This is a genomic window from Pseudomonas phoenicis (assembly GCF_047302395.1).
GTDB lineage: Bacteria > Pseudomonadota > Gammaproteobacteria > Pseudomonadales > Pseudomonadaceae > Aquipseudomonas.
The window spans coordinates 2693923-2750910 of sequence record NZ_CP154852.1; the positions used below are offsets into that span (position 1 = coordinate 2693923).

Sequence of the window (56988 nt, forward strand, 5' to 3'; positions counted from 1 at the left end):
TGGCGCTTCCGCGGTTCGCAGCTGTTCTTCGGGCTGCTGCTGTTCGGCTGCTTCCTGCCGTTCCAGACCGTACTCCTGCCGGCCTCGTTCACCCTCGGCAAGCTGGGCCTGGCGAGCACCACCACGGGCCTGGTGCTGGTGCACATCGTCTACGGCCTGGCCTTCACCACGCTGTTCTTCCGCAACTACTACACCAGCGTGCCGCAAGCCCTGGTGCAGGCGGCGCGGCTCGACGGGGCGGGGTTCTTCACCATCTTCACGCGCATCCTGCTACCGATGTCGCTGCCGATCATCATGGTCTGCCTGATCTGGCAGTTCACCCAGATCTGGAACGACTTCCTCTTCGGTGTGGTGTTCGCCAGTGGCGATGCGCAGCCGATCACCGTGGCACTGAACAACCTGGTCAACACCAGCACCGGGGTCAAGGAATACAACGTCGACATGGCGGCGGCGATGATCGCAGGGCTTCCGACCCTGCTGGTCTACGTGGTCGCCGGCAAATATTTCCTGCGCGGCCTCACGGCCGGCGCGGTCAAGGGGTGACACATGGCACGCTTGCAACTTCGTAACGTCAACAAACGCTATGGCAGTGGCCTGCCAGACACCCTCAAGGCCATCGACCTGGCCATCGATTCGGGCGAGTTCCTGATCCTGGTCGGCCCTTCGGGCTGTGGCAAATCGACCCTGATGAACTGCATCGCCGGGCTCGAAGACATCAGCGGCGGCGAGATCCTGGTCGAGGGCGTCGACATCAGCGGCATGAGCCCCAAGGATCGTGACATCGCCATGGTGTTCCAGTCCTATGCGCTGTACCCGACCATGACCGTGCGCGAGAACATCGCTTTCGGCCTGAAGATCCGCAAGATGCCCCAGGCCGCCATCGACGAGGAAGTGGGCCGGGTCGCGCGCCTGTTGCAGATCGAACACCTGCTCGGGCGCAAGCCCGGCCAGCTGTCAGGCGGCCAGCAGCAGCGCGTGGCCATGGGTCGGGCATTGGCACGGCGGCCGCAGATCTACCTGTTCGACGAGCCGTTGTCGAACCTTGACGCCAAGCTGCGGGTGGAGATGCGCACCGAAATCAAGCTGATGCACCAGCGTTTGAAGACCACCACGGTGTATGTCACCCACGACCAGATCGAAGCCATGACCCTGGGCGACAAGGTCGCGGTGATGAAAGACGGTATCATCCAGCAGTTCGGCACCCCGCAGCAGATCTACAACGACCCGGCCAACCAGTTCGTGGCGAGCTTCATCGGCTCGCCACCGATGAACTTCATCCCCGCCACCCTGATCCACCAGGACGGCCGCATGCTGGCCCGGCTCGACAGCGGCCAGCAGCGCTGCGACCTGCCGCTGCGGGTGCCGGAAAACCTCGCGGGCCGCGAGGTGGTCCTGGGCATCCGCCCGGAACAGATCGCCCTGGGCCCCGAACAGGGCAATGGTCTGCCGTCGATCGGCGCGCAGGTCGAAGTGCTCGAACCCACTGGCCCCGACCTGTTGGTGTTCGTCTCCCTCAATGGCAGCAAAGTGTGCTGCCGACTGGCGCCGGACGTCGTCTGCCGAGTGGGCGACAGCCTGCGCCTGCAATTGGATCCAGCCCGCGTGCTGCTGTTCGATGCGCAGACCGGCGAACGCCTGGACCGCACCACCGAACAGGGTGTGCCGGACAGCGCCACGACGGCGCGTCCGGTACGCGCGCTGGACTAACAACAACAGAAAGGACGTATCGCAATGGAGCATCGCAATCGCATCACCACCCTCGGCTCGCTGGCACTCCTGGCAGCAGTCGGCAGCGGCACGGCGCAGGCCGCCGAGGCGTTTTCCAGCGACTCGAAATGGATGACCGGGGACTGGGGCGGCACCCGTACCGAGCTGCTGGAAAAAGGCTACGACTTCACCGTCGACTACGTCGGCGAGGTGGCCGGCAACCTGCGCGGCGGCTACGACCATGACCGCACGGCGCGCTACAGCGACCAGTTCGCCCTGGGCGCGCACCTGGACCTGCAGAAGATCCTCGGTTGGCACGATGCCGAGTTCAAGCTGGCCATCACCGAGCGTAGCGGCCGCAACCTGTCCAACGACCGCATCAGCGACCCGCGCGCCGGGCAGTTCAGCTCGGTGCAGGAAGTCTGGGGCCGTGGCCAGACCTGGCGGCTGACGCAGATGTGGGTCAAACAGAAGTACTTCGATGGCGCACTGGACGTGAAATTCGGCCAGTTCGGCCCGGGCGAGGAGTTCAACAGCTTCCCCTGCGACTTCCAGAACCTGGCCTTCTGCGGTTCGCAGGTGGGCAACTGGGTGGGCAGCATCTGGTACAACTGGCCCGTCAGCCAGTGGGCACTGCGGGTCAAGTACAACATCGCACCGGACTTCTTCGTGCAGGTCGGTGCCTTCGAGCAGAACCCGTCGAACCTCGACACCGGCAACGGCTTCAAACTCAGCGGCAGCGGCACCAAAGGCGCCATCCTGCCGGTCGAGGCGGTGTGGCAGCCACGCTTCAACGGCCTGCCGGGCGAATACCGCCTGGGTTACTACTACAGCACTGCCGAAGCCCAGGACGTCTACAAGGACATCAACGGCAACGCCCAGGGCGTATCCGGCAGCGGCTTCCGCTCGCATTCGAGCAAGCACGGCTGGTGGGTGGTGGCTCAACAGCAGGTCACGGCACACGCGGGTGACGTCAACCGCGGCCTGAACCTGTTCGCCAACTTCACCGTGCACGACAAGGCCACCAACGTGGTCGACAACTACCAGCAGGTGGGCTTGGTCTACAAAGGCGCCTTCGACGCTCGGCCCAAGGACGACATCGGCTTCGGCGTGGCGCGCATCCACGTCAACGACGACGTGCGCAAGCGCGCCGACCAGCTCAACGCCCAGCTGGGTGTGGACGATTACGACGATCCGCGCTTCACCCCGCTGCAACGCACCGAGTACAACGCCGAGCTCTACTACGGCTTCCACGTCACCAATTGGCTGACCGTGCGGCCCAACCTGCAATACATCAAGAGCCCAGGCGGGGTGGACGAAGTGGACAACGCCCTGGTCGCAGGTTTGAAGATTCAGTCGTCATTCTGAGACCTTTTGTTGTAACTTTACGCACTTCTTGCAGCCGCTACGGTGGCTGAGCGTCACGGGTCGGGGGTCGAACCCGGTCCGTGACGGTAGCGCCCCTAAAGACAACAAGAGCTTCAAACCCATGCCCGAACATCCGCTCCACTGCCTTTTCAGCCCCGAGCGGCCCAGGCCGACCTTCGAGTGGGCGCGTCATCAGCAGCGCGATGTGCTGGTCATCGATCACCCGCGCTGCCAGGCCGTGTTCAGCCGCCAGGGCGCACAACTGTTGCACTTCCAACCCAGCGGCGAATTGCCTTGGCTGTGGTGCGCCGCGAAATGGCCGCACGTGGGCGCGATCCGCGGTGGGGTGCCGGTGTGCTGGCCCTGGTACGGCCGCCACCCCAGCGAAGACCTGTGGCCGACCCATGGCTGGGCGCGCCTGATCGACTGGCAACTGCTGGACAGCGAAGAGAATGCCGACGGTGTCAGTCTGACGTGGCGTCTGCAATTGTGCGACTGGCAGGTCGAACTCCAGGCGCGGCTGTCCAGCACCATGGAGCTGAAGCTGACCACCGAGCACCAGGACAGCGAAACCTGCCAGTTGAGCCACGCACTGCTGGCCTATTGGCGTATCAGTCACGTGTCGAAGATAGCGCTGTCTGGGTTGGAAAACGTCGAGGGCTACGACCGCATGAACCGTAGCGCATGCCGTCAGAGCAGCGCGTTCAAGGTGCGGGGCAGTTGCGAGCGGGTGTACCCCGGTATGGCCGCCCTGCAGGTGCAGGACACCGCCTGGGCGCGCGCGTTATGCATCGACACCAGCGACGGCGACGACACTGTGGTCTGGCATCCGGGTAGCCGACCGCTGGTGGGCGTGACCGGGCGCGAGGCGCGCGGCTTCGTCTGCGTCGAGGCCGCCAGCGGCTGCAAGGAAGGTCTCAGCCTGGCGCCTGGCGAGCAGGCGCACCTGCGCTTGCAGGCCCATCGCCTCAGCTGAGCGGGTCGTCTTCGATGGGGTAGCGGCTGGCGTTCAGGCTTTCCTTGATCTTTCGCAGGTGCGGCTGGAAATCCACGCCGCGGCGCAGGGTCATGCCCGTGGCCAGCACGTCGAGCACGGTGAGCTGGATGATGCGCGAGGTCATCGGCATGTAGATGTCGGTGTCTTCCGGCAAGGGGATGTGCAGGCTCAGGCTGCACGCCTCGGACAGCGGCGAGCCGGCGGCGGTCAGGGCCAGCACCGAGGCGCCGTTTTCCCGCGCCGTGCGTGCTACCTCGACCAGCTCGCGGGTGCGTCCGGTGTAGGAAATCATCACGAACAGGTCGCCGGTGTGGGCCACCGAAGCCAGCATGCGTTGCATCAGCACATCGGCATGGGCCGACACCGCCAGGTTGAAGCGGAAGAATTTGTGCTGCGCATCCACCGCCACCGGGGCCGAGGCGCCGAGGCCGCAGAAGTGGATCTGCCGGGCCTGGATCATCATGTCGACGGCGCGGCTGATCTGCTGTGGGTCGATGTGCTGGCAGGCGCTGTCCAACGATGCGATGGCACTGCCGAAGATCTTCTGGGTGTAGGCGGCCGGGTCGTCGTCCGGCTCCACCGCGCGGCTGACGTAGGCAGCGCCGCTGGCCAGGCTCTGCGCCAGTTGCAGCTTGAGTTCGGGGTAGCCGCTGACGTCGAACGAGCGGCAGAAACGGTTGACGGTCGGTTCGCTGACCTTGGCTGCCTGGGCCAGTGCCGCGATGCTGAACCGGGTGGCCTGTTGCGGGTTGAGCAAAATCACTTCGGCGACTTTGCGTTCAGCCTTGTTGAGGTCGTCGAGGCGGCCCTGGATCTGTTCCAGAAGGTTTCGCACGCGGTCCATGGGGGTGTCCTTGAGTCGGTAAGGCGGTCGAGGCGCTCAATGCCGGTCAGTTGAGCGGTAAATAGTGTCGATTGGGGCTGCTTTGCAGCCCATCGCGGCTAATCGGAGCGCCGCGATGGGCCGCTAATCGGCCTTGGTTGCTCAACTGACCAGCATTAGCCGTGGCACTCGGCTTTTTCGCTGGCGTCTATCCTACTGGCGGCCGCCTGAACGCACCACTTGTCTAAGGGGAAACTGCCATATGTTGTTAGATTTACTACATTGAGTGTTGAAAATCAGGTTTGAAACCGGTATTCCTACCCTAACTCTATAAAAGAACCACATTCATGGCGCTAATCAGTGTTGAACCCTGCACCCTTGCGGTGTTTGGAGCCTTGGGCGACCTGGCCCTGCGCAAGCTGTTCCCTGCGTTGTACCAACTCGATCGTGCTCAGCTGCTGCATGCCGATACCCGCTTGCTGGCCCTGGCTCGCGAGGCGGGTAGCGCCGAGGCGCACCTGCACAGCATCGAGACCCACCTGCGCCGCCATGTGCCGGCGGCCGACCTGGAGCCCGAAGCGCTGGCGCGCTTCCTCCAGCGCCTCAGCTACCAACACCTCGATTTTCTGCAAGCCGAGGGCTACACCGCCCTGGCCGAACAAGTACCGGCCGAAGGGCCGTTGATCGCCTATTTCGCCACCGCCGCGGCGGTCTACGGCGCGATCTGCGAGAACCTCGACAAGGCCGGCCTGGCCGAGCGCACCCGGGTGGTGCTGGAAAAACCCATCGGCCACGACCTGGAATCCTCGCGTCGGGTCAATGATGCGGTGGCACGGTTCTTCCCGGAGAACCGCGTGTACCGCATCGACCATTACCTGGGCAAGGAAACGGTGCAGAACCTCATCGCCTTGCGCTTCGCCAACAGCCTGTTCGAAACCCAGTGGAATCAGAACTCCATCTCCCACGTGGAAATCACCGTGGCCGAGAAGGTCGGCATCGAAGGGCGCTGGGGCTACTTCGACAAGGCCGGGCAACTGCGCGACATGATCCAGAACCACTTGTTGCAGCTGCTTTGCCTGATCGCCATGGACCCGCCCAGCGACCTGTCGGCCGACAGCATCCGCGACGAAAAGGTGAAAGTGCTCAAGGCGCTGGCGCCGATCACCGGCGAGAACCTCGCCACCCGCGTGGTGCGCGGCCAGTACATCGCCGGCTACAGCGACGGGCAGCCGGTGCCGGGGTATCTGGAGGAAGACAACTGCAACGCCCACAGCGACACTGAAACCTTCGTCGCCCTGCGCGCCGACATCCGCAACTGGCGCTGGTCGGGCGTGCCGTTCTATCTGCGCACCGGCAAGCGCATGCCGCAGAAGCTGTCGCAGATCGTCATCCACTTCAAGGAAACCCCGCATTACATCTTCGCGCCCGAGCAGCGCCTGGAGATCGGCAACAAGCTCGTCATCCGCCTGCAACCGGACGAAGGCATTTCCCTGCGCGTGATGACCAAAGAGCAGGGCTTGGACAAGGGCATGCACCTGCGCAGCGGCCCGCTGCAACTGAATTTTTCCGAAACCTGGCGCAGCGCGCGGATTCCGGATGCCTACGAACGCCTCCTGCTGGAGGTGATGCGCGGCAACCAGAACCTGTTCGTGCGCAAGGACGAGATCGAGCACGCCTGGTCGTGGTGCGACCAGTTGATCGCCGGCTGGCAACGCAGCGGCGATGCGCCCAAACCCTATGCCGCGGGTTCCTGGGGGCCGATGAGCTCGATCGCATTGATCACCCGAGATGGGAGGGCATGGTATGGCGATATCTGACTTGCAACTGCCGAGCAACGTGAACACGCACACGCTTGCCGATTCGACAGCCTTGGCGCAGAACCTGGCCACTGATGTGGCCGCACGACTGGACCGCGCCATCGAGCGCAATGGCCGCGCCTGCGTGGTGCTTTCCGGGGGGCGTAGCCCGGTGCCGTTTCTCGAGCGACTGGCGCAGCAGCCGTTGGACTGGTCGAAGGTCACCGTCAGCCTGGCCGACGAGCGCTGGGTACCGGTCGAGCACGACGACAGCAACGCCAACTTGCTTGCCAAGCATCTGCTGCAAGGCGCAGCCGCCCAGGCGACGTTCATTGGCCTGTACCAGCCGGCCGCCGACCTCGACAGCGCGGCCGAACTGGCCGATGCCGCTCTGGCCGAGCTGCCGCCGATCGATGTGCTGGTGCTGGGCATGGGTGACGATGGGCACACCGCTTCGCTGTTCCCTGGCAGCCCCAATCTGGCCGAAGGCCTGGCCCGCGAAAGCGCGCGCCGCTGCCTGCCGATGCTGGCGCCGAGCGTGCCGCATCAGCGCCTGAGCCTGACTCGCGCACTGCTGGCCAGCGCCGACTTCACCGCCTTGTCCATTCAAGGCCAGGGCAAGCTCGCCGCCTTGCGCGCCGCGCTGGACAGCGACGAGCAGCGCATGCCCATCCACGCATTTCTTCAAGACCCCTTGGACATCTACTGGTGTCCATGAGCCAAGGATCAGCCGACATGACCACCCTCGAACGCCCTCAACCGCTGCTGAGCATGAGCGAGAAGACCGCGCGCATCGACGCGATCTGCGCCCAGGCGCGCATCCTGCCGGTGATCACCATCGCCCGCGAACAGGACATCCTGCCGCTGGCCGACGCGCTGGCGGCCGGTGGCATCCGCACCCTCGAAGTGACCTTGCGCTCGGCTCACGGCATCAAGGCCATTGAGGTGCTGCGCGAGCAGCGCCCGGAGTTGTGCGTAGGCGCCGGCACAGTGCTTGATCGGCGCATGTTCGAAGCCGTGGCTGCGGCTGGCGCGCAGTTCGTGGTCAGCCCCGGCATCACGCCCGAACTGCTGCAAGCGGGCGTGGAGGGTGACATTGCGCTGCTGCCCGGCATCAGCACAGCCTCGGAAATCATGACTGGCTACGCCCTGGGTTACCGCCGCTTCAAGCTGTTTCCCGCCGAGATCAGCGGGGGTGCCGCTGCCATCAAGGCCTTCGCCGGGCCGTTCGGCGACATCCGTTTCTGCCCCACGGGCGGAGTCAACCAAGGCAACGCACGCAGTTACATGGCGTTGCCCAATGTGATGTGCGTAGGCGGCACTTGGATGCTCGATAGCAGCTGGATCAAGAACGGCGATTGGGCGCGCATCGAGGCGAGTAGCGCCGAGGCGATGGCCTTGTTGGAACACGACTGATTCGACGTTTGCTTTGACGGCTTGTGGGCGCTTGGTCGGCGCCCTTTTTTTGCGCCATGTTCATGGCTTGGCGGCAGACGAAGGCGCCGGTTCGTGTGAATTGTCGGTATCGTTGCGTGCTGCTAGATCCGTGCTTTGGCGCCAGGCGCGGATCGAACGGCCAGCACCCCTTAATGCGGACTATCCGATGGCGACGCAGCGACAGTCGCGATCGGGCCGCCTTGAGCTGCTGCTGGCTCAGCGGTGCGGCAAGCCGGGAATGCACGCTGCATTGTCTATAGCCGCACTTAGGTCTGAATTGAAAAAGCCCGCATCCAGGGATGCGGGCTTTCGGTGGCGGCGCAGCTACATCGCGATCAAGCCGCTTTTACCTGCTGCTGGCTCAACGAACGGTTCAATGCGCTGAACAGCGCCTTGAAGCTGGCCGTGGTGATGTTTTCATCGATGCCCACGCCGTGCACCGGACGCCCACCCGCCACACGCAGCTCGATGTAGGCAGCGGCCTTGGCATTGGTGCCCGCGCCGATGGCGTGCTCGTTGTAGTCCATGATCTCGACCGCCATCGGCAGGCCGGCGACCAGCGCCTCCAGAGCGCCGTTGCCCTTGCCGGACCACTTCAGGGTGGTTTCGCCTTCGCCGGCGACGTCCACTTCCACGGCACTGTGGCCGTTCTCTTCGCGCAGGCGATGGCTGACCAGTGCGTAAGGCGTGTTGGCTTGCAGGTATTCCTTCTGCAGCAAGCTGTAGATTTGCTTGCCGGTCATTTCCAGGCCCAAGCGGTCGGTTTCGCCCTGGACCACCTGGCTGAACTCGATCTGCATGCGGCGCGGCAGGCTGATGCCGTATTCCTGCTCGAGCAGGTAAGTGATGCCGCCTTTGCCCGACTGGCTGTTGACGCGGATCACCGCCTCGTAGCTGCGGCCGATGTCGGCCGGATCGATCGGCAGGTACGGCACTTCCCACAATTCGCCGTCCTGCTGCTTGCTCATGCCTTTGCGGATGGCGTCCTGGTGCGAGCCGGAGAAGGCGGTGTGCACCAAGTCACCCACATACGGATGGCGCGGATGCACCGGCAACTGGTTGCATTCCTCGACCACCTTGCGCACGCCATCGATGTCGGAGAAGTCCAGCTGCGGGTCGATGCCCTGGGTGTAGAGGTTCAGCGCCAGGGTCACCAGGTCGACGTTGCCGGTGCGCTCGCCGTTGCCGAACAGGCACCCTTCGGCGCGGTCGGCGCCGGCCATCAGGCCCAGCTCGGTGGCGGCGATGCCGGTGCCGCGGTCGTTGTGGGTGTGCAGGCTGATGATCACGCTGTCGCGACGGTTGATGTGGCGGCAGAACCACTCGATCTGGTCGGCGTAGACGTTGGGCGTGGCCACCTCGACGGTGGCCGGCAGGTTGAGGATGATCTTGTGCTCGGGCGTCGGGTTCCACACCTCGATCACCGCGTCACAGACTTCCTTGGCGAACTCGAGCTCCGTGGCGCTGAAGGTTTCCGGCGAGTACTGGAACGTCCACTCGGTTTCCGGCTGCTGGGCGGCGTACTTGACGAACAGCTTGGCGGCATCGACGGCGATCTTCTTCACGCCGTCCTTGTCGGTGTTGAAGACGATGCGGCGGAAGGACGGGCAAGTGGCGTTGTACAGGTGGACAATGGCCTTCTTGGCCCCGCGCAACGACTCGAAGGTCCGCGCGATGAGGTCTTCGCGACCTTGGGTAAGCACCTGGATGGTGGTGTCGTCAGGGATGTGGCCGTCTTCGATCAGGCTGCGCACGAAATCGAAATCGGTCTGCGAGGCGGCGGGGAAGGAGGCTTCGATTTCCTTCACGCCCACTTGCACCAGGGTCTTCCAGAACCGCAGCTTCTTCTCGGCGTCCATCGGCTCGATCAGCGATTGGTTACCGTCGCGCAGGTCGGAGCTGCACCAGATCGGCGCCGCAGTGATGGTCTTGGAAGGCCAGGTGCGGTCGGGCAGATCGATGGTCGGGAACGCGCGGTACTTGTGCGACGGGTCTTTGAGCATGGTCATCGAAGCAATCCTTGAGTGTGCGGCCTGATCGGGCCTGCCGGCAGAAAACGAGGTAAACGGGCGAGGCGACGCGATTACCTGGATAGTCGTGCGCTGACCAGGCAAAGGCTGCGGTGTTGGCGAAGCAGAAGGAGGGTATTGGCGGTTTTCATGGCTTGAACCCTAACCAGTGCGATGAAGGTTGGCAAGCGTTGCGAAAAAAATGGAATAAATGCTCTGTAAATGGCTTTATGCGAGATTCAGTAGCTTATTCGATGTTCTTATCTTTGTTTTATTGCGCAACCATTTCTCATTGCGCAACACCCATGTAGGAGCGACTTCAGTCGCGATGGGCCGCAACGCGGCCCCAATCCAGTCACCCCATCACATCGGCTGAACAGAAGCCGCAGCCGTCATTCAGATTCTCCACCCATCGCCCTCGGACTCGAATCTGACGGCCGCTCCTCGCCTCACGCTCAGGGCTGAAACGCCCCAATGAAGATCGCCGGGTCCACCCGCGCGTCGTTCAAGCTGACGTTCCAGTGCATGTGCGGCCCCGTCGCACGGCCCGTCGACCCCACGCGCCCGACCACCTCGCCACGGCGCAGGTCCTGCCCCGGTTTCACGTCGATCTTCGACATGTGGCAGAACATGCTGATGAAGCCCTGGCCGTGGTCGACGAACACCGTGCGGCCATTGAAGAAATAGTCGCCGACCAGGATCACCTTGCCGTTGGCCGGCGTCTTGATCGGTGTGCCGGCCGGCACCGCGAAGTCCAGGCCCGCATGGGGGTTGCGCTCTTCGCCGTTGAAGAAGCGGCGCACGCCGAACTTGCTCGACAGCGGGCCGTTGACCGGTTTGTCGAGCACCAGGTTGCTCGGCAGGTTCGGGCTGAAACTGCGGTAGGCCTTGATCTGCTCGGCCAGCTCGCGGTCGATGCGCTTGAGGTCGGCCGGGTTCGGGTTGACCTGGCGGGTGTTCTTCAAGGTGATGCGTTGCTCCGGGTATGCCTTGCTACCGACGGTGAAGGGCAGGCTGCGGTTGCCCTGGGTCAGCGTCGCGGTGCCGGGCTTTTGCGTCAGCGGCAGGCCGACGATGGCCAACCAGTTGTCCTGTTCCTTGACCACCAGCACCGGCTTGCCGTCGAAACGGGCGCTGGGCGCCTGGGCGCTCGGCCCCAGGTCGACCACGGCGACGCCACCGGGCACGGGTTTGTCGAGGGTGCGGGTGATGTAGCTGGCCTGGGCGAGCGGGGCGAGCAGGGCCAGGCACAGGGCGAGCAGCGGGGCGAGCGAGCGGGGCATGTGTCAGTCCAATAGCGAGAGGGTGACCGGGGTCTGGTGGTTGTCTTCGACGCGCACTTTCAGCTCGCCTTCGTTGAGGCGGGCGGTGAGGCGCTGACCGTTGTGGGTCTGCGCAGCGCTGCGTACCGCGTGGCCATGTTCGTCGAGCAGGATGCTGTAGCCGCGCGCCAGGGTCGCCAGTGGGCTGACCAGCTGCAAGGTCTGCACCTGGGCCTGGAAGCGCTGGCGGCGGTCTTTGAGTACGTCGCGCATGGCTTTGGGCAGACGCTCGGCCAGGCTGTTTAGACGTTGTTCGAGCAGCTTGAGGGCGCGCCCCGGATGCTGCGCGGTCAGGCGCATGTCGAGCCTGCCCAGGCGCTGCTGGCGCTGGTTCATGCCCAACGCGAAGGCGCGGCGCAGGCGCATGTCCAGATCGTCGAGGCGCTGCGCCTGCTGGCGTAGCCGGTCGCCGGGGTGGCGCAGACGACGGCTCTGGCTTTCGACGCGCAGGCGGTCGTGCGCCAGGCGGTTGCGCATGCGCATCAACAGGCGCCGATGCAGGCTCTCGACGCGCTGCTGCAAGCCGCTGCTGTCCGGTGCCAGCAGCTCGGCGGCGGCAGACGGCGTGGGCGCGCGCACGTCGGCGACGAAATCGCTGATCGACACGTCGGTTTCATGGCCCACGGCGCTGACGATGGGCGTCACGCAGGCCGCGACGGCGCGCGCCACGGCCTCTTCGTTGAAGCACCAGAGGTCTTCCAGCGAGCCGCCGCCACGGGCCAGGATCAGCGCGTCGAAGCCTTGCCGGTCGGCCAGTTGCAAGGCGCGGACGATCTGCATGATCGCCTCGCGGCCCTGTACGGGCGTGGGGATCAGATTCAACTCGACCTGCGGCGCGCGCCGGCCGAACACACTGATGATGTCGCGGATCACCGCGCCGGTGGGCGAGGTGACGATGCCGATGCGCTGCGGGTGCGGCGGCAAAGGGCGCTTGCGCTCGGCGCTGAACAGGCCTTCGCCGTCGAGCTTTTCCTTCAAGGCTTCGAAGGCCAGGCGCAAGGCGCCGTCGCCCGCCGCTTCCACGGTGTCGAGGATCAGTTGGTAGTCGCCGCGCCCTTCGAACAACGACACCCGCCCGCGCACACGCACCGCCAAGCCGTCCCGCAGGGCTTGACGCACCCGCGTGGCGTTCTGCCGGAACAGTGCGCAACGTACCTGCGCACCGCTGTCCTTGAGGGTGAAGTACAGGTGCCCGGACGCCGGGCGGGCCAGGTTGGAGATTTCGCCTTCCACCCACACGCTGCGGAAAACGTCTTCCAGCAGCACGCGGGCGCGGCCGTTGAGTTGGCTGACGGTGAGGACTTCGCGATCCAGGCCGAGCCGTTCGAAAGGGTCTTTGATCATGGGGCGACACTATAGAGGAAGCCGGCGCGCCGTGTCGTGGGTCGCGACGATGGCAAAAGCGGCCCGTGGCGGGGGCGGGCAGGGCTGGCTATCTGCACCATGGCGCAGGGGGTAGAATGGCCCGCTTCCTCGCAGTCCGCAGGCCCGCCATGAATTCCCAGCGCATCATCGTCCCGAAAATGTCCAGCGTCATCGCCCACGAGGCCCGTTCCCGGGCGATCCTGCGCTGGCTGGTGCGCGAGCGGGTGGTGGAGGCTGCGCTCAGCACCTGTGGCAGCACCGGCAACCGCATGGGCCATGCCCTGGCCGAGGGCGCGCGCAAGATCGCCCTGCACCCGCAACGCGTGCCGCTGGGCGAACAGGTCAACGGTGTGGAAGTGGTCTTGAAACGCTGCATCTACACACCGACCGATGGTTTTCTCGAAGAAGCCGGTTGCCCGGAATGCCGACGGGAAGTCGGCGAGCCTTTGTTCGACAGCCTGGAAGAGTGGATGCCGGGGCTGACCGACAACTTCACCTGCCCCTTGTGCGGGCACGAAGACGACATCAACGGTTTTCTGTTCCTGCAACCCTGCGCCTTCTCCAACCTCGGCTTCATCTTCAACAACTGGGGCGAGGCGGGGTTCACACCTGCGTTCATCGAGCAAATGGCCGATTGGCTGGATCAGCCGGTCGCGGTGGTGGCCGTGCAGCGCTAAGGGCGGTTGCGCGCCGTGCGTTCAGCGACGGCGGCCTTGGCCCAGGTCCCGAATGCCGAACACGCGTGGCGCATGGGGCACCAAAGCGTGCCGCTCGACGCTTACCCGCAGCTCGGCGTTGAGCTGGCGCCCCAGCAGGCGTATGATGGCGCGCTTCCATTTTTCCCGCCCGGGAGCCCCCGCGATGCTGCGTATCAGCCAAGAAGCCCTGACTTTCGACGATATCCTCCTTGTACCTGGCTACTCCGAGGTACTGCCCAATGAAGTCAGTCTCAAGACCCGTTTGACTCGTGGCATCGAGCTGAACATCCCCCTCGTTTCCGCCGCCATGGACACCGTCACCGAAGCCCGTCTGGCCATCGCCATGGCGCAGGAAGGTGGCATCGGTATCGTGCACAAGAACATGACCATCGAGCAGCAGGCCAGCGAAGTGCGCAAGGTCAAGAAGTTCGAGGCTGGCGTGGTCAAGGACCCGATCACCATCGAGGCCGACGCCACCGTGCGCGACCTCTTCGAACTGACCCGCATGAACAACATCTCCGGCGTTCCGGTGCTGGAGAACGGCGACCTGGTCGGCATCGTCACCTCCCGTGACGTGCGCTTCGAAACCCGTCTGGAAGCCCGCGTACGCGACGTGATGACGCCCAAAGAGCGTCTGGTCACCGTCCGCGAAGGCGCCGACAAGAACGAAGTGCGCGAGCTGCTGCACAAGCACCGCCTGGAAAAAGTCCTGATCGTCGACGACGCCTTCAGCCTCAAGGGCATGATGACCGTCAAGGACATCGAGAAGGCCAAGGCCTACCCGCTGGCCAGCAAGGACGACCAAGGCCGCCTGCGCGTCGGCGCTGCCGTCGGCACCGGCAAGGACACCCCCGACCGCGTCGCCGCACTGGTCGCTGCTGGCGTCGACGTGGTGGTGGTCGATACCGCCCACGGCCACTCCAAGGGCGTGATCGAGCGCGTGCGCTGGGTCAAGCAGACCTACCCGCAGGTCCAGGTGATCGGCGGTAACATCGCCACCGGCGCGGCCGCCAAGGCCCTGGCCGAAGCCGGCGCCGATGCGGTCAAGGTCGGTATCGGCCCAGGCTCGATCTGCACCACCCGTATCGTCGCAGGCGTCGGCGTGCCGCAGATCAGCGCCATCGCCAACGTCGCCGCAGCCCTCGAAGGCACCGGCGTACCGCTGATCGCCGACGGCGGCATCCGCTTCTCCGGCGACCTGTCCAAGGCCATCGTCGCCGGTGCGTCGTGCGTGATGATGGGCTCGATGTTCGCCGGCACCGAAGAGGCGCCAGGCGAAGTCGAACTGTTCCAAGGCCGTTCCTACAAGGCCTACCGCGGCATGGGTTCGCTGGGCGCGATGGCACAGTCGCAGGGTTCTTCGGACCGCTACTTCCAGGACTCCTCGGCCGGTGCCGAGAAGCTGGTGCCGGAAGGCATCGAAGGCCGCGTTCCCTACAAAGGCGCCCTGGCCGCGATCATCCACCAGCTGATGGGCGGCCTGCGTTCCTCGATGGGCTACACCGGCAGCGCCACCATCGACGAGATGCGCACCAAGCCCGAGTTCGTGCGCATCACCGGTGCCGGCATGGCCGAGTCCCACGTGCACGACGTACAGATCACCAAAGAAGCCCCGAACTACCGCGTAGGTTGAGGTTTCACCCTCATCCTCGAGCGGGGCTGTCATGAACAGCCCCGCTTCGTTTCCGATTTCCACTGACGAGATTGAGTCATGGCCCTCGATATCCACGCCCACCGCATCCTGATCCTGGACTTCGGTTCCCAGTACACCCAACTGATCGCCCGCCGCGTGCGCGAGATCGGCGTGTATTGCGAACTGCACCCGTTCGACATGGACGACGAAGCGATCCGCGCCTTCAACCCGCGCGGCATCATTCTCGCCGGCGGCCCCGAGTCGGTGCACGAAGCTAACAGCCCACGTGCGCCGCAAGCCGTGTTCGACCTGGGTGTGCCGCTGCTGGGCATCTGCTACGGCATGCAGACCATGGCCGAGCAGCTGGGCGGCAAGGTCACCGGTTCCGAGCTGCGTGAATTCGGCTACGCCCGCGTCGACGTCGTCGGCAAGAGCCGCCTGCTCGACGGCATCGAAGACCACATCGACGCCGACGGCGTACTGGGCCTGGACGTGTGGATGAGCCACGGCGACAAGGTCACCTCGATGCCTGGCGACTTCCACGTCCTGGCCAGCACCCCGAGCTGTCCGATCGCCGGTATGTTCGACGACGCCCGCGGCTACTACGGCGTGCAGTTCCACCCGGAAGTGACCCACACCAAGCAAGGCGGTCGCATCCTCTCGCGCTTCATCCAGGACATCTGCGGCTGCGAAGCCCTGTGGACCCCGTCCAACATCGTCGAAGACGCCATCGCCCAGGTGCGTGAGCAAGTCGGCTCGGCCAACGTGCTGCTGGGCCTGTCCGGCGGCGTCGACTCCTCGGTGGTCGCCGCGCTCCTGCACCGCGCCATCGGCGACCAGCTGACCTGCGTGTTCGTCGACAACGGTCTGCTGCGCCTGCACGAAGGCGACCAGGTGATGGCCATGTTCAAGGAGAACATGGGCGTCAAGGTCATCCGCGCCGACGCCGAGGCCCAGTTCCTCGACAACCTGGCCGGCGAAGCGGACCCGGAGAAGAAGCGCAAGATCATCGGCCGCACCTTCATCGACATCTTCGACGCCGAAGCCAGCAAACTGGACAACATCCAGTTCCTCGCCCAGGGCACCATCTACCCCGACGTGATCGAATCGGCCGGCGCCAAGAGCGGCAAGGCCCACGTGATCAAGTCGCACCACAACGTGGGCGGCCTGCCGGAAGAGATGAACCTGAAACTGGTCGAGCCGCTGCGCGAACTGTTCAAGGACGAAGTGCGCAAGATCGGCCTGGAACTGGGCCTGCCGTACGACATGGTCTACCGCCACCCGTTCCCGGGCCCGGGCCTGGGCGTGCGCATCCTCGGTGAGGTGAAGAAAGAATACGCCGACATCCTGCGCCGCGCCGACCACATCTTCATCGAAGAGCTGCGCAAGGCCGACTGGTACCACAAGACCAGCCAGGCGTTCGTGGTGTTCCAGCCGGTGAAATCGGTGGGCGTGGTGGGCGATGGCCGGCGTTATGCGTGGGTCGTGGCGTTGCGCGCGGTGGAGACGATCGACTTCATGACGGCGCGTTGGGCGCATTTGCCGTACGAGCTGCTGGAAACGGTGAGCGGGCGCATCATCAACGAGATCGAGGGGATTTCGCGGGTGACGTACGACGTGTCGAGCAAGCCGCCTGCGACGATTGAGTGGGAATGATCCCGCGTCCGGCACTGCCCGGCACGATCTAGCAAAACATACCCTGAAGCCCGCGTAATTGCGGGCTTTCGGCTTTTTGGGTCTGGCAAGTTCAGGCAGCGTTTTGCATCGCCAAGCATGGTTTTTTTATGGCATGGTACGGGGTACCAACTGCATCCGATGCCATGCATGACGCTTGATACCATGTCCCTTGTTTCAGGATGGTCATGGTATCGGGATAGCCAAGAGGCCCGGTTTTACTGGGGTTAAGCCCCATTCTCCCGCGCTTTTCAGAGCATGGTATTTTTTTCATGGAATAAATGGAAGCCATGCTTACTGATACCAAGCTTCGAAACCTCAAGCCGCAAGACAAGCTCTACAAGGTGATTGACCGCGATGGCTTGTACGTGGCGGTCACACCGGCCGGCTCAATCTCCTTCCGCTACAACTACTCCATCAATGGCCGGCAGGAGACCATCACCTTCGGTCGTTATGGCTTGGGCGGGATCACCCTGGCAGAGGCACGTGAGCGGCTAGGGGAGGCGAAGAAGATGATCGCCGCTGGTAAGTCCCCTGCTAAGGAAAAGGCGCGTGCGAAGGCTCGTACCAAGGGCGCAGAGACCTTTGATGATTGGGCTGAAAAATGGCTGCGCGGCTATCAGATGGCGGACTCGACACGAGATATGCGCCGGTCAGTCTATGAGCGCGAATTGAAGCCGAAGTTTGGCAATCAGAAGCTCGCTGAAATCACTCATGAGGATCTGCGGGCGCTGACTGATGCGATAGTGGAGCGGGGGGCGCCTGCAACTGCTGTCCACTCCCGTGAGATCGTGCTACAGGTCTATCGCTGGGCCATTGAGCGTGGCCAGAAGGTTGAAAACCCAGCGGATCTAGTGAGGTCTGCCAGCATCGCCAAATTTGAGCCACGTGATCGGGCGCTGACGCCTGATGAAATTGCGCTGATGTACCAGTACATGGATCGGATCGGAACAGCGACGTCGGTTCGTGCCGCAGCCAAACTCCTGCTGCTGACGATGGTGCGCAAAAGCGAGCTGACCAATGCGACGTGGAGTGAAATCAATTTCAGCGAGGCGCTATGGACGATCCCCAAAGAGCGGATGAAGCGCCGAAACCCTCATTTGGTGTTTCTGTCCCGGCAGGCATTGGATTTCTTCATTGCGTTGAAAACTTTGGCCGGAGGTTCTGATTACATCCTGCCGTCACGCTACGACTCCGATTTGCCAATGAGTGCCGCCACGATCAACCAGGTACTGACACTCACCTATCGCCTTGCCCAAAAGGAGGGGGTGCCGCTAGGTAAATTCGGTCCCCACGACCTACGCCGCACGGCTAGCACGCTGTTGCATGAGGCGGGCTACAACTCCGATTGGATCGAGAAGTGCCTCGCGCACGAGCAGAAAGGCGTGCGCGCCGTTTACAACAAGGCCGAGTACCGTGATCAGCGTCGAGCGATGTTGCAGGATTGGGCAGATATGATTGACGAGTGGACGCTCAAGAAACCTCGGAAAAAAAATGAATAGCTTTCGTGGTCACCCCTCATATAAGCGAATCGCTTGAGGGAAGGTCGTCATGCACTTGGTCGGCAGGTTTCATCGATACTGGACGAACCACATGCATGGTTGAGGGCGGACAGTATTTTACGACTGATCGCTAGCTAGCGGCCAAAAGAATACCATGGACAGGCTTTTTGTGACTTCGTAACGGTGGAGAAAGTTATGCGTTTCCTCTCCTTGCCGTTTGATATTCACAATAAGAGCTTCTACCTCTCTTTTATCCATACTTTAGAGTTCAAGTGATGTACCCGACGACCCAAAACGCTATCTGCTTTGAAAACATAAAGTCTGCGGCTTTGTACTTTGATAGCGTTATACCTGTCGCCTTCCATTCCCTGCATGGGCGCGGCGAAGGGCTTGACGTCATGTTGAGGCTTCCGGAGGAAATACCAGGGGATGCTCTTGTGCATCTCGTATTCGGTGTGACGCCTGTAAGTAACCGTGAAAAATGGACGCTGCTTGGGCGATACATCGATACTTGGACAGCTTTTCAGAAAGCAATTCGTCCCGCTTTGGTGGGGCCCTCGGATGCCAGTTACGCCAATGTGAGGGCAGCCTATCTGCAAGACTCTGTAATAGGTTCCAACTCTAGCGTTCGATCCGAGTTCGTTAAGCTGGCAGAAACGCTTGGAAAGCAATATTCAACGGTTCTAGTGCCTGACAGCACTGAAGCTCATGGGCAAAATGCATATGCTTGTTTAGTGCTGTCAAACATTCCGCTCGTGGATACGGCTCGTATTTCGTGGGAGCAAGTTCTAGAGTTGAGAAAAGATCCAGAAGCACGCGCGGCACTGAGAAACCTTCGACTCTTCTTCTATTCTACTTACAATGGTAAACCCTCCGCATTTATCGCTGACGATCTTGCGCGCCGCCTCGACGAATACAGCTCTACTCGTAAACGAATGGGCTTTGAATCTATAACTGGTAGTATTTCAGCCTTGATCGAAGCCAAGAGTGTGCATAGTGCTGCGGCTATGGGGATCGCCGCTGGGCTCGCCGGCGGGCCCCTTATAGGATTAACCTCCGCAGCCCTTTTAGAGGTAAGCGGAATGGCGCTTGAATTCGCAAAGAGACGATTTGCAATAAAAGAATTCGAGAAGCACCACGACCTGGCTTATCTTATCCAAACGCAAAAAAAGGGCGATTAGTTCTAATGGATCGTTCGCAAATATTTACCGGCCGACTCCAACCTTAGGTTCCTCCGCATGCGAAGGAAGTGCGATGCAAAAACTTACCCCATGAAATGATGTCTCGATGAGTCAGTGCCAAGATTTGCAAGATGGATGGGCTCATCTGTCATTAGGTCCAATATTATGAAATAACAACATTCGGCCAGGAGGGAAAGTCATAAGTTTTGAGAGTTTTTAATCGGCAGACGATGATTCGTGGAGCGATGAGCGATGATTGCGCTTTAATAAATTCTAAAGCCTGCTGTCTATTTCTGAAAAACATCAAGCCCAAAATAATCGGCGAGAAAAATAGGGAAAGCACTTAGTACTGATAATGGATCTCGAAGTGCCCCATTTTTTAGTTGTGCCTCCGCAATAGCTGACTGATTGTTAACAATATTCAGGTTGTTGTTCCCGGAAATTAACAAGTTGGCTTTTCTGACATTAGCCTCTATTAGGAATCGCCATCCTTGTATATCAATTTTCTTCGCGTCTTGGTAGATGTGGTTTCCGCGCTGAGCAGAAAGTTTTTTATAGACTGCGCCCCGGCAGTCAGACAGATGTATAACTCTTTCTAAGTATTCATCAATATCATTAATATCTCGGATCGCCTCAATCATGGGGTAACTTATAAATAGTTTTCCATGCTCCGTTTCATTATTAAAGCGTCGCAGCATGTCAAGTAGAATCCTGCCCGAAAAATTCTGGTCATTTGGCTCGAGGTCAAAGAAAAGATAAATTTGCCCAACTTGATCGCGCCTTAGGTTTTTTAGGTCTTCGTCTTTGCTGGCAATTGGGTTCAGCTCTTTAATTAGTTCGAAAACATCTAGATCTTCATCGGCCGAAATTTGCGTATAGAGTTCGTAGAGATCATTCTGAAAAGTCACCAATAGCCTGCCTTCTTCATCGGAGAAAAAGGCTCGCTCTAGACTTTTAAAATAATTCCTTTCGGCTTTTTCTCCCTCGAAGACAAATACTGTACGCTCCATCAACTGGAAAGTCCCTTATAAATTTTTTCTAGGTTATGAGCCTTACGAAGTTCCTTGTCTGTCAGCGCGGTGAGTGGTGAAATCTTTTTGTCCAACACAAAGTAGCAGTCAGGCCGCAAAAGATCGTTACTCATAACTCCAGTGTTATGAGTGGTCATTATGGTTTGAGCTTGCGACGTAGTTATCTTTTCAACAATTGTTGAAGCTAATGCGTGATGATAAAAAGCATCAAATTCATCGATATATGCAAATTTCACTTCTCCTTTATTTAGGCGGAGCCACCAAAAATAAAATATTCCAAGAGATAGTGTTCCTGTGGAGGCCGCCGTGCCAAATTCGAGTTTTATTTCGCCAAAGTTAAAGTATATAGACTTATTGCCGCTGGCATTTGGGTTGATATCTACGACTAAAGAGCACTCTATACCGGCATCGTTAAGAAATCTCTCGAAATCCTCAATAGAGTTACTTTCAATGATGCTTTGCGATAACTGCTTTACACCAATGTCCTTGCCAACATACTCTCCTTTATTGGTTGCATTTAATGATCTAAAGAAAACCATTCCCTCAATAAATTCAAGCAGTGCTAAGAAAGTTTTATTTATGGCTGTGTCATCCAGTATGGCATTACTTTTCACATATTTAAGTAGAGAAATCCAGGAGTCACCTACATCATTTTTAAGAGTTTCTGCTCCGTTTAGCGCGATACTTGCTAGCGTTGATTTTCGGCGATCAACATAAAGGACGTTAATTTCATTTATAGTCAAGTGCTCGTAGACGAGCTTGTCCCAAGCTTTCTTTCCGTACTTATATACAATCTCAGCATCGCCAATACGGAACTCAAAAATAAATTCTGCAATTTGAGCGCTTGAGCGTCCATTGAGATAGTTGTTGTTCAGTGAGGGGAAGTAGCTAGGAGAATCAACCAAGTGCAAAACCGGGTCCACCATTGCGAGGCCAAGATTTGACTTTCCTCCACCGTTAGGACCATAAATCATTGCATGTCTTACGATGCCTTTGCTAACTGCAATTTCATTAAATTCGTATTGCTGGCTAGTAAGATCAAAACACAGCCAATCTGTAAAGTTTCGGAAGTTTTTCACTGAAAATTTGCGTAGCATCGGGGTAACCCCTTCAGGTTAATATAGTGAGCTTACCAGCTTTGGACGCTGCCGTAAAAAAACTACGGCTTGAGAAATGTATCGATAGATTATGGCTACAGAGGGTGGAGAGAGCCCCGGTTTCGTAGGCAGCCTCCGTCAGTTGACTACCCCCGCTCCGGTAGACATCCCGGTTTATCAGAGAGGCGCCCCAAAAAAGCGGCAGATTTTTACGAGACTGGCCGTTTGCTGTCAGTCGTGAGAGCTGTTTCGCCCCTAGCTATGCGAAAGACTCGTCGAATCCAAGCGTTTGGTCATGTGCATAACGACGAGGTAGGCACATTCATGCTGATGGGAGTCGAAAGGTCTCAGGAATTGAGCGGAGAGCTTTCGATACGGCCTGGCGCTCGATCTGCAGTCTGCGCGCAATTTCTGACTGGTTGAAACCGAGTTTCTGGAGCACAACTACCTGCTTCTTTCGGTCAGAAAACCGTGTGTCGACCATGAGGCGAGCGATATTTCTGAGCTCAGCTTCATCGGCTACCTGTACCGTCAGGCTGAGCATGTACTGGAAGAAATATGAGTCGACAAGCTCGTCACCTGATTTCGCCTGAGGCTTCGCTCGTATAGCGCACTGTCTGCTCAATCTCGCCAGTTCTAGGTCAAACTGCGCTACGGCCCTCTTTGCTTGCCTGTACGCAGGATTCCAGCTGCCATCATGCGTCTTTGGGCGATGCGTTGTGCAGTAAAGGTTGCTCAGGCGTAGGTGTTCGTCGGGGTCGCGCTGACCCTCTCCAGTAGCGAAGGATGCTAGCTCGGCTTGACTGCCACAGAACCTACAAAAGCCTTTCAAGCGCTGGTTGTTTAAGCCGCCTACATCTTCAGATGACGGTTTCTTGCGCTGACATGCCACCACCAATTCGATCAGCGTCTCGAGCGTCGCAATAAAGCAGCGATCTTTCTTCGACTGTTGATCGTGAGTCAATACAAACGCACGTAGCAGTTGCCGCTGCAAGCGGATCATGGCGGGAAATCCCACCAGTTTCATGATCGAACTGAACGCCACGCCTGTGCCGGCTCCGGGAATATGCCCTCGGTAGCGCGCAGGAATTTCTTCGGTGTACGCCGCGACGGCGGGGTCGATGAGTTCCTCTACCAGCCTCGCGATTGGATAACGTTTCGAGGCCGTGGAGTAGGCGCTCCAACGGTTACCGAACTGTTCTATGGCCTCTGAAACGGTGCCGTCACACCCTTCCCAAATGGCTATGGTTGATTGTTTTTTCATGTCAACCATTTTAGCCAATCATTCCGTCGAAGCAATAGGCACCCAAAGGCACGATCAGGCACTCATTCGCAGTGACTGGTAGGGCCTAGCAATGCATACATCAAATAGAAAACTCATCGACAAAAAGACGCTCCTGACGATGATTCCCCTGTGTGAGCGCACGATCTATAACTTTGAAATGAAGGGGAAGTTCCCGCGCCGAATTGCGTTGAGTAGCCGCAAGGTTGTCTGGGATTTAGCTGAGGTTGAACAGTGGATAGATACATGCAAGGAGGCAGGCCCCGCGCGTAGGCCGGGAAGGGCGGTCTAAGCGGTGCGGGGAGCTATCCCGCAGCTTGCGCTGTTCAGTCCTGGGGACGAGGCGCAGATGTATCACGATAGTACTAGGAGCGGTTTTTTCTCACTGCTCGTCGATTCTCGTGGTGGAAAGCGGCAGTCCTCTCACCGCTTGGCTGACATGCCAAAAGTGCTTGGTGTGTTGGACAAAAAAGTTGACACTTGGATTTCGCAGGCTGAGTTCATCCGGCCCAATCGGCGCGTCGTCAATCTGTTGCGGCTGGGCCTTCTGTTCGCTGACCTCGATACCTACCGAGTGCCCGCGTTGGCTAGTCGAAAGCCCGACGAGCTGGTCGCCTCCGTGCTGTTCCTTTGCGCCGACGCGGGGTTGCCCGTGCCCTCGATACTGATCTACAGCGGCCGAGGCATACAAGCTAAATGGCTGCTTGAGGGTACGTTACCTCGGCAAGCCTTACCCCGCTGGAACGCCTGCCAACGTTACCTTGTAGATCGCCTTGCACACGTCGGTGCCGACCCAATGGCCAAGGACGCGAGTCGCGTGCTGCGCACCGTGGAGACGGTCAACAGCAAGAGTGGGGAAGTCTGTCGTGTGGTTCACGTCCAAAGCGGCAATGACGGCCAGCCGGTCCGCTACAACTTCGAGTATCTGGCCGAGACATTGCTGCCGGCGGCCCGCTGGACTATTGAGCAGCAACGGCAAGAACAGGCCGAGAGCCGTACCAAGAAAAAGCCATTCCTTTTGGTGCCGGGAGGCAAAGCCGACAACCTGCGCGGATTCTCAGGCCGACAGCTTGCTTGGGATCGCCTCGAAGATCTGCGCAAGCTGGCCGAGCTGCGCGGCGGCGTCGGAGAAGGCAGCCGGATGCAGCACTTATTCTGGCGGCTCAACTTTCTGCTGCTGTCCGGGGCGACCAACAGCAAGCAGATGTACCACGAGGCCGCAGCGCTGGCCCGCGAACTCGATCCGCAGTGGAACAGCCGTTCAAAGGAGCTGATGACGCTGTTCAGCAAGGCCAAAGCCTACGAGGCTGGGGAGCGTATCAGCTATGCAGGCAAGGACTACCCGCCGCTGTATACGCCCAAAAATGACACGTTGATAAACCTGTTTGGGATATCCACAGATGAGCAGCGGCAGCTCAAAACGATCATTAGCACGTCGGTAGCTTTAGAGCGCGACAGGAAGCGGCACGAGCTCCGTAGGCGCGCTGCGGGTGCAGTGGATAGGAAAAGCTACCTCGACGCAGCTAAGGCTAAGCAGGCACAGGCACAGATCCTTAGGAGCGAGGGTTTGAGCGTGCGTGCTATTGCTAAGCAGATGGGAGTATCTGTGGGAGCTATATCCGGTTACCTCAAGGCGCCTGCTGCTGAGTGTTCAGAGTCCGTGCGTATTACTAATGGCGAAGCCCTGTCCTTTGGCAGCGATCTGTTGCGCTGATTGCCCTGGTTTCGTCCAACCATCCGGTACCGGCTGACAGGTGTAACAAGTCCGTGCGTATTACTAATGACGAAGCTCTATCCTTTGACTGCGTTCTGTTGCGCTGATTGCTCAGGTGATCCTCGACCAATCCGGTGCCGGACCTGCCAAGTGTTCAAAGTCCGTCCGTATTACTAATGGCGAAGCCTATGGTCTTTTGAATGGGGGGCTGTAAACAGCTGCTCAGCTGGAAAGGCCCGTCCTATCTCAGCGCTGCAGGTGGCGCTGGCCGACACATCAGCGTGCTATGGGGAATCCGGCGTGGAGTGTAGAGGCTTACAACATTTTTGATAGGACGTGCTGAGACAGGTCCGTGCGTATTACTAAGATGGTGTCTCGCGATTAGATCGCGATGAGAGGTACACCTGGAGGCATCTCAAGCAGGGCATGGGGGGAAGAGCTAGGTTCAGAAAAATGAAACCCCGCACTCAAGCGGGGTTTTGTGTGATCAGTGATTGTCGGAATCCTTACCTCTTTGGGCTTCCTGAGCAATTCGAATAGCTGCCAAAGCTTGCTGATTCAACACAGCGCTATTTCTGCTGCCCAGCAGTGGTAGACGATTCAGGGCTTGTGCTCCGCAAAACATTCGATAGGAAGCCGACATAGCAAGTGGGCTTAACCGAAGCTGCAAAGCAGTCCAGTGGCGATCCAACGTATCGAGCTGAGGCCCATAGCCTCTTTTGCGTAGCCACTGACCAAGCGCCCACATGCCGATTACGGAGATCGATGCGAACACTGCGAATGCTGCGAACTTCAAAATTGCGATCATGGTTGTTTCTCCAGCTGGTCATTACTTGAGGCCATTCCCGACACGTTTAGAGATGCCAGTTGGCTGGTAGCGGAATTGCTTTCAGAGTCCGGACGTATAAGGTTGGACTCTGCTTCTGAAGCATTCCTGTCTTGGGATAGAGCTGTTGCACTGGTGTCATCAGTAGCTGGTGATGAAGAGCCGGCACCAAGAGAAAAAGAGTGCGCGTTTTCCATGCCCGGCACGGCCATTGAGGCCATCACCCCGAGTGCCTTTGCTCCGCCATTGGCTGCTTGGGAAAGTGCGCTGCTGGTACTGACGACGCTCCCTTGCTGTGTCGCTTGTTGGTCTTTGTCATTGCTGCCCTGGGCGTTTTTTCCAGCCTGCTCGGTGGCCTGCTTAGCGCTGCTCGCCATTTGTTGTGGGGCCGCGCTGCCACCTACTCGAGCACCGGACGCCGCTGCTCCTTTGGCTGCTGCTTGTCCGCCCGTGTTCGCACCGATGCCAGCGGTTGCACCGCAACTGGAGGCGCTCGCCGCAGGCGCACCGGCAAAGCTGGAGTTGATCGAGGTGGCCAGACCGCCGCCAGCCCCACTGGCACCGGCGGCAACGCCAGTCCCGGAAGCACCGAGAGCACCAGCTGCAGGAGCGGCAGCCCCAGCCGTGGCGATAGTGGCTGCAGCAGCTGCCGCCCCGGCAGCACCAGCCACTGCCATTCCACCAATGGCCGAGCCGCCGCCCATTGATGTGCCGCTAATCATGCCGCCGATTAGGTCAGGAATCGTCTTCGTCAGGTAGCAGCACACTAAGGCTAAACCGACCATTGTCATCAATGAGGCTTCGTCGTTGGTGTAGGCAGCTAACCATTCTTTGGCCGACTGTACGATCAGCCCGACGATCAAAGTCAAGACAAACAACTTCGCGCCGATTGCCACGGTGAACCGCATGGGCGCAATCGCGAAATCGCGTGTCCATTGCGAGCCGCCAAAACCGTAGAACAGAACTGACGCGTTGATGATTACGTAGGCCTCTACGAGCGTCACGAACATAAACGCTGCGATAAAGGCGAAGCACGCCAAGACCAGTACCGCGCATACTGCGATCAGAACACCTTTGCCCGGAGAGAACACTGAAATGCCTTTCACCATAGTGCGGCCGAAGTCCAGGGCTACCGCGAGCATATCGCCGGGTTCTAACGCTCGGCCAAGACCGCTCGCCGATGCGGCCGCGTCGCGGAAGCTGTCAACAATGGCTGTCGACCACTCCACGGAGTAGGTCATTACCGCCAGGAAGAAACCGATCACCATGATGAAACGCAGCAGCTCTCCGACTATCTCGCCCAAATCAGCTTGTTTCATGACAAGAGGCATAAACGTCCAGATGAACTGGATGGTGGCGAGCAGCCAAAATAATCTTATGGCGTAGTCGTACAACTTTCCTGACCACTGGTGAGACTGCTGCAACACAAGATCTAGAAGGCCTTGAACCGAGGTGTCGGCATGGGACAGGTCTGTTGCAGCCACCGCATTTCCGGCTAAGAGCATGCTTGCTAGGGCAATAAACAACAGCAGGCGACGTTCCATAATCAGTACCTCTTAACGCCGCCGCGAGAGTTAGGACGTGCCTCAAAAGCAGCATCTGCGTCATGCTGCTTCCCCTGCTGCTCAAACGTCACAGCGCAGTCGGTATCGCTTTGAATGACCACAGTGGTAACTGAGCCCACAATTGCGGCCCCGGCGCAAATGAGGGTCATGAACCATTTCGAGATAACCATCCTCAATACCCCTTCACGCCGCCGCGTTTACTTTCACGCGCTTCAAACTGCTGCTCGGTTGCTTCGCTAGCGGCTTTCCGGTCGCCTTGCTGAGCCATGTAATTGCCCTGCATATTGATTTGCGTGGCCACCAGATCACGCAGTTTTTGCAGTTGCTGCACGTTTTGCGAAGCTATTTCGTTGCCCGCCTGAATGGCCTGCATCCGTCCTGCGGCGTTTTGCGAGCGTGCCACCATGCGGTCGAGTAGGGTGTCTTCCGACTGGAAGGCGCTGGTGTTGAGGTTCGCCGCCTCCATTGCTGTTTTGGCGTTGTCACGGCCTTGTTCCGACCATTCTTTATAACGATCCCGCATCGGAGTTTCTGCCGAGTTTGCCGCTTGTTGATGGTAGGATTCGAAGCCTGGAAACGCAGTATTGAACTGTGCATCCATGTTCTCAATTTGACGGCCCAATGCCTGCGAACGTTGATAGATATTGACCACGCTTTTAAGGTCGGCCGCGATGCTACCAAACATGGAGCTGGGCAAGCCGATGCCCTGGGTGACCATGTTTTGATATTGCTGAATTTGCGTTTGTAACTGCTCGGCTGTGTTCAGCGCTGTGTTAACCTGCTCCGCATATTCAAACATTTGTTGATAAAATGTAGAGCAGTTGGCGCAGTAAATAGCGAATGCGTTTTGCCCGGTTATAAGAAAAAAAATAGCTACTGTTAATGATTTGGCTACTCGCTTCATTTTTGTATCCAGTGTGCGCTTGTCAAAATGAATGATCGTGACTTATTGCAGTAGCGAGAGACGTATCGTGTGAATTGAATATATCCAAAGCTAAACCGGTCTATGTATTCGGTATAAATCATTTTAAGAGTGTACCCATGCAGTATTTTCGTTTCCAGCTCCTCCCTGACAGACAAGAACTCGGCACGTCCAGCTCTTCTCTTGATAGACTTTAAACTATCATTTCGCATCATCCATCCCCCGTCTGGTTCTGTTTTTCTATCACGGATGAAAGCCTAATAAAACACAGAATAGCTGGGTAGCGAAAATTAATGAAACTTAGCGCGATTGTATGCAACTTAAGGCAACTAAACGCAATTCAAGGCAATTAAGCGCAACTTTAAGCGATTTAGTGAAAATTAATGCATGTGGTCGATTCTTCGCCTTAAATTTCCTTTAATCGCATACAACCAGACGGCAAGATGTGTGTTGTACGGGTACGGACTTCGTCCTAGCCCATACAACACCGCCCCTTATTCGCCTTCGGCTCAACGGATCTTGCTCTGCGAGACCACAGCCGCTGCCGCGTCTAAGAGCTGAACCGCAACGACAGGAGCGCAAGCCATGACAGATGGCACCAAAAGAAAGGTCCCGCCCCGGCGACGTGGAAAGCCGATAGAGGTGTGGGTAACAGATGAAGAAAAGGAGGCGATCACAGAGCGAGCCGAGCAAGCGGGCATGTCCCGTTCCGGCTACCTGCGAGCGCTCGGTTTGAACAGTCCAATCCGTTCGGTTGTTGACCTGAAAGCCGTGGCCGATCTGGCCAAGGTCAATGGCGACCTCGGGCGTGTGGCTGGCCTGTTGAAACTTTGGCTCGCAGAGAAACGTGGTCAAGGAGCGAGCCCCGTTGAGGTTGAGCGTATGATGATTGAGTTTCGCGAATTGCAGTCGTGTATTCGAGGAAAAATGAGCGCTATTGTTTATGTAAAAAATGGAGACGGCGCCATCCGCTGATTCTAGGCTGGCCAGTCTGATACTAAGCTTTTAAAGTCTCGAAGGTCCTATCTGCGTTATTGTATTGAGCTACCCATGCCAAGGTGCTGGATGTCGAGCCCACGGAGGTTCGACATCCAGTACTTAGTTGCTCGTATTGATAAGATGTTTAATCTAGCCTGTCAACAGAGAATCAGTTGTTTTTTGCTGGGCTATATAAAAATCTATTACTTGGTATATATTCTTTCCTTTGCATTAAGTTTATAATTTTGACATTTTCCCCATGCTTTAAATATTTATAAGTAAAATATCTGGCAACTTTTTCTTCGTGCGTGGAAAGGACAATTTGCTTCTCGCTGAAGTCATTGCGCAATACCTCAACCAGAGATGCCATATTTATGTCATCCATAGTCTGGACTGGGTCGTCAATTAATATGCTTGAGAATTTTGTGGAGTAGACTCTATGTAATGCGAGGGTTAAAGCGATGACGACGGCAGATATTTGGCCAGAGCTCATAGTGTTAAGAATGTCGTGATCGCTCTCCCAGTTTGAAACTAAGCGCACGTTCCTCAGTTCATCCTCGCCTGTAGGGTCTTTGATGAAAATACCATGTCCAAGCCCAGCTTGGTGCGTTTGAAGAATTTTACCGGAATAAATATAGAAAGGGATTTCGATGTCGGTGATGAGCTTTTTTCTATACTGTCGGATTTGAGTTCGAACTTTTGTGATGAGTTCGCCTAAGTCGTTAGTCGCACGCTCTAAGTTATTATGTTGTTTCGTTAGTTTTTCGAGCTTTTCAGAGATGTCTTTTAGTGAGCTGAAATAGAGCGTTTTGATGTATTGTTCTTTCTTTTCTAACAGGGCAACGGTTACCAGGGTGATTTTTTCCTGTTCACTGTTGAAGTAGTCTCTGTAGATTCTTTCAAATATATTGCTACCATTCGCCTCGTAATAGCCTTCTGGTGCTACGCCGATTGCCGAGCGTATCCGCTCACATAATTTGTCTGTTGCCTCTGTAATGTAATCTTCTCTACCGGTTACTGGAAACGTTGTTGCAAGCAAATCGTTGTACACAATCTTTTCAGATAGCAGCCATTTGCTGAGCTTTTCAAATCGCTCTTTTGCTGCCAGCGCCTTAGAAAGTGAGAGTAAGTCTTCTTGTGTAGGAGCAGTAGTTTGTTCTAGGTAGGTGTTGCAAGCCTGAATCAAAGGAGACAAGAAATCTGTGTTGAATTTATCCCTGACTAATACTAACTGCCTGTCTTGCCCGGAAAGTTGTGACCGAATCAGGTGGCCATGCTGAGAAATTGCCTGAGTTAGTAAGTCATGAGTCTGGTAGTCATGACCACAAAGCAAGCAGGCAGCTTCGTTTGGCACGCTTTGAAGCCCCGCAGACATGGCATCATGATGTTTGAGTAGTTCGGAGTAAATGGAGCTTAAACCACTCGCTTTTTCTTCTTCCTCAATGAGTGTTTGGATGGCAGATTTAAATGATTCACTGCTATCATAGGCCAACGCTTGGAAGATAGAATCGAGATTGGTGGTGTTGCGGATTTGCTTGAGTTCACCACTTTTCAGTATCGAGTGGAATTGCTGTATTGACTGATACAAGCTATTTTTTGTGACATATAGGTCATGATGGTTGATTGAGTTGTAGTAGCCAACATAAAGCTTGAGAACTTCTCTTTGGAGCGCAGCATTCTCAAATCGACGGTTTCTGATAAAAAAGAGCTGATGCGTAAGAAGGTTTTTGACATTATTAATTTCTTCCAGGGAGCTGTTGAGTTTTTCCTGATTCAACTCAGAAATCGTGACTGCATCCCAGAAGACCTCCTTGTTGTCCTCGGCTAACCACGGAAAGACATAGGCATGCGACTCAGTGGTGCCAGTTGTGATGTTGGTGGTGTTATCGATTTTATACACTTGCTTAATGCTTTCGATCTGCGACGTAACACTTCTTTTCGAGGTGGCTATCTTGCGAGAAATTTCCGTCAGCTTACTAAGCTTTTCATCGGCATCACGTGTATTGCCGAAAAGCTGGGCAAGTTCTTCAGCTCGTTGTGTTTCGTTGTTCGTTTTAAGGAATCTAGAGGTTTCTTCCTGCTGTACATAATGAAATAGCAGAAAGTCTCGTGAAAAATCCTTGCTGCCAAAATATTGCTCTAGAGCATTTTTTTGCGCGGGGATAGCTTTTCCATCTATTATTTCATTTATTTCCCAAAGCTCTGCAAATCTAGATATTCTCTTCGATGTGTTAGGGATTCGGTCTTTTAGCTTTCGCTGGAATACTCTAATTTTAGAGTCTTTATCTTTGAACTCTAAGATGATCTCAACGGTTGATGCGCCCTTGTGAGCAACAACTATGTCAGCAGGATTTTGGCGGTTATCTAGAGAAATAAGTCGAGTAATATTTCCTGTAAGACCTAATTCGATTGCGTCGAAGACAGAGGTCTTTCCATATCCATTTGGTCCATCGAGCAGTACGAGATTATTATCTTCAAAGTTAATGGTGTATGGTTCATCGCCAAATACCTTGAAGTTCTTAAGGGTTATTTTGTTGAGGTTAATCATACCAATTTCTCCCACACTTCTTCGACTCGTTGATGAATGTTTTCATCGGTCCAGTCCGAATCGTATTCCATCAACTGGCTGTAGATTGAGGATTGGTATAAGGACAGAGATTTCTCTATCTCGTCATTCAGATTGGTGAGTTGCTGTTCTTGAGGCGTGTAGGTAATAAAGGGAAGCTTGAGTGCGGTTTTTAATATAAGTGAGTAATAGTCTTTTTTGTTTGTATGATCGTTTTTGAATGTTAGAAATTTCCTTCCGGTATTTGAGTTTATTATCTCGCTTATGATGTTGTTGGTTATTTTTTCTATTCCAGTTTCGATGATGTAGGATTCTAAGCTCTCTAGCTCCTTTGATGTGTATGTGATGACGTTTTTCTTGAAATTGTAATGGTCTTCTTCAAGTGCTAGTATTGTTTGTCTACTGATTTTTTCTTCTTCGTGGCAAATAAGTAAGGTGCAGTTTTTTTCGAAAGGGCGGTCTACTTTTCCAGAGTTGCTGATTTCTTCAAACAATATCTGCGCTTTTTCATGTAGTAGCTCTTGCGCTGCGGTGTCAGATTGCTCCTGAAGCTGAATGGTTACGAAGTATTCTTCTCTCTTGTTTCCTTCGGGTAAACAGAAGGCATAAAAAATTTCATTAGAAGACGACGGTTCTATGTCTAGACGCTCGTAGCCATTGCTGAAAAGGATTTTATTGATAAGTGTGATCATTATTTTAGTGCATCCTTTGCATTAGCGATGGGGACAAGAGTTATAAGTTTTAATACTTCGTCTCTTTTAGAGCGAGGATCTGAGTCTTCCGCTTTCGGAGCTTCTGTATGCACTGCCAATGTGGGGGAGAATGGGTAGGGTTCTAATCCGTCGTAAATTAAGTTTTGAACTTCATAAAGTATCTCGCTCATACTTGGATTGGTTATAATTTTTCTCTCAATCTGGGTCGGCCGTGCAATTCCTGTAATGGTTGTTGGCAGATAATGCTGATGCGGTAGCGTAGTTGTGCGATAGGTGAACTTATACTTTGGTGCGTTGTGAGTGGCGCGCTCAAAGTTGATTGTGTGTAAAATTTTTATTAGCACATGACGGATGCCCTCAGGGTTTGCGGAGAAAGCATTATCCGTATTGTTATCATGCTGGAGATAAATTTGAGGGGAGAAGCTACGGTAGTGTTTCCAGAGATCGGTCGCGCTCAGGCCTAGAAAAAGTTTTCTTGCTTCTTTTAGGTTGCAGTACTCATCTTTACTTGAGTTGTTGTAGTCCTCTGGGTCGCCCATGTAATCATCGATTAAATGGGCAAAGCCTTCTTTGAATTTGCAGGCTAAATATTCTTCACCAACATCTTCATGGTCAATTTCAAGAGCTTGAACTATTTCTTGAAAGGTTATAGGAGTTTTTGTGTTTGATTGTTTGGTCTTGTGTCGATGAATGATATGTCGGTCTATCATTCCAAGAAAACAGTGAAAGGTTTTATCTAGATGCTCAGGCGTAATGACGCCATTTCTGCTGGCTAGTGAGTTAGATATCTCAGACTTTATTTTGGTGTTGATGTCATCTAGGCTGCAGAATTTATTGCCGTCATCATACTGGTAAGAGTCAAGTCTAGCGAGAGCATCATTTTGGCCGCTCAAGATAGATGCTAGAATTTCATATAATTGATCTGCAGTATTTCCTTTGAAAGCGGCTCTCAGAATGGCTGCTTGCTTAGAAATCTTACTTTCATCAGAAGTGGCTTTTTCGAGTGTGGTGCTTCCGTCTTTGCAGGTTTTAGTTTGATATTGAGTTGTTATGATTCTTAGATCGTCCTGTATGGACGCTCTTAAGTCTTGGAAGGATGGCTTGGCATTTATCGGCTTCCAAGTGTGAATTTTTCCGAAAGCGCCCGGTTGTTTATATAATTCTAAAGCTATTCCGAGTAGGGCGTCGGAATACTCACTGTAAGTACTAGAGTTATATGCCTTTACTTGATGAAATGAGATTGGTTCTCCGACGTGCTTGATCTCAAAGTCTTCAGTAGACTCTAGTATCAAACTGTAACTCGATAGATCTGCACCCACGGGCTCTGCGTTTATCAGCTTTAGGGCGTAGTAGAGAGCGACTTTACCTTGGTAGTTGAAGCCACTCCAAGACGGTGACGCATCGAAAGCCATTAGAGAACTCCTGCACCTGCATCCGTGAAAAATATGCGTACGGAAAGGACGACAGCGAGGTCATGGCGTTTCCTTACGCGCGTGCCATATTAGGCAAAATCTCATATCATAATGCCACTTTTCGGTTGGTTCAGTGGACATCTGTCGCTTCGCGAATCCAAATTTTCTGACGGGGCATTGTGAGAGGCTGGGCAATATGGATTTCGATTGCATCGTGCTCATGGCTAAGCCGGTTGTTGAGGGGCTGTGGGCAATGTCAGCGCTTGGCTAGCGCTTGGCTACAGCTCTTGTAGCTGGCTGGACGCAGCGGTATCCATGTGGATAGTCAAGGATGGGTAATTCTACGGGTCTGTGTTGAATGTCCTCAGCGAAGCATTAAATGCGCTGAAAATTGTCAGGAAATGTCCTGTAGGATCGTGAAGGTCACGCGGTTTGCTTACGCCCAAGCGCAGAGGTAGAGGATGAAAGATCGCAGTCACGATGAGGCAATGGCAGAGCTTTTCAAGGCTGATCCATTTTATGCCCTTGAATTGCTTGTCGAAGTCTGCGCTGACGGTGCCGCTGATGAGCTTGCGGTACTGATGCGTCAGCTTTCTATCGGCGTTGCCTCGACGGTCATGCCTTCTGGTGGCACAAGCACGGCAGGAAGATTTTGAGGTCTCATGGTATTTTTCATGGATTTAAGTATCTGTTTGTCTTTTGGTTCCTTATTTTTGAGGGGTGTAAGGGGTTATTGATAATAGAGTGGGAGTGATTCCAACTCTATTGACGTAGTCGAGAAGCCCGCATAATTGCGGGCTTCTTGGCTTTTGCGTCTGCTGAACGATAGCATCCTTGTCTTGCTAAAATGACTGCATTTCTTTATTCTTGCAGTCATTGAATGCATTAATCGAGGTATGACTATGGCAATCTTGACAGTAAGGAATGTACCCGACGAGGTGCATCGCGCCATTCGTGTTCGGGCCGCTCAGCATGGCCGCAGCGCAGAAGCAGAGGTTCGTGAAATCCTGGCTAATGCGGTCAAGCCCGATCAGCGTTTGCGTCTGGGTGATGCCTTGGCAGAGCTAGGTAGGAAAGTGGGCCTTACCAATGAAGACTTCGCAGTGCTTGACCACGTGCGTGACACGACCCCAGCCGAACCGATGAGGTTCGAATGATCGTTCTGGACACCAATGTCGTATCCGAGGCGATGAAACCAACGCCAAATCCAAAAATTCTGGATTGGCTGAACGAACAAGCGGCAGACACGCTTTACCTTTCCAGCGTGAGCATTGCCGAGTTGACGTTCGGAATCGCTGCGCTGCCAGCGGGTAAGCGTAAAAGCATGCTGGACAAGGCTTTTGAAGGCCTTCTGAGTTTATTCGAAGGGCGAGTACTAAGCTTTGATACAGACGCTGCACGCTGTTATGCAGGATTGGCTGTCACTGCCAGAAGCCGTGGAAGAGGGTTTCCAACGCCTGATGGTTACATTGCAGCGATTGCAGCATCGCGTGGTTTTATCGTGGCCTCACGCGATACCGTTCCTTATGAGGCAGCAGGCGTAAAAGTCATAAATCCCTGGGAAGACCTGAGCATTTTTACCTGATGCGTGGCATGTAAGCAGCCAGGGTCGGACCTTGGTGTCGTCATGGTCGAGGTTCTGGATGGCGCTGCGTGGCAAGCCCCTGATTTCAGCCGTCCTGCCTGACCGTAGCGTGCTTACTGCCTCACCCCCAACGCTGCCGCAGCCACCCACTCAACGCATCCACCCCTAGTACCAGCAACACCATGGCAAGTATCACCGTGCTCGCCTGGGCCTCCTGGAACAGGCTGAGGCTCACGTAGAGCATCTGCCCCAACCCCCCGGCCCCCACGAAGCCCATCACCGTAGCCATGCGGATGTTGTTTTCCCAGCGGTACAGGGTATACGCCAGCAGCTGCGGCCACAGGTTGGGCAGGGTGCCGTAGCAGAACGCCAGCCAGGCGCTGCCGCCTTGCAAACGGATGGCCGCGGCAGGTTGTTCCGGGGTGTTCTCCAGGGCTTCCGCAAACAGGCGGCCCAATACGCCTGCGGTGTGCAGCGCCAGCGCCAGTGTGCCTGCGTTGGGACCCAGGCCTGCGGCCAGCACCATCAGCACGGCCCACACCAGCTCCGGGATTGCCCGTAAGGCGTTGAGCAGCAGGCGCGTGAGTTTCTGCAGCGGCCAGCCCATTCGACCGGCAGCAGGCAGGGCCAGGGCGAGACCGACCAGCGCCGCGAGCAAAGTGCCCATGGCCGACATCGCCAGGGTTTCCAGCGTTGCCCCTGCGATGGCCCGCAAATGCCCTGCGCTGAAGTCGGGACGCATGAAGCGAGCGGCATAGCCTGCCATCTGGTCGAGGCTCGCGGAGGTGGCCAGGCCGGTCAGGTCGAGTTCCAGGTACCAGAACGAGCCAACGATCGAGACCAGGATGCCCGCGATGAGCAGGACAGAGGTGATGCGTCTCATGCCAGCCTCTTGCGCAGCAGGCGGCTGAGCTGGTCGGCAAGCAATACCAAAAGCAGAAAGGTCAGCAGCATGCTGGCGACTTCGGCGCCGGCAAACATGCGCATCGACAGGTCGAGCTGTTGACCCAGCCCACCGGTGCCGACGAAGCCCATCACCACTGAGGCGCGTACGGCACATTCCCAACGGTAGACGGTATAGGACGTCAGCTCGGCGATGGCGTTGGGGAGCACGCCGTAGAAGAACGCAGCCAGGCGACCCGCGCCAGCCTGCGCGAGCGCCTGCCTGGGGCGTTGGTCCACCGACTCGAAGATTTCCGCATACACCTTGCCGAGCATACCGGCGTAGGTGATGGCGATGGCCAGTACGCCAGCGGTAGGCCCGAGGCCGACCGCACGGACGAACAGCAGCGCCCAGACGATCTCCGGCACGCTACGCAGGAGGATCAACACGATGCGCGCGAGCCAGCGCACACACTCGCCCAGCGCGCCCGGACGGCCTTGATCGACCTTCGAGAAGGAGAGTGCCCGACTCGCCAGCAGGCTCGCCGGCACCGCCAGCAGCAATGCCAATGACATGCCCGCCGTGGCGATGGCCAGTGTCTGCAGCGTGGCAGCCAGCAGCAGCGTGAGAAAATCCTCGTCTCGTGCCGGCGGCCAGAAGCTTTCGAGGAAACTCCCCATCGATTGCGTGCTGTCTGGGTGTACCAGCACGCTCAAATCCAGCTCGGACAGCTGTATACCGGGCCAAAGCAGGATGATGGCCAGTACGCTGAGCAGCAGACGTGGGCCGGCGGCCGGGTCGCGTTTTCCGCTGCTCAGCATCGAGCTATCCAGGCCGCCGTTGAATTGCTGCCTGGGAGGAACGGCTGTAGTTGCTCGTTGGCGTACAGCGCATCGAGCTGTGCCTGGTCGACCTGTGCGCTGGGCAGATCGAAGGCGATCGAGCCGGCGCGGATGCCGATCACACGAGGAAAATGCCGCAGGGCCAGTTCGACCGCGTGCAGGCTGGCGATCAGGGTGATCCGCCTCGATTCGGCATCCTGACAAAGCAGCGACAGCGTATGCTCGGCCAGGCGCGGATCCATCGCCGAGACCGGCTCGTCAGCCAGCAGCAATTGCGGTGCCTGATACAGGACGCGGGCAATGCCGACCCGTTGCAGCTGGCCGCCCGAAAGCTGGCTACAGCGCACGAACAGCTTGTCGGCCATATCCAGTTTTTCCAGCTCGGCACGGGCGCCGGGGATGTCCACCGGATGCAACAGGCTGAGCAGGCTTTTACCGAGCCCCCATTGCCCGAGCCTGCCGGCCAGCACGGCAGTGACCACACGTTGGCGCGGTGGCAGCGGCGGTGTCTGGTGAATCAGCCCGACCTGCGTGCGCAAGCGCTGACGCGCCCGGGGCGACAATTGCCAGGGCTGCTGGCCAAGCACCTCCAGCTCGCCCGAACTGGGAGGCAGTGCGGTTGCCAGCAGATTGAGCAGGCTCGACTTGCCGGCGCCGGACGGGCCGATGATCGCCACCCGCTCGCCCTCTGCCACCGTCAGGTTCAGATTCCGCAGCGCCTCCACCCCGTTGCCATGGCGTAGGCCGACGCCGGCCAGACGCAGGGTCATTTCAGCAGGTCGGCGGCGCGCGCGGCTTCTTCGATACCGGTGTAGTTTTCAGGCTTGGTGTCGATGAAGCGGCTCGCCGCCTGCAGGTCCAGTATCGCCTTTTGCTCAGGCTTGGCGGGGTCGAGGGCCAGGAACGCCTGTTTGATCTTTTGCGCCAAGGCCGGATCGAGGGTGCCGCGCACCGTCCAGTTGTAGTCGAAATAGGTCGGCGTGGTGGCGAAGACCTTCACTTTGGTGGTGTCGACCTTACCGGTAGCGACCAGCTTGTCCCACACGCTGGCGTTGAGCACGCCAGCATCGACCTTACCCGCTTGCACCCAGGCAGCGGTGGCGTCATGGGCGCCGGAATAGCCGATACGGCTGAAGAAGGACTCTGGCTTGATGCCGTCCTTGAGCATGAAATAGCGAGGCATCAGGCTGCCCGAGGTCGAGGAGATCGAGCCGAAGGCGAACGTCTTGCCCTTGAGGTCGCTCAGGGATTTCACATCGTCCCTGGCCGTGATGAATTTGCTGGTGAACTGAGCGTCCTGTTCACGTTGCACCAGAGGCACTGCGTTACCGGTTCTCTGCTGCACCTGGACGAAGGTGAAGCCGCCCAGCCATGCCATGTCCAGGCGATCCGAGGCCAGTGCTTCGACCACGGCAGGGTAGTCCGCCACCGGCACGAACTGCACCTTCATGCCCAGTTGCTGTTCGAGGTACTCGCCCAGCGGTTTGAACTTGCGTAGCAATTCGGTGGGGGCCTCATCGGGAATTGCCGAGACCCGCAAGATTTCGGCGGCATGGCTTGCCAGGGCGGAAACGGACAGGGCAAAGCCTGCGACCAGCGACAGGGTGCGCTTGAGCATGATGAGTTCTCCGGTTCAATGGCGGAAAAAACGAAAAGACGCCGCTGGCAGCGCCGGTATAGAGCGTCGCGATTATAAGAGGCAGGGCGAGAAAGGCCAGCTTTGCTAGAATCCGCAACCTGTTTTTCCAATTGCAGAGAAAATCGCCATGAGTGAGCCGATCCGCCTGACCCAGTACAGCCACGGCGCCGGTTGCGGCTGCAAGATTTCCCCCAAGGTGCTGGATGTGATTCTGGCTGGCAGCGGCGCGCAGAACCTGGACCCCAATCTTTGGGTCGGCAACGCCTCGCGTGACGACGCGGCCGTGTACGCACTGGACGAAGCGCGCGGCGTGGTATCGACCACCGACTTCTTCATGCCCATCGTCGACGACCCCTTCGATTTCGGGCGTATCGCCGCCACCAATGCGATCAGCGACATCTACGCCATGGGCGGCAACCCACTGATGGCCATCGCCATCCTCGGCTGGCCGGTGAACCTGTTGCCAGCGGAAGTCGCACGTGAAGTCATTCGTGGTGGTCGGGCCGTCTGCGATGCGGCTGGCATTCCGCTGGCGGGCGGCCATTCCATCGATGCCCCGGAGCCGATCTTCGGCCTGGCGGTGACCGGTGTGGTCGAGAAGCAGCACATGAAGCGCAACGATACGGCCAAGGTGGGCAACCGCTTGTACCTGACCAAACCGCTGGGCATCGGCATCCTCACCACCGCCGAAAAGAAGTCCAAGCTGCGCCCCGAGGATGTCGGCCTTGCCCGTGACTGGATGTGCACGTTGAACAAGCCAGGCAGCCATTTCGGCAAGCTCGACAGCGTCACTGCGATGACCGACGTCACCGGCTTCGGCTTGCTGGGCCATTTGGTGGAAATGGCGGACGGTGCTGGCCTGACCGCGCGCCTGGACTATGCCGCCGTACCGCGACTGCCTGGGGTCGAACACTACCTGGCGCAAGACTGCGTGCCGGGCGGCACGTTGCGCAATTTCGACAGCTATGGCGAGCGCATCGCGGTCATCACGCAGGCTCAGCGCGACTTGCTCTGCGATCCGCAGACCAGCGGCGGCCTGCTGGTTGCGGTCGACGAGGAGGGTGAAGAAGCGTTTTTGGCCACTGCCGCCCAGTTGGGTCTGAACCTTGCGCCCATCGGCGTACTGGTGGAGCGACAGCCTCACGCTGTCGAAGTGTTCTGATGCGCGAGGACGTCCGCGACTTTCACCAGCTGTTTCTCGACGACACGCCGATGATGGATACCCGTGCGCCGGTGGAGTTCGTCAAAGGCGCTTTCCCAGGCACGATCAACCTGCCGTTGATGACCGATATCGAGCGCCAGAAGGTGGGTACCTGCTACAAGCAGCAGGGGCAGGATGCAGCCATCCGGCTTGGTCACCAGCTCGTCTGCGGCGAGGTCAAGGCACGACGGATTGCCGCCTGGACGCAATTCGTCCAAGACAATCCGCAAGGCTATCTGTACTGCTTCCGCGGCGGTCTGCGCTCGCAGATCGTGCAGCAGTGGCTGCGCGAAGCGGGAATCGACTATCCGCGTGTGGTGGGCGGCTACAAGGCGATGCGCACCTTCCTGATCGATACCCTGGAGCAGGCCGTTGCGCAGTGCGATTTCGTGGTGCTCGGCGGTATGACGGGCACGGGCAAGACCGAGGTGCTGGCCAAGCGGCCCGACGCATTGGATCTGGAAAGTTACGCCAACCACCGCGGATCGAGCTTTGGCAAGCGTGCCACCGGGCAGCCGGCGCAGATCGATTTCGAGAACCGTCTGGCCATCGATGTCCTGAAGAAACGCCATGCGGGCATTGATCGTTTCGTGCTCGAGGACGAGGGCCGCACCGTAGGCAGCTGCAACGTGCCTATCGGGTTGTATCAAGGGATGCAGCGTTACCCGCTGATATGGTTGGAGGACACTTTCGAGAACCGTGTCGAACGTATCCTGCGTGACTACGTGACCGACCTGAGTGCGGAGTTCCTCGATGTGCATGGGCAAGAGCACGGCCTTGAACGGTTCGCCGAACGCCTGTTGCAGAGCCTGGACAACATCCACAAGCGTCTTGGCGGCGAGCGCCACCAGCGCTTGCGTGCGTCGATGTCAGCGGCGCTGGACGAGCAGCGTGGCTCCGGTTCGGTAGACCTGCATCGCGCTTGGATCGAGGTTCTGTTGCTCGAGTACTACGACCCGATGTATGCGCATCAGCGGCAAAGCAAAGGCGAGCGCGTCGAGTTCGTGGGGGACATCACGGCCGTCGAGCAGTACCTGGCGCAAAGGGGCTGAGCGGAGCGCATTTGTGCATTCATGGTCGCCTGCCTGCGCTATGTCGCCGGGCAGTTCGGCCAGGTGCGCCTCATTCGGCAGACGATCTGCAATTCCATCGCGCTACGTTTGAAGGTCTCGAGCTGGTCGTGCGGCTGCAAAGGTGATCCACCGCAGCGTCCAAAACCCTTGACCAAGCAGAGCTTGCCAACCTGACCAAGTCGTATCGTCCGATGCACACGCACGCAGCATTCCGCGTCTCCAACAGGTCAACTACCGACGATTACTGACAAAATCGCCCCGTCGACCTATTTGGAGCCCCCCATGCTGCGCGCCTTCGAACGCTGGCTAGACCCATTCCCCCCCGACGAAGCCCCGCCACCGCCCATGGGCCTGGCGCGCTTTCTGTGGGCCTGCACCCGCGGCGCCCGTCGCTACATCCTGATGATGGCGCTGCTCAGCGCCGCCGTATCGATCTACGAGGCCTGGCTGTTCTCCTTCCTGGGCCAGGTCGTGGACCTGCTCTCCACCTGGAAGGTCGGCGGCGTGGTCAGCGATCAGGAGCAGCGGGTGCTGTGGGGCGTCGGCAGCGTGCTGGTGGTCAGCATCGCGCTGGTGTCGCTGCGCACGCTGGTGCAGCACCAGGTGCTGGCGATCAACCTGCCGTTGCGCCTGCGCTGGGACTTCCACCGGCTGATGCTGCGCCAGAGTCTGTCGTTCTTTTCCGACGAGTTCTCCGGGCGGGTCACCACCAAGGTCATGCAGACGGCGCTGGCCGTGCGCGAGGTGCTGTTCACCCTGGTCGAGATCATTCCCGGTATCGGAGTGTACTTCGTGGCCATCGTTGCCCTGGCGGGCGGCTTCGCGCCCCGGCTGATGGTGCCGTTCCTGGCCTGGCTCGCCCTGTTCGGCCTGACCCTGTGGTACTTCGTGCCGCGCCTTGGCCGCGTCGGCCAGGAGCAGGCCAATGCGCGCTCGTCCATGACCGGGCGTATCTCCGACGCCTACACCAACATCACCACGGTCAAGCTGTTCTCCCATTCCAAACGTGAAGCCCACTTCGCGCGGGCGGCGATGGAAGATTTCAAGCAGACCGGCTTTCGCCAGATGCGCCTGGTCAGCCAGTTCGAGATCGCCAACCAGGTCCTGGTGGTCGCACTGATCATGGGCGCCGGCGGCTATGCGCTGTGGCTTTGGCATCAGGACGCCGTAGGCGCCGGCGCGGTGGCCGCCATCACTGCCATGGCCCTGCGCATCAACGGCATGTCGCACTGGATCATGTGGCAGATGACCTCGCTGTTCGAAAGCATCGGCACCGTGCAAGACGGCATGGACACGCTCACGCGCGGTCCCAAGGTGCAGGACGCGCCCAACGCCGACGTGCTGCAAACCCGTGGCGGAGCAGTGCGTTTCGACCAGGTCAGCTTCAACTACAACGGCGAACGCCAGGTGCTCGACGGCTTGAGCCTCGACATCGCCGCAGGCGAGAAGATCGGCCTGGTCGGCCGCTCCGGTGCGGGCAAGTCCACGCTGATCAACCTGCTGCTGCGTTTCTACGATGTCGACAGCGGTGCCATCAGCATCGACGGTCAGAACATCGCCGAAGTGACGCAGGACAGCCTGCGCAGCGCGATCGGCATGGTCACGCAGGACACCTCGCTGCTGCACCGCTCGATTCGCGACAACATCGCCTACGGCAGACCCGAGGCCACCGACGAGCAGATCCGCCGGGCGGCCACCCACGCCCAGGCCGACGGCTTCATCCAGCAATTGAGCGACAAGCACGGGCACAGCGGTTACGACACCCTGGTGGGCGAGCGCGGCATCAAGCTCTCCGGTGGCCAGCGCCAGCGCGTGGCCATCGCCCGGGTCATGCTCAAGGACGCGCCCATCCTGCTGCTGGACGAAGCCACCAGTGCGCTGGACTCGGAAGTGGAAGTGGCGATCCAGGAAAGCCTCGACGAGATGATGCAAGGCAAGACCGTCATCGCCATCGCGCATCGGCTGTCGACCATTGCTGCGATGGACCGGCTGATCGTCATGGACAACGGGCGCATCATCGAGCAAGGCAGCCATGCCGAGCTGCTGGCCAGCAATGGCACCTACGCACGGCTCTGGCAGCATCAGAGCGGTGGGTTCCTGGGGGAAGATCAAGGGGTGGTCGAAACGCTGGAGTAGGGCGGTCGGTGGCAACGCCTGCCGCCTCGCCACAAGGCCCGCAGGGGTGGGGTCTTGTGGTGTTGGCCTCTCGTTGAGGGGACGTTTCAAACGCTACAGGGCGAGCGTGCTTCTGCGACGTGCTCAAGGCATCGGCTTACGCCGGCGCGCCGAGCCAGTCGATCTCGATGACATTCTCGAAGACTCCGCCGTCGATCGTGCCGACATGCCAATGTTGAAAGCCGCCTGCGTGAAACTTGGCATTACTCGAGCCAATGCCATTGTCTGGTATTCCGATGGCGGTACGGTCGTCTCGACGTCCTTGAAACCCAGTTACAACGGTTTGCAATATCTCGGGTTGTTCGAAGGCGAGTGAGGCTTCGCGCGCTCGTTAGTCGTTATCCATAGCCTGCGCAAACTGTTAACTTCCGCACATTCGTCCGACTCTGCATTGTGGGCGCCGCAGCATTTGTTGTGCGAAGCGTCCATGGCCGTTGCCAGCGTTACGCGTCTCCCTTTCAATGCCTGCCCTGTCTGGTCGAAACCTGCAGCGAAGCACAGCCCGGCAGCGATGGCCAGCGTCGCCCCGCACCCAGGCCGAACACGTGCGACCTGTACCGGCCAAGGCACGCCAATGGCTATCAACAGGAGTTCATCGTGACCACCCCCGAACACCCCGGCACCGCTTTCCTCGACCCCGCTCGCGCTGCCCAACGCCAGCAGGTCATCGCCGAGCTCATGCGCACCCTCGAGCGCGTGCCTGAACAAACCGAGTTCACCAACTCGACGCTCTACAAGGTCTGGGGCCCCGTCGCCGTGCTGGGCCTACTGGTGCTGCAAGGGGTGACGCTGATGATGGGCCGCCTCGACCTGATCGCCTGCACGGCGTTCATCCTGCTGGGCGCGCTGTGGATCACCTGGCAGCACCGCAATGCCGGTCGCGATGTGTTCATGCGCCTGACCCGTCGGCAGTTGTTCGTCGACACCCTGGACAAGCCCATTGACCTGGCCAAAGTCGACCGCATCGAGGTCGAGAAGGAGGCCATGGGCATGCTCGCGCAAACCCTGCACCTGACCGACGATGCCGTGCTACCGACCCACCGCGTGGTGAAGATGCAAGCGTTCTGCAACCAGGCGCTGGTGGAGCGCGACCACGGCCCCCAGGTGCGCATCCTGTCGGCAGGCCTGGCCAGCCGAGGACGCCAACTGGGCCGCGAGGAGGTGATCGCGCTGTTGTCCGCCTACCGCGATGCGGCCCAGGCGCAGCAGCGTCTGGACACCTTGCAACGGCATGGATGACGTCGCGCGCCGAACTCATCTGGCCGCCTTGCAGCAGGCGGCGCAGGGACCGACCGATACTTTCCGCCTGTATGAGTCCTCGTTGGGCAAGGCCATGGCCTGCGCCGCATTGGCCCTGGGCTCGGCGCTCATGGGCATCTGGCTCATGCAGGTGACGATGACGCTGTCGGCGCAGGCGTCCAAAGGCGTCAACCTGTTGATGTGGGGCGTGGCCCTGGCGTTTCTGTTGCTGGGCCTGGCCGGGCTGACCCTGGCCGAAGCCCTGCGCCAGCGCCATGGCCAATGCGTGCTGACGGTCAACCGCGACACGTTGTCGTTCGCCAATGCGTCCGAGCCGGTGCCGTGGACGGCCTTCGACGGCTTCGACGTCGATCAACGCCACCTCACGACCAGCCTGGTGTTCAGCGTGGCGGCCTTCGGCACGCTGCCACCGTTGCAGCCTGCCTGTTTCAAATCCCTGGTGGCGCCTCACGTGCAGCGGATCGCCGGTGGCTTGCGGGTGAAGGTATGGATGTGCTCGCCGACGGTGGAGGGCAAGCGCCTGGGCCTCGAGGATTTGACCCAGCGGCTGTTTCCCTATTTGCAAGCGGCGCAGGCACGGCGCACGTTGGCCACACTGTATCCCGTGGCCGAACGATGGGGGGCGGCACGCTGAAGCTCGGTGCGATGAAACCCTAAAGGCGCTGCCTGTTTCCTACAGGCGTATGGCGCCTTCCACTGCACCGCAAGCCCACCGCTACGTGGCACTTTCAGCGAATTACCAAGACACCGACGAACCTGCCGCTTGGCCTGCGCCATCGGCGGTCGGGCAGTACGACTCGGCTGTCTCCACCAGGGCCGAACAGGCCATCGCCTTGGCCGCCTCCCAGTCATACTCGCTGTGCACCCGCGCCAATGCCACGAAATGCGGACCGGAATAGAACATTTCATATTGCAGGTGGCGCGAGCCGAACTCCGAACCCATCGCATCCCAGGCCAGCTTCATCAGTTGCACCCGCTCCAGCGGCGTGGCGCTGGACGAGTACTGCGTCTGTTCGACCAATAGACGGGCCTCGGGGTTGTGCAGGTCGTCGACATGGGACGGCAGCATGATCACGCCGCCGCCCGCCAGCTTGCGCAGCGCCTCGATGAACTTCGGATACACCGACTGCGCCACCGCCTGGCACATGTACAGGTGCTTCTTGTCCGGGACCACATAGCCGTTCTGCGTCACCGGGCAATGGATCAGGCTCTTGAACAGACCCTCGATCATCAGCGTGTTGCACGCCATTTCGCCGAGGATTTCGCGCACTGCCGGAAAGTCGCTGACGCCGGTTATTTCGGTCATGCGCTGCGCCAGGCCGGTGAGGAAGTGCAGCTTGGCGGTCAGGCGGGCCAGGCTCTGGGTGTCCATCAGCACTTCGGCGGCGGTGCCGTGGAACTGGCGGCGGCACATGGCGGTGTCGCCGTAGACGAACAACCGCTCCCAGGGCACCAGCACGTTGTCGAAGTGGATCAGCGCGTCGTTTTCGTCGAAGCGGCTGCTCAGCGGGTGGTCGAAGGCGTTCTTGCCTTCGGCATATGAGGCGCGCGAAAGGATCCTGATGCCGGGCGTGTTGAGCGGCAAGGCGAACGACAGCGCGTAGCGGTCGTCGACCCCGGGCTTGAGCGGGTTCTGAACGCCCACCAGCACTTCGTCGGCCAGTACGGCGGCGGTGCCGAGCATCTTCGCGCCTTTGACGATCACCCCGGCGTCGGTCTCCTTCACCACACCCAGGGTGTGGTAGAGGTTGTCGGTGTGCTCGCCCGGGCTGCGCGAGCGGTCGCCCTGAGGGTTGACGATGGTGTAGGTGAGGTACAGATCGCGTCGGCGGGCGTCATCGAAGTAGGCCTTGAGCGCAGCGGCGCGCTCCGGCGAGTGCGCTTCGAACACCTCGATGTGGGTCATCATGCCGGTCAGCGCCGCCGCCACATGGTCGGGGCTGCGGCCCAGCCAGCCGAGGCTCTGCCGTGCCCAGGCCAGTGAGGCATGGGCACGGCCGAGCAATTGCTCGTGGCGGGCCGGCAGCTCCCAGGCCTTGCCCACATGGCGTTCGCCGTCTAGGGCGAAGGCCATCTCGTCGAGGTGGCTGGCCTGGTAGTCGTACAGCCTGGCCACCGACGCCACGGCGCCGGAAAATGCCGGGTGCTGGCTGTGCCGGGTCAGGCACTGGCCGTTGATGAACACGGCGCGGCCATCGTCGATGGCCTGCAAATACTGTTGCCCGGTGCGGGTCGTACTGACGCCTGCGGCATGGGGAGCGGTCATAGTTCGAGAAACTCCAGGGGCATGCCCAGTTCGGCACGGCCAACGTAGGTCGAGAACGACTCCCACTGCGCGCCGACGTGGCCGCGGTACATCGAGACATCGCTGAAGTAGCGCAGCATGCGCGTGTCGCAGCGCGCCTGCGACGTGCCCGAGGTGCGGAACAGCAGCTCGACCGCTTCACAGGCTTGTCGGCCGGCCTGCTGCAGCACGCCCCAGGCACGTACGTTTTCGGCCACGCTGATCGGCTGGCCATCCCGTTGCCAGCGCTGGGCCAGACGTTGGTGCTGTTCGCAGGTGTAGAGCAGGGTGGCTTCGGCGGCGTCGGTCATGGCCAGGGCCTGGCCGAAAGCCCGTTGGTAGTGCGCGTCGCCGCCGCGGGTCTGGCTCGGGTCGAGCGGGTGCGGTTGTGTCCTGAGCAAACTCTGGTACTCGTCCAGCGCCGCCCGCGCCGCGCCGATCACCGGTGCCAGCAGATTGGCGTGGTAGGGCAGCATGAGGTAACCCAGGTACAGCGGGTTGCCGTGCAGGCGCGTACCGACGGTGCCCCGGCGTACGTTCTGGTTGGCGAAGAATCCGGCGAAGGGCACGGCGTACTGAGCGGCGACGAAGACGTCGTCCAGGCGGATGCTGTTCGAACCGCTGGCGCGCATGCCGAGGATTTCGCTACCGCCCCAGTCGTTGAGGATGGTGAAGTCCGCACGCGGCACCAGGCAGGCGAGGCTGTGCGGTACGCCGGTCTTGGGCGTGTGCATGACCGTGACGATGGCATGGGTGGAGTAGGTGACGCCGGTGCAGTAGGCGAAGGTGCCGCTCACGCGATAACCGCCCTCGACCGTGGTGCAGGTGCCGCCGGGGAAGGCGCGGTGCGGCGCGATGAAGTGCCCGTCGCCGGCGAACGCTTCGTCCTGCACTACCTGCGGCCAGTGCGAGGCCAGCGTCAACGCATGCCCGGCGGCCAGCGTCAGGCTCCAGCCCAAGGCCGGATGGCCCTGGGAAATCTCGATCATGACCCGGTAGAAATCGCTCAGGCTCAGCTCGTGGCCGCCATAGCGCTTGGGTTGCAGCAAACGGTAGAAACCGTGTTCGCGGAACCACTGGTGCATGCTCGGGCTATAGGTGCCCTGCGAGTCGCTCACTTCCTGTTCGGCGCGCAGCTTGTGGCGTATTTCCCGCGCGAGCTCGAGATACTCTTCTACTGTACGGTCAGCCTCGTGCGCTGCCGTGACACGGGTATTTGCTTGGCCCATGGAAATGATCCTGAGGTAAGGGTGGGTCAGATTTCTTCGAAGCGTGCGGTGAACTGGCGCAATACCGGGGGCTCGTAGACGAAGTCCAGCGGGCGCAGGCTGGCGGCGCGGTCGATCACCTCGACCAGCGAGTCGGCCACGTAGTCCATGTGGTTGTCGGTGTAGGTGCGGCGTGGAATGGTCAGGCGCATCAGCTCGAACAGCGCCGGCTCCTGTTCGCGGGTCTGCGGGTGGCGGCCCATCATCAGCGAGCCGATCTCCGTGGCCCGCACGCCGCTCTCCAGATACAGCGCGTTGACCAGCATCTGCGCCGGAAAATGGTGCCCTGGCACGTCCGGGCGGATCTTGCCGGCATCGACGAACACCGCATGGCCGCCGACCGGGGTCTGGATCGGCACGCCTGCGGCCTGCAAGCGGTCGGCCAGGTAGGTCACCTGACCGATGCGGCTGGCCAGATGGTGCACGTCGCAGGCCTCGTCCAGCCCCACGGCCATGGCCTCCAGATCGCGCCCGGCCAGGCCGCCGTAGGTGATGAAGCCTTCCATCGGCACACAGCGCAGCTGGGCCGCGTGCAGTAGCGCGCCTTCCTCCCGGAAGCAGCACAGGCCGCCGATGTTGACCATGGCGTCCTTCTTGGCCGACATGGTGAAGATGTCGGCGTACTGGAACATTTCCAAGACGATTTCAGGGATCGAGCGATCGCGGTACAGCGGGTCGCGCTGCTGGATGAAGTAGGCGTTTTCGGAAAAACGCGCAGCATCGATCACCACCGGAATCCCGTGCTGGCGCGCCATGGAGGCGGCGTCGCGGAGGTTGTCCATCGCCACCGGCTGGCCACCGACGCTGTTGCAGGTGATGGTGATCACCACCGCCGCCACCTGGTGCGCACCGAGCAGCTCGATTTCATTGGCCAGTGCCGCCAGGTCGAAGTTGCCTTTCCAGTCGTCGTGCCGTGCGGTGTCCAGCGCAGCCGGGCAGATCAGGTTCTTCACCAGGGCCCCGGCGATTTCCACGTGGGCCTTGGTGGTGTCGAAGTGGTGGTTGGAAATGAACACCGGCGCCGTCGCCCCGCGCTCGCGGGCGCGCTCGACCAGGCAGGGGAAGAGGATCTGCTCGGCGCCACGGCCCTGGTGCACGGGAATGGTGTGCGGGTAGCCGAACAGGCGCTCGACGGTGTCGCTGAGCTTGAAGAAGCTTCTGCTGCCGGCATAGGACTCGTCGGCGGCGAGCATGGCGCTCCATTGGCGGTCGCTCATGGCGCCGGTGCCGCTGTCGGTCAGCAGGTCGATGAAGACATCGTCGGCGCGCAGCAGGAACGGGTTGAGGCCGGCCTTGTGCAGCGCCTGCTGGCGGTATTCGGGCGTGGTGGTTCTGAGTGGCTCGACCATCTTGATACGGTACGGCTCAGGCATACGAACGGGCATTTCTAGGATCTCCAGGGCACTCAGGCAAAAGGGACGGGGACGGTTGCGTCAACGGTTGGCGATACGCCGCAGCACCTCCCATTGCTCGTTGCTCAGGCTCAGGCGGTCTTCCTGGTGCAGGACCGAATTGATGCCGATACGTGCCCGCGCGCCATGGGTGCGCAGGTAGGCTTCGACGAACTGCGGCTGGTCGGAGAGGAACGCGATGTCCAGCTCGACCATCTCCCGTACCACCAACAGCGGCACCGGCGAGCGCAAGGGGTTGAAGTGGTCGCTGCGCAGTCCGGGCTTGGGGCAGTGCGAATAGAACTCGCCGAGCATCAAACCGGCGGCGAGGAAGCGCGGCTTGAGCAGGGCGTGGTAGTGGTTGACCCGCGCCGGATCCTCCAGGCCGTGGAGGACGCAGACGATGGTCTTGAATTGGGTGGCGCTGCCGCTGTGCGGGGCACGTTGCTTGAAGGTGTCGATCAGGCTCAGCAGGTCGCGGGCTATGGTTTCGTCGTCGCGCCCGGCCAGGGGTACGTCCACCAGCCAGAAGGTCTCGCGCTTGATGGCCGGAGGCGACCATGGGCATACGGCGCCACTGCGGCCCAGTTCCGGGTGTGGGTTGCACAGGTACGACTGGCACCAATGGGCGATCTCCACCATCTGTTGCGAACGACCGGCGCCGACGCCCTCCAGGGCCTGCGCAATGGGCACGAGGGACAAGGGCGCAGCAGGTTTGTTGTCACGTTCCATCATGACTTCCTCAAGGACGTTGATCGATCGAGCCACGGCGCGGATCACCGTGGGCTGCGGGGGGCGGCAGGTGCCTGGTAACCCGATTGCGGCTCGCGCAGCGCCCAGCGGCTGACCAGTGCGGCGGCCAGGGTCAGCGCGCCCAGGCCGTTGGCCAGGCTGGCGAAGGCGTCGCCGTACAGCGCCATGAGGTCGGCGCGGGTCAACGCCCCGGCGCTGGCCTGGGCGGCGGAGAAGCTGCCGGTGGCCAGCTCGCCGGCTAGCGCTTTGGCGGCGGGCTCGGCCAATACGGTGTCCAGCGGCAGTTGCAACAGGCTGTTGAGGATCGCCAGCGCGGCGGCGACACACACCGCCTCGCCACAGGCGCGCATGGTGGTGAAGATGCCGGTGGCCATGCCAGCGCGTTCGACCGACACCACCTTGATCGACAGGTCGTCCATCAGGCCCCAAGGCATGGCCGAGCCGGTGCCGATCAGCAGCATGGGCAGGCACAGCGCCAGCCAATCGGCGCCGACCTCGACCCGCGCCAGCCAGAGCAGGCCGACGCCGGCCAACAGCAGGCCAACGCAACACAGGTTGGCCGGGGCGATATGGCGCGCCAGCAGCGCCGCCAGGAACGGCACCAGCAGCATCGGCAGCGACAGCCCCATCATCAGCAGCCCGGCCTGGCCAGCGCTCAATTGTTCGACGCCCACGAAACGCAGCGGCAGCAGGATCAACAGCACGATGAAACTCAGCGCCGTGGCGATCGGCAGCAGTTGCACGCCGACGAAGCGTTTGTCGGCGAACAGCGCCAGATCGAGCATGGGCCGCGCCTGGCGCCGTTCGATACGCACGAACAGCGCGAACAGCAGCAGCGCACCCAGCAGCAGCCCGACCACCGTGACGCTGCGCCAGCCCTGGGCGGGCACCTGCATGATGGCGAAGGTCAGCGCCACCAGCATGGCGCTGAAGCTCAGCACTCCGGCCCAGTCCAGGTGCCGGGCATCGGGGTCGCGGCTTTCGAACATGCGCGGCGCGGCCAGCAGCCAGGCCAGCGCGCCGAAGGCCGCGCCCAGCAGGAAGATGGCGCGCCAGTTGAAATGCTCGACCAGCAGGCCCGAGACCACCGGCCCGAACGCCAGGCCCAGGCCGAAGGCGGTGCCCAGCAGGCCGAAGGCGCGGGTACGCGCATGCCCTTGAAACTCCTGGGCCAGGGTCGCCGAGCCGCCGGCCATGGTCAGCGCTGCGGCGATGCCCTGCAGGCCACGGAGCAGATCGAGAAAGACCACGTTCGGTGCGCAACTGACCACGACCGACAACAGCGTGAAACTGCCGATGCCCCAGCAGAACATGCGCTTGCGGCCGTACAGGTCGGCCAGGGTACCGGCGGCCATGATGGCGCTGCCGAAACTCAAGGCGAACGCGTTGACCACCCAGGCCAGCGCGACGGAGCTGCCGCCGAGCTGGTCACCGATGGCCGACAGTGCCATGGCCGGGCCGGTGTACTCCAACGGCAGGATCAAACCGGCCAGGCATACCGCGCATAGCACCAAGGCCTTTCGGGTGGCGTCTTGCTTGACTTCCATGGCCTCTCGCTTCCCTTCCATGCATGAGTAGACGAGGGATGGTATTTGAGGGATAAGTGCACTTGAAGGGGATAATATTCAAAAGAGAATTGCGGTTTATGCATGAATGATGACATTTCGCTATGGCGCTTGTTTTTCCGCATCGTCGAGCGCGGCAGCCTGACCAAAGCCGCTGATGACCATGATCTAGAGCCTTCGTCGGTCAGTCGGCGAATTTCTTCTCTGGAAAAACGCCTCAACGTGCGCCTGCTCAATCGCACCACGCGGCAAGTGGCCATGACCGAGGCCGGCTCACGGGCCTATGAATTGATGAAACCGTTGATCGACGAGATGGAAGGGGTCATCGCCGACCTCGACGGCGGCTCGCCGTTGATCGCCGGCACGGTGCGCATGACCGCCCCGGTCAATTTCGGCGAACGTCATCTGGTGTCCTGGCTGACCGCCTTCCAGCGTCAGCATCCGCAGGTGCTGCTGGACCTGGTGTTGTCGGATTCGCGCATCGACCTGCGCGGCGAAGCCATGGACCTGGCCTTGCGCGTGGGCGAACTGCCGGTCTCGGACATGCTCACCCGGCGCATCGGCAGCATGCCCAGCGGGCTGTACGCCAGCCCCGCCTACGTGCGCGCCCACGGCTTGCCGCAAAAGCCGCAGGACCTCGCCACCCACCGCGCCATCCTCTATTCGCTCGGCCAGGAGCGACATCGCACGCGCCTGCGCCTGCAGCGCGACGGCAAGGAAGTCAGCGTCGAGTTGCAGGGCGTGTTCTATCTCAACAACGTGGGCGGCATCTTGCAGGCGGTGCGCCAGGGCGCGGGTTTCCATCCCGGGCCGCGCTGGTTGTTCCAGGAATGGGTCGACTCGGGGGAGTTGCTCGAGTTGCTGCCGGAGTGGGGCCTGACGGGCCTGCCGGTGCACCTGGTGCGCCTGAACAACCGCTACGAGCCCAAGCGGGTGAAGGCGCTGGAAGACTGGATCGAGCAGTGCTGGGTGCAGGCGAACCTGTGAGGCGTGGCTGCCCGATGCCCCGATGCCATGGGGCACAAGACATCGGGCCGAGCCGTTAGAAGCTGTACTTGGCCGTCAACATCAGGTTGCGCGGATTGCCGTAGGTATCGCCCGCATAGGAAATCCCGTTGGCGATGGCCGAGTAGTACGTGCGGTCGAAGATGTTGTTGGCGTTCAGCTGCAGGTCGAGGTTGTCGTTGACCCGGTAACCGGCCATGAGGTCGGTAATGGCGTAGCTGCCTTGTTTCAAGCGGTATTGGCTGCCGTCGTACAACGCCAGGTCGTTGTAGATGCGGCTCTGCCACGATACGGTGCCGCCAATGCGCAGGCGCTCCAGGTCGCCCTGGAACCGATAGCTGGTGGTCAGCTTGAACAAGTGCTCGGGAATGACCGTATCGAAGCGCTGGTGCTCGTTTTGCGGGGCGGCATCGTCTTTGAGGGTATGCACGCGCGCATAGGTATAGCCACCGCCCACCTGCCAGTTCTCGGTCAACGCGCCCTGCAGCTCCATGTCGACACCTTGGCTGCGCACCAGCCCCGACGCCTCGTAGCACTCGTTCTGCGGGCAGTTGGGCACGAACACCTGCACCGCGCGGTTTTCCTGATCGATGCGGAACAGCGCCACGCTGGCGTTCAAGGCCCCGTCGAAGTATTCGCCTTTGATGCCCACTTCGTAGTTCTTGCCGACGATGGGGGTGACCGGCGTCGCCGAGGTGTCTTTCGCGGTTTGCGGGGTGAAGATGTCGCTGTAGCTCACGTAGACCGAATGATGGTCGTCCAGGTCGTAGATGAGCCCTGCGTAACGCGTGACGTTGCGGGTGACCTTGTAGTCGCCGTTGCCATCGCGGTCGTCGTAGTCGTACCAATCCAGACGGCCACCCAGAATCAGCTTGAGCGGGTCGGCCAGGCTCAGACGGGTGGTCAGGTAGACCCCGTCCTGGGTGGTGACCGCACGGTTGTCGGTGGTTCTGGTGAAATTCGGCTTGGCGCCTTCCAGTGGCCAGTAGAGGTCGTAGGGCGAGTAGTTGTGCGTGGTCATGTCATAGATGCGCTTGCTGGCCCCGACCACCAGCTCGTGGGTGCGTCCGAAGGCCTGGAACGGGCCGCTGGCGAAGGCGTCCAGCCCTGCCTGGTTCTCGTCGTACGACGCTTGGTAGACCGTACGTTGCAAACTGTGGTCGGGTGCCCAGCGCGACTGGTAGGAGCCGGAGAACAACGCATCCTGCTCCGCATAGTTGGCGTTGATCTGCAGCTTCCAGTCGTTGGCCAGTTGATGGCGCAACTCGGCGAACAGGGTGTTGACCTCCTGATCCTTGTTTTCCCAGCGCGTGCCGGGGTTGTAGGAGCGCGGCAGGTCGAGGTGATGGCCATCGAGCCCGACCATGGTCGCGCCCCAGAAATTGGTCTTCTTGTCCTTCTGGTTGGAATAGCCGAGGGTCAGCGTGGTGTCGTCGCTCAGGTCGGCCTCGGTCACCGCATAGAACAGGCTGTGACGTTGCACGGCGTTGTCCATGAAGCTGTTGGCGTCCTGGTAGGAACTCACCACGCGTCCGCGCCACGTACCGTTGGGGTTGAGGGCACTGGAGGCGTCGAGTTCGCCGCGGTAGTCGTCCCAACTGCCGACCGCGCCGGTCAACGTCACTTTCTGCTCGGCGAGCGGACGCTTGCGCACCAGGTTGATGGCCGCCGAAGGGTTGCCGGCGCCGGTCACCAGGCCTGTGGCGCCGCGCACGATTTCGACGCGGTCGAACATGGCCAGGTTGGGCTGCACGCCGACGCTCACCCCGTTGTAGCCACTGGGGATGCCGTCGTACATCAGGTTGTCGACGTTGAAGCCGCGGGCGGTATAGCCCTCGCGCCCAGGGCCGTCGGCGTAGTTGAGAAACAGCCCTGGGGTGGCCTTGACCACATCGTTGATGCTGGTCATGCCCTGATCGTCCATGCGCTGACGGGTGATCACCGTCACCGCCTGCGGCGTTTCGCGCATGCTCAGCGGCAGTTTGGTGGCGGTGGACATGGGGCCGGTGGTGTAGGAGGTGGTGCCTTCGGTAGTGCTGCCCAGGTGCGTGTTGACGATATCGGTGGCACCCAATTCGATCACGCCGCCCGCTTCGGCCGGCTGCGACGAGGTCTCCCGGTCCTCGGCATAGGCGGGTGAAAACGCCGCCATGCAGACCGCCATCGTCAACAGGTTCATCGGAGAGTTGCAACGCTCGGCACGTACATAGCGGGACATGGCTGGTAGACCTGGATGGTAAATTTTATAAGGCGCGTATGAGAATTGTTACCATTGACTGTGTCAAGTCATCTCCCCGCGTTCATCGGTGACGGCGCTGTGAACACCGATGCCTGGTATGCCCTTTACGCAGGCGCTCAAGAAGCCAAGCCTTGAGCCGATGAATTGATCACCAAGCACCCACCGACTGCCTGTGTCAGCCATCCAAACGAACGACCAGCCTGGGCTGTAATCGGCATCGATTTTGCTTTGTCACCTTCAACGCTGCCTACCTGCCGGATTCCCATGCGCCTGTTCCTCGATCCCTCCCGCGAAATCGATGCTGCCCTGCTGCGCTACCGTCATTTGTTTGGCGTGTTGGCCCTGTTCAGTGGGGTGATCAACCTGCTGATGCTGGTGCCGTCGATCTACATGATGCAGGTGTTCGATCGGGTGCTGACCAGCCGCAACGAGACCACGCTGCTGATGCTGAGCCTGATCCTGCTCGGCTTCTTCGCCCTGAGTTGCGTGCTCGAATGGGTGCGCGGGCAGGTGATGATCCGCATGAGCGCCGGGCTCGATACGCACCTGGGCGAGCGGGTATTCGACGCCGCCTTCGAGCGCAGCCTGAAAGAGCACAGCGCCAACCCCGCCCAGGTGCTCAGCGACCTCAACAGCATCCGCCAATTCGTCACCGGCCCCGGCCTGATCGCCCTGTTCGATGCGCCGTGGCTGCCGCTGTACCTGATCGCCACGTTTCTGTTCCACCCTTGGTTGGGGGTGTTCACCGTCATCGGTTCGCTGATCCTGGCCGCCTTGGCATTATGGAACGAGCTGACCACGCGCAAGAGCATGGCCGAAGCCAATCGTCTGTCGGTGGCCTCGTCCAGCTACGTCAACGGCACGCTGCACAACGCCGAGGTGATCCAGGCCCTGGGCATGCTCGCGCCACTGCGCCGGCGTTGGTTCAACGTGCAGCAGCGCATGATCGTCGAGCAGGCCCGGGCCAGCGACCGAAGCGCGCGCATCGCCTCGCTGTCGCGTTTCGTACGCATGACCTGGCAGTCCCTGGCCCTGGGCCTGGGCGCGATCCTGGTGATCGAGAACCAGATCTCCGCCGGAGTGATGATCGCCGTGTCGGTGCTGCTGGGGCGGGCCATGGCGCCGGCCGAGGCGCTGATCGGTTCGTGGAAGCAGATGGGCAACGCCAAGAGCAGCTACCTGCGCCTGAACCGCCTGCTCGCTGAATTCCCCCAAGCCGGCACACGCATGCCGTTGCCGGCGCCCAGCGGCGCGCTGAGCCTGGAGCGCCTGGTGGTGACTCCGCCCGGCCAGCAGAAACCGGCCATCAACGGCGTGACGCTCAGCCTGGCCAAGGGTGAAGTGCTGGCCATCATCGGCCCCAGCGCGTCGGGTAAATCATCGTTGGCGCGGGCCATGGTCGGTATCTGGCCGGCCCGGCAAGGCTCGGTGCGCCTGGACGGCGCCGAGATCGCCCAGTGGTCGCGCGAGGCCTTGGGCCCGCACCTGGGCTATCTGCCCCAGGACATCGAGCTGTTCGACGGCAGCATCGCCGAGAACATCGCCCGATTCGGCGAGGTGCAGGCCGAGCAGGTCATCGCCGCCGCGCAACTGGCCGGCATCCACGACATGATCCTGCAATTGCCCAATGGCTACGACACGCTGCTCGGCAGCGGCGGGCTGGGCCTGTCCGGTGGGCAGAAGCAGCGCATCGGCCTGGCCCGTGCGCTGTACGGCAAACCGGCACTGGTGGTGCTCGACGAACCCAACTCGAACCTCGACGACGCCGGCGAGCTGGCCCTGGTGCAGGCCGTGCGCCGGCTCAAGGCCGACGGCTGCACGGTGGTGCTGGTGACCCACCGACCGAATGTGCTCAACGCCGTGGACAAGCTGCTATTCCTGCGCGACGGCGTGCAGCACCTGTTCGGTCCGCGCGACCAGGTGCTCAAGACGCTGGTGCCGGTGCCGAGCGGCAAGCCCGTCGAAATCAGCAGCCAACAAGCCTGAGGCCGCCATGCAAGCGAGTTTCAAAGACGTGTCGCCCATCGCTCACCGCCCCGACGCCGACGCCGCCGGCATCGCCCGCATTGGGGTCTGGTGCCTGCTGCTGGGCCTGGGTGGTTTTCTGGCGTGGGCCTGCCTGGCGCCCCTGGACCGCGGTGTGGTCGGCAGCGGCACGGTGGTGGTCTCCGGCGAACGCAAGACGGTGCAGTCGCGCACCGGCGGCA

At 59.6% G+C, this 56988-nt stretch carries 51 protein-coding genes (2 of these 51 cut by a window edge); 27 read left to right on the top strand and 24 right to left on the bottom strand.

Annotated features, from left to right (window positions below; all coding sequences use genetic code 11):
• The 4 genes from AA0Z93_RS12105 to AA0Z93_RS12120 all read left to right on the top strand — a co-directional run.
• Window positions 1–543 carry the 3' portion of a carbohydrate ABC transporter permease gene (locus AA0Z93_RS12105; RefSeq protein ID WP_413048718.1) on the top strand. The gene continues 294 nt to the left of window position 1, outside the view, so the window shows 543 of its 837 coding nt (coding positions 295–837); its start codon lies beyond the left edge, outside the window; it ends in the stop codon at window positions 541–543.
• 3 nt (window positions 544–546) lie between these two features.
• Complete coding sequence (locus AA0Z93_RS12110; RefSeq protein ID WP_413048717.1) at window positions 547–1707, top strand: ABC transporter ATP-binding protein; 1161 nt, start codon at window positions 547–549, stop codon at window positions 1705–1707.
• 24 nt (window positions 1708–1731) lie between these two features.
• The gene (locus AA0Z93_RS12115) at window positions 1732–3075 is read left to right on the top strand and encodes a carbohydrate porin (RefSeq protein ID WP_413048716.1); all 1344 of its coding nucleotides are present in this window, start codon (window positions 1732–1734) and stop codon (window positions 3073–3075) included.
• Between the two features lie 121 nt (window positions 3076–3196).
• Entirely contained in the window at window positions 3197–4051 is an 855-nt protein-coding gene (locus AA0Z93_RS12120; protein ID WP_413048715.1) for a D-hexose-6-phosphate mutarotase, read from the top strand.
• Here the strand turns inward: AA0Z93_RS12120 and hexR are convergent.
• Complete coding sequence (hexR, locus tag AA0Z93_RS12125) at window positions 4044–4907, bottom strand: DNA-binding transcriptional regulator HexR (RefSeq protein WP_413049019.1); 864 nt, start codon at window positions 4905–4907, stop codon at window positions 4044–4046. The two genes, AA0Z93_RS12120 and hexR, sit on opposite strands and share 8 nt — an antisense overlap.
• A gap of 335 nt (window positions 4908–5242) precedes the next feature.
• On the opposite strand from hexR, the gene zwf reads away from it, so the two are divergent.
• Genes zwf through AA0Z93_RS12140 form a run of 3 tightly spaced genes read left to right on the top strand, consistent with a single transcriptional unit; the run spans window position 5243 to window position 8107 of the window.
• A complete protein-coding gene (gene zwf / locus AA0Z93_RS12130) occupies window positions 5243–6712 on the top strand; it encodes a glucose-6-phosphate dehydrogenase (RefSeq protein ID WP_413048714.1) in 1470 nt (489 codons plus the stop codon).
• The gene (pgl, locus tag AA0Z93_RS12135) at window positions 6699–7409 is read left to right on the top strand and encodes a 6-phosphogluconolactonase (protein ID WP_413048713.1); all 711 of its coding nucleotides are present in this window, start codon (window positions 6699–6701) and stop codon (window positions 7407–7409) included. Before zwf ends, pgl begins: the two co-directional genes overlap by 14 nt.
• A 17-nt stretch (window positions 7410–7426) precedes the next feature.
• On the top strand, window positions 7427–8107 hold the full coding sequence (locus AA0Z93_RS12140) for a bifunctional 4-hydroxy-2-oxoglutarate aldolase/2-dehydro-3-deoxy-phosphogluconate aldolase (protein ID WP_413048712.1): 681 nt from the start codon (window positions 7427–7429) through the stop codon (window positions 8105–8107).
• Between the two features lie 356 nt (window positions 8108–8463).
• On the opposite strand, the gene leuA is transcribed toward AA0Z93_RS12140, so the two are convergent.
• The 3 genes from leuA to xseA form a co-directional block, all read right to left on the bottom strand.
• A complete protein-coding gene (gene leuA / locus AA0Z93_RS12145) occupies window positions 8464–10137 on the bottom strand; it encodes a 2-isopropylmalate synthase (protein WP_413048711.1) in 1674 nt (557 codons plus the stop codon).
• A gap of 455 nt (window positions 10138–10592) precedes the next feature.
• Entirely contained in the window at window positions 10593–11420 is an 828-nt protein-coding gene (locus AA0Z93_RS12150) for a peptidoglycan DD-metalloendopeptidase family protein (RefSeq protein WP_413048710.1), read from the bottom strand.
• A gap of 3 nt (window positions 11421–11423) precedes the next feature.
• Window positions 11424–12803 (bottom strand): exodeoxyribonuclease VII large subunit, encoded by a 1380-nt coding sequence (xseA, locus tag AA0Z93_RS12155; RefSeq protein ID WP_413048709.1) that lies wholly within the window; start codon window positions 12801–12803, stop codon window positions 11424–11426.
• Between the two features lie 149 nt (window positions 12804–12952).
• Between xseA and AA0Z93_RS12160 the strand changes: the two genes are divergently transcribed.
• The 5 genes from AA0Z93_RS12160 to AA0Z93_RS12180 all read left to right on the top strand — a co-directional run bounded on the left by AA0Z93_RS12160 (window position 12953) and on the right by AA0Z93_RS12180 (window position 19512).
• Window positions 12953–13501, top strand: coding sequence for a sugar ABC transporter ATPase (locus AA0Z93_RS12160; RefSeq protein ID WP_413048708.1), 549 nt, complete (start codon window positions 12953–12955; stop codon window positions 13499–13501).
• 184 nt (window positions 13502–13685) lie between these two features.
• Window positions 13686–15155, top strand: a complete 1470-nt coding sequence (gene guaB / locus AA0Z93_RS12165; protein WP_413048707.1) for an IMP dehydrogenase — start codon at window positions 13686–13688, stop codon at window positions 15153–15155.
• Between the two features lie 78 nt (window positions 15156–15233).
• Window positions 15234–16811, top strand: coding sequence for a glutamine-hydrolyzing GMP synthase (guaA, locus tag AA0Z93_RS12170; RefSeq protein ID WP_413048706.1), 1578 nt, complete (start codon window positions 15234–15236; stop codon window positions 16809–16811).
• Window positions 16812–17119: 308 nt separating this feature from the next.
• A complete protein-coding gene (locus AA0Z93_RS12175) occupies window positions 17120–18331 on the top strand; it encodes a tyrosine-type recombinase/integrase (protein WP_413049018.1) in 1212 nt (403 codons plus the stop codon).
• Between the two features lie 275 nt (window positions 18332–18606).
• Window positions 18607–19512: a hypothetical protein gene (locus AA0Z93_RS12180; RefSeq protein ID WP_413048705.1), complete on the top strand. Its 906-nt coding sequence runs from the start codon at window positions 18607–18609 to the stop codon at window positions 19510–19512.
• A gap of 287 nt (window positions 19513–19799) precedes the next feature.
• On the opposite strand, the gene AA0Z93_RS12185 is transcribed toward AA0Z93_RS12180, so the two are convergent.
• The 3 genes from AA0Z93_RS12185 to AA0Z93_RS12195 form a co-directional block, all read right to left on the bottom strand.
• Window positions 19800–20522, bottom strand: coding sequence for a hypothetical protein (locus AA0Z93_RS12185; RefSeq protein WP_413048704.1), 723 nt, complete (start codon window positions 20520–20522; stop codon window positions 19800–19802).
• Window positions 20522–21640 carry an AAA family ATPase gene (locus AA0Z93_RS12190; protein WP_413048703.1) on the bottom strand — a complete coding sequence of 373 codons (1119 nt, stop codon included), beginning with the start codon at window positions 21638–21640 and terminating at the stop codon, window positions 20522–20524. Before AA0Z93_RS12190 ends, AA0Z93_RS12185 begins: the two co-directional genes overlap by 1 nt.
• 322 nt (window positions 21641–21962) lie before the next feature.
• Window positions 21963–22904, bottom strand: coding sequence for a LuxR family transcriptional regulator (locus AA0Z93_RS12195; protein ID WP_413048702.1), 942 nt, complete (start codon window positions 22902–22904; stop codon window positions 21963–21965).
• Window positions 22905–22995: 91 nt separating this feature from the next.
• On the opposite strand from AA0Z93_RS12195, the gene AA0Z93_RS12200 reads away from it, so the two are divergent.
• The gene (locus AA0Z93_RS12200; protein ID WP_200978176.1) at window positions 22996–23214 is read left to right on the top strand and encodes a helix-turn-helix transcriptional regulator; all 219 of its coding nucleotides are present in this window, start codon (window positions 22996–22998) and stop codon (window positions 23212–23214) included.
• Between the two features lie 57 nt (window positions 23215–23271).
• The gene (locus tag AA0Z93_RS12205; RefSeq protein WP_413048701.1) at window positions 23272–24636 is read left to right on the top strand and encodes a replication protein; all 1365 of its coding nucleotides are present in this window, start codon (window positions 23272–23274) and stop codon (window positions 24634–24636) included.
• 487 nt (window positions 24637–25123) lie between these two features.
• Here the strand turns inward: AA0Z93_RS12205 and AA0Z93_RS12210 are convergent, their stop codons facing one another.
• The 4 genes from AA0Z93_RS12210 to AA0Z93_RS12225 form a co-directional block, all read right to left on the bottom strand.
• Window positions 25124–25444: a hypothetical protein gene (locus AA0Z93_RS12210; RefSeq protein ID WP_413048700.1), complete on the bottom strand. Its 321-nt coding sequence runs from the start codon at window positions 25442–25444 to the stop codon at window positions 25124–25126.
• Window positions 25441–27006, bottom strand: coding sequence for a P-type conjugative transfer protein TrbL (gene trbL / locus AA0Z93_RS12215; protein WP_413048699.1), 1566 nt, complete (start codon window positions 27004–27006; stop codon window positions 25441–25443). Before trbL ends, AA0Z93_RS12210 begins: the two co-directional genes overlap by 4 nt.
• Window positions 27007–27199: 193 nt before the next feature.
• Window positions 27200–27931, bottom strand: a complete 732-nt coding sequence (trbJ, locus tag AA0Z93_RS12220; RefSeq protein WP_413048698.1) for a P-type conjugative transfer protein TrbJ — start codon at window positions 27929–27931, stop codon at window positions 27200–27202.
• On the bottom strand, window positions 27928–28164 hold the full coding sequence (locus AA0Z93_RS12225) for a TraK family protein (RefSeq protein WP_413398524.1): 237 nt from the start codon (window positions 28162–28164) through the stop codon (window positions 27928–27930). Before AA0Z93_RS12225 ends, trbJ begins: the two co-directional genes overlap by 4 nt.
• A gap of 370 nt (window positions 28165–28534) precedes the next feature.
• Between AA0Z93_RS12225 and AA0Z93_RS12230 the strand changes: the two genes are divergently transcribed.
• Window positions 28535–28924, top strand: a complete 390-nt coding sequence (locus tag AA0Z93_RS12230) for a plasmid mobilization protein (RefSeq protein WP_413048696.1) — start codon at window positions 28535–28537, stop codon at window positions 28922–28924.
• A 172-nt stretch (window positions 28925–29096) separates the two neighbouring features.
• On the opposite strand, the gene AA0Z93_RS12235 is transcribed toward AA0Z93_RS12230, so the two are convergent.
• Genes AA0Z93_RS12235 through AA0Z93_RS12245 form a run of 3 tightly spaced genes read right to left on the bottom strand, consistent with a single transcriptional unit; the run spans window position 29097 to window position 33618 of the window.
• Complete coding sequence (locus AA0Z93_RS12235) at window positions 29097–31475, bottom strand: AAA family ATPase (RefSeq protein ID WP_413048695.1); 2379 nt, start codon at window positions 31473–31475, stop codon at window positions 29097–29099.
• Window positions 31472–32185 carry an ABC-three component system middle component 1 gene (locus tag AA0Z93_RS12240; RefSeq protein ID WP_413048694.1) on the bottom strand — a complete coding sequence of 238 codons (714 nt, stop codon included), beginning with the start codon at window positions 32183–32185 and terminating at the stop codon, window positions 31472–31474. The genes AA0Z93_RS12235 and AA0Z93_RS12240 overlap by 4 nt, the downstream gene beginning before the upstream one ends.
• Complete coding sequence (locus tag AA0Z93_RS12245; protein WP_413048693.1) at window positions 32185–33618, bottom strand: ABC-three component system protein; 1434 nt, start codon at window positions 33616–33618, stop codon at window positions 32185–32187. The genes AA0Z93_RS12240 and AA0Z93_RS12245 overlap by 1 nt, the downstream gene beginning before the upstream one ends.
• A 461-nt stretch (window positions 33619–34079) precedes the next feature.
• Here AA0Z93_RS12245 and AA0Z93_RS12250 point away from each other — a divergent pair, with 461 nt between their 5' ends.
• The 3 genes from AA0Z93_RS12250 to AA0Z93_RS12260 all read left to right on the top strand — a co-directional run bounded on the left by AA0Z93_RS12250 (window position 34080) and on the right by AA0Z93_RS12260 (window position 35203).
• Window positions 34080–34274, top strand: coding sequence for a hypothetical protein (locus tag AA0Z93_RS12250; protein ID WP_413048692.1), 195 nt, complete (start codon window positions 34080–34082; stop codon window positions 34272–34274).
• A gap of 246 nt (window positions 34275–34520) precedes the next feature.
• Window positions 34521–34775, top strand: coding sequence for a FitA-like ribbon-helix-helix domain-containing protein (locus tag AA0Z93_RS12255; RefSeq protein WP_413048691.1), 255 nt, complete (start codon window positions 34521–34523; stop codon window positions 34773–34775).
• Entirely contained in the window at window positions 34772–35203 is a 432-nt protein-coding gene (locus tag AA0Z93_RS12260; protein ID WP_413048690.1) for a type II toxin-antitoxin system VapC family toxin, read from the top strand. The genes AA0Z93_RS12255 and AA0Z93_RS12260 overlap by 4 nt, the downstream gene beginning before the upstream one ends.
• A 121-nt stretch (window positions 35204–35324) precedes the next feature.
• Here the strand turns inward: AA0Z93_RS12260 and phnE (AA0Z93_RS12265) are convergent, their stop codons facing one another.
• From phnE (AA0Z93_RS12265) to AA0Z93_RS12280, 4 genes are read right to left on the bottom strand one after another with little or no spacing between them, the layout of a single operon-like run.
• Entirely contained in the window at window positions 35325–36086 is a 762-nt protein-coding gene (gene phnE, locus AA0Z93_RS12265; RefSeq protein ID WP_413048689.1) for a phosphonate ABC transporter, permease protein PhnE, read from the bottom strand.
• Complete coding sequence (gene phnE, locus AA0Z93_RS12270) at window positions 36083–36907, bottom strand: phosphonate ABC transporter, permease protein PhnE (protein WP_413048688.1); 825 nt, start codon at window positions 36905–36907, stop codon at window positions 36083–36085. The genes phnE (AA0Z93_RS12265) and phnE (AA0Z93_RS12270) overlap by 4 nt, the downstream gene beginning before the upstream one ends.
• The gene (locus AA0Z93_RS12275) at window positions 36901–37698 is read right to left on the bottom strand and encodes a phosphonate ABC transporter ATP-binding protein (protein ID WP_413048687.1); all 798 of its coding nucleotides are present in this window, start codon (window positions 37696–37698) and stop codon (window positions 36901–36903) included. Before AA0Z93_RS12275 ends, phnE (AA0Z93_RS12270) begins: the two co-directional genes overlap by 7 nt.
• The gene (locus tag AA0Z93_RS12280) at window positions 37695–38546 is read right to left on the bottom strand and encodes a putative selenate ABC transporter substrate-binding protein (protein WP_413048686.1); all 852 of its coding nucleotides are present in this window, start codon (window positions 38544–38546) and stop codon (window positions 37695–37697) included. Before AA0Z93_RS12280 ends, AA0Z93_RS12275 begins: the two co-directional genes overlap by 4 nt.
• Window positions 38547–38694: 148 nt before the next feature.
• On the opposite strand from AA0Z93_RS12280, the gene selD reads away from it, so the two are divergent.
• From selD to AA0Z93_RS12310, 6 genes are all read left to right on the top strand, one after another.
• A complete protein-coding gene (gene selD / locus AA0Z93_RS12285) occupies window positions 38695–39729 on the top strand; it encodes a selenide, water dikinase SelD (RefSeq protein ID WP_413048685.1) in 1035 nt (344 codons plus the stop codon).
• Window positions 39729–40820, top strand: coding sequence for a tRNA 2-selenouridine(34) synthase MnmH (mnmH, locus tag AA0Z93_RS12290; RefSeq protein WP_413048684.1), 1092 nt, complete (start codon window positions 39729–39731; stop codon window positions 40818–40820). Before selD ends, mnmH begins: the two co-directional genes overlap by 1 nt.
• A 303-nt stretch (window positions 40821–41123) precedes the next feature.
• A complete protein-coding gene (locus AA0Z93_RS12295; protein WP_413048683.1) occupies window positions 41124–42977 on the top strand; it encodes an ABC transporter ATP-binding protein in 1854 nt (617 codons plus the stop codon).
• Window positions 42978–43083: 106 nt separating this feature from the next.
• On the top strand, window positions 43084–43332 hold the full coding sequence (locus tag AA0Z93_RS12300) for a hypothetical protein (protein WP_413048682.1): 249 nt from the start codon (window positions 43084–43086) through the stop codon (window positions 43330–43332).
• Between the two features lie 281 nt (window positions 43333–43613).
• The gene (locus AA0Z93_RS12305) at window positions 43614–44255 is read left to right on the top strand and encodes a hypothetical protein (protein WP_413048681.1); all 642 of its coding nucleotides are present in this window, start codon (window positions 43614–43616) and stop codon (window positions 44253–44255) included.
• Entirely contained in the window at window positions 44248–44910 is a 663-nt protein-coding gene (locus AA0Z93_RS12310) for a hypothetical protein (protein WP_413048680.1), read from the top strand. The genes AA0Z93_RS12305 and AA0Z93_RS12310 overlap by 8 nt, the downstream gene beginning before the upstream one ends.
• A 102-nt stretch (window positions 44911–45012) precedes the next feature.
• Here the strand turns inward: AA0Z93_RS12310 and AA0Z93_RS12315 are convergent, their stop codons facing one another.
• Genes AA0Z93_RS12315 through AA0Z93_RS12335 form a run of 5 tightly spaced genes read right to left on the bottom strand, consistent with a single transcriptional unit; the run spans window position 45013 to window position 51519 of the window.
• Window positions 45013–46542, bottom strand: coding sequence for a 4-hydroxyphenylacetate 3-hydroxylase family protein (locus AA0Z93_RS12315; protein WP_413048679.1), 1530 nt, complete (start codon window positions 46540–46542; stop codon window positions 45013–45015).
• Window positions 46539–47789 carry a hypothetical protein gene (locus AA0Z93_RS12320; protein WP_413048678.1) on the bottom strand — a complete coding sequence of 417 codons (1251 nt, stop codon included), beginning with the start codon at window positions 47787–47789 and terminating at the stop codon, window positions 46539–46541. Before AA0Z93_RS12320 ends, AA0Z93_RS12315 begins: the two co-directional genes overlap by 4 nt.
• Window positions 47790–47815: 26 nt before the next feature.
• Entirely contained in the window at window positions 47816–49213 is a 1398-nt protein-coding gene (locus AA0Z93_RS12325; RefSeq protein WP_413048677.1) for a tryptophanase, read from the bottom strand.
• 48 nt (window positions 49214–49261) lie between these two features.
• Entirely contained in the window at window positions 49262–49951 is a 690-nt protein-coding gene (locus AA0Z93_RS12330) for a DUF6875 domain-containing protein (protein WP_413048676.1), read from the bottom strand.
• 44 nt (window positions 49952–49995) lie between these two features.
• Complete coding sequence (locus AA0Z93_RS12335; RefSeq protein ID WP_413048675.1) at window positions 49996–51519, bottom strand: MFS transporter; 1524 nt, start codon at window positions 51517–51519, stop codon at window positions 49996–49998.
• Between the two features lie 102 nt (window positions 51520–51621).
• On the opposite strand from AA0Z93_RS12335, the gene AA0Z93_RS12340 reads away from it, so the two are divergent.
• Window positions 51622–52524 (top strand): LysR family transcriptional regulator, encoded by a 903-nt coding sequence (locus tag AA0Z93_RS12340; protein WP_413048674.1) that lies wholly within the window; start codon window positions 51622–51624, stop codon window positions 52522–52524.
• 55 nt (window positions 52525–52579) lie between these two features.
• On the opposite strand, the gene AA0Z93_RS12345 is transcribed toward AA0Z93_RS12340, so the two are convergent.
• Window positions 52580–54694 (bottom strand): TonB-dependent siderophore receptor, encoded by a 2115-nt coding sequence (locus AA0Z93_RS12345; protein ID WP_413049017.1) that lies wholly within the window; start codon window positions 54692–54694, stop codon window positions 52580–52582.
• Window positions 54695–55045: 351 nt separating this feature from the next.
• Here AA0Z93_RS12345 and AA0Z93_RS12350 point away from each other — a divergent pair, with 351 nt between their 5' ends.
• Window positions 55046–56767 carry a type I secretion system permease/ATPase gene (locus AA0Z93_RS12350; RefSeq protein WP_413048673.1) on the top strand — a complete coding sequence of 574 codons (1722 nt, stop codon included), beginning with the start codon at window positions 55046–55048 and terminating at the stop codon, window positions 56765–56767.
• Window positions 56768–56774: 7 nt separating this feature from the next.
• Window positions 56775–56988, top strand: the 5' end (the start) of a protein-coding gene (locus AA0Z93_RS12355; RefSeq protein WP_413048672.1) for an HlyD family type I secretion periplasmic adaptor subunit. 1121 nt of this gene lie beyond the right edge of the window; 214 of the gene's 1335 nt are visible here — the first part of the coding sequence; its start codon is at window positions 56775–56777; its stop codon lies off the right edge, out of view.

Bases quoted from the DNA above. Each gene is read 5' to 3' on its own strand.
- AA0Z93_RS12110 (WP_413048717.1), top strand. From the start codon at position 547: ATGGCACGCTTGCAACTTCGTAACGTCAACAAACGCTATGGCAGTGGC.
- AA0Z93_RS12115 (WP_413048716.1), top strand. From the start codon at position 1,732: ATGGAGCATCGCAATCGCATCACCACCCTCGGCTCGCTGGCACTCCTG.
- AA0Z93_RS12120 (WP_413048715.1), top strand. From the start codon at position 3,197: ATGCCCGAACATCCGCTCCACTGCCTTTTCAGCCCCGAGCGGCCCAGG.
- zwf (WP_413048714.1), top strand. From the start codon at position 5,243: ATGGCGCTAATCAGTGTTGAACCCTGCACCCTTGCGGTGTTTGGAGCC.
- pgl (WP_413048713.1), top strand. From the start codon at position 6,699: ATGGCGATATCTGACTTGCAACTGCCGAGCAACGTGAACACGCACACG.
- AA0Z93_RS12140 (WP_413048712.1), top strand. From the start codon at position 7,427: ATGACCACCCTCGAACGCCCTCAACCGCTGCTGAGCATGAGCGAGAAG.
- leuA (WP_413048711.1), bottom strand. From the start codon at position 10,137: ATGACCATGCTCAAAGACCCGTCGCACAAGTACCGCGCGTTCCCGACC.
- AA0Z93_RS12150 (WP_413048710.1), bottom strand. From the start codon at position 11,420: ATGCCCCGCTCGCTCGCCCCGCTGCTCGCCCTGTGCCTGGCCCTGCTC.
- xseA (WP_413048709.1), bottom strand. From the start codon at position 12,803: ATGATCAAAGACCCTTTCGAACGGCTCGGCCTGGATCGCGAAGTCCTC.
- AA0Z93_RS12160 (WP_413048708.1), top strand. From the start codon at position 12,953: ATGAATTCCCAGCGCATCATCGTCCCGAAAATGTCCAGCGTCATCGCC.
- guaB (WP_413048707.1), top strand. From the start codon at position 13,686: ATGCTGCGTATCAGCCAAGAAGCCCTGACTTTCGACGATATCCTCCTT.
- guaA (WP_413048706.1), top strand. From the start codon at position 15,234: ATGGCCCTCGATATCCACGCCCACCGCATCCTGATCCTGGACTTCGGT.
- AA0Z93_RS12175 (WP_413049018.1), top strand. From the start codon at position 17,120: ATGCTTACTGATACCAAGCTTCGAAACCTCAAGCCGCAAGACAAGCTC.
- AA0Z93_RS12180 (WP_413048705.1), top strand. From the start codon at position 18,607: ATGTACCCGACGACCCAAAACGCTATCTGCTTTGAAAACATAAAGTCT.
- AA0Z93_RS12185 (WP_413048704.1), bottom strand. From the start codon at position 20,522: ATGGAGCGTACAGTATTTGTCTTCGAGGGAGAAAAAGCCGAAAGGAAT.
- AA0Z93_RS12190 (WP_413048703.1), bottom strand. From the start codon at position 21,640: ATGCTACGCAAATTTTCAGTGAAAAACTTCCGAAACTTTACAGATTGG.
- AA0Z93_RS12195 (WP_413048702.1), bottom strand. From the start codon at position 22,904: ATGAAAAAACAATCAACCATAGCCATTTGGGAAGGGTGTGACGGCACC.
- AA0Z93_RS12200 (WP_200978176.1), top strand. From the start codon at position 22,996: ATGCATACATCAAATAGAAAACTCATCGACAAAAAGACGCTCCTGACG.
- AA0Z93_RS12205 (WP_413048701.1), top strand. From the start codon at position 23,272: ATGTATCACGATAGTACTAGGAGCGGTTTTTTCTCACTGCTCGTCGAT.
- AA0Z93_RS12210 (WP_413048700.1), bottom strand. From the start codon at position 25,444: ATGATCGCAATTTTGAAGTTCGCAGCATTCGCAGTGTTCGCATCGATC.
- trbL (WP_413048699.1), bottom strand. From the start codon at position 27,006: ATGGAACGTCGCCTGCTGTTGTTTATTGCCCTAGCAAGCATGCTCTTA.
- trbJ (WP_413048698.1), bottom strand. From the start codon at position 27,931: ATGAAGCGAGTAGCCAAATCATTAACAGTAGCTATTTTTTTTCTTATA.
- AA0Z93_RS12225 (WP_413398524.1), bottom strand. From the start codon at position 28,164: ATGATGCGAAATGATAGTTTAAAGTCTATCAAGAGAAGAGCTGGACGT.
- AA0Z93_RS12230 (WP_413048696.1), top strand. From the start codon at position 28,535: ATGACAGATGGCACCAAAAGAAAGGTCCCGCCCCGGCGACGTGGAAAG.
- AA0Z93_RS12235 (WP_413048695.1), bottom strand. From the start codon at position 31,475: ATGATTAACCTCAACAAAATAACCCTTAAGAACTTCAAGGTATTTGGC.
- AA0Z93_RS12240 (WP_413048694.1), bottom strand. From the start codon at position 32,185: ATGATCACACTTATCAATAAAATCCTTTTCAGCAATGGCTACGAGCGT.
- AA0Z93_RS12245 (WP_413048693.1), bottom strand. From the start codon at position 33,618: ATGGCTTTCGATGCGTCACCGTCTTGGAGTGGCTTCAACTACCAAGGT.
- AA0Z93_RS12250 (WP_413048692.1), top strand. From the start codon at position 34,080: ATGAAAGATCGCAGTCACGATGAGGCAATGGCAGAGCTTTTCAAGGCT.
- AA0Z93_RS12255 (WP_413048691.1), top strand. From the start codon at position 34,521: ATGGCAATCTTGACAGTAAGGAATGTACCCGACGAGGTGCATCGCGCC.
- AA0Z93_RS12260 (WP_413048690.1), top strand. From the start codon at position 34,772: ATGATCGTTCTGGACACCAATGTCGTATCCGAGGCGATGAAACCAACG.
- phnE (WP_413048689.1), bottom strand. From the start codon at position 36,086: ATGAGACGCATCACCTCTGTCCTGCTCATCGCGGGCATCCTGGTCTCG.
- phnE (WP_413048688.1), bottom strand. From the start codon at position 36,907: ATGCTGAGCAGCGGAAAACGCGACCCGGCCGCCGGCCCACGTCTGCTG.
- AA0Z93_RS12275 (WP_413048687.1), bottom strand. From the start codon at position 37,698: ATGACCCTGCGTCTGGCCGGCGTCGGCCTACGCCATGGCAACGGGGTG.
- AA0Z93_RS12280 (WP_413048686.1), bottom strand. From the start codon at position 38,546: ATGCTCAAGCGCACCCTGTCGCTGGTCGCAGGCTTTGCCCTGTCCGTT.
- selD (WP_413048685.1), top strand. From the start codon at position 38,695: ATGAGTGAGCCGATCCGCCTGACCCAGTACAGCCACGGCGCCGGTTGC.
- mnmH (WP_413048684.1), top strand. From the start codon at position 39,729: ATGCGCGAGGACGTCCGCGACTTTCACCAGCTGTTTCTCGACGACACG.
- AA0Z93_RS12295 (WP_413048683.1), top strand. From the start codon at position 41,124: ATGCTGCGCGCCTTCGAACGCTGGCTAGACCCATTCCCCCCCGACGAA.
- AA0Z93_RS12310 (WP_413048680.1), top strand. From the start codon at position 44,248: ATGGATGACGTCGCGCGCCGAACTCATCTGGCCGCCTTGCAGCAGGCG.
- AA0Z93_RS12315 (WP_413048679.1), bottom strand. From the start codon at position 46,542: ATGACCGCTCCCCATGCCGCAGGCGTCAGTACGACCCGCACCGGGCAA.
- AA0Z93_RS12320 (WP_413048678.1), bottom strand. From the start codon at position 47,789: ATGGGCCAAGCAAATACCCGTGTCACGGCAGCGCACGAGGCTGACCGT.
- AA0Z93_RS12325 (WP_413048677.1), bottom strand. From the start codon at position 49,213: ATGCCCGTTCGTATGCCTGAGCCGTACCGTATCAAGATGGTCGAGCCA.
- AA0Z93_RS12330 (WP_413048676.1), bottom strand. From the start codon at position 49,951: ATGGAACGTGACAACAAACCTGCTGCGCCCTTGTCCCTCGTGCCCATT.
- AA0Z93_RS12335 (WP_413048675.1), bottom strand. From the start codon at position 51,519: ATGGAAGTCAAGCAAGACGCCACCCGAAAGGCCTTGGTGCTATGCGCG.
- AA0Z93_RS12340 (WP_413048674.1), top strand. From the start codon at position 51,622: ATGAATGATGACATTTCGCTATGGCGCTTGTTTTTCCGCATCGTCGAG.
- AA0Z93_RS12345 (WP_413049017.1), bottom strand. From the start codon at position 54,694: ATGGCGGCGTTTTCACCCGCCTATGCCGAGGACCGGGAGACCTCGTCG.
- AA0Z93_RS12350 (WP_413048673.1), top strand. From the start codon at position 55,046: ATGCGCCTGTTCCTCGATCCCTCCCGCGAAATCGATGCTGCCCTGCTG.